This window comes from Streptomyces sp. Q2 (genome assembly GCF_056820935.1).
Map to the genome: position 1 here is coordinate 378,276 of NZ_JBXEJE010000001.1, position 50,999 is coordinate 429,274.

Genomic DNA, 50,999 nt, shown 5'->3' on the forward strand with positions numbered 1-50,999 from the left:
ATCCGCCCATGCGTCTGCACATGAACAGGGCTATGATCCGGGTCAAGTTGACCACTGCATCAATGGCCTCACCAGCCAGTGCACCACCGGGGAGCGACCTGTGGACCACGACGTGTACGACGTTGAAGACGCGTCCGGCGTGTACAACGGCATGCCGGCCCCCCGACTGGACGGCGTGGCCTGGCAGAAGAGCCGGCACAGCAACTCGCAGGGTTCCTGCGTGGAGTTCGCCCGCCTCCCCGGGGGCGAGGTGGCCGTACGCAACTCGCGCTTCCCCGACGGCCCGGCGCTCGTCTACACCCGCGCCGAGATCGAGGCGATGCTGCTCGGCATCAAGGACGGCGAGTTCGACCACCTGATAGCGAGCTGAGCCGCCGCGCCGGACCGTAATGTCTCGGTTGCACCCCGTAACGCGCGTAGACACCCGGCGTCAGAAAACGCCGTGGTGCCCTACTCGTGCGACGGCGACTGCGGCAGCCGGAACAGCGCCCAGACCACCTTGCCGCCGAGTGTGCCCGCCAGCGGGTGCCACCCCCAGCTGTCGCTGAAGGAGTCGACGAGGAACAGTCCGCGGCCGGACTCCGCGGAGAAGTCGTCGGTCTCGCGGGCGATGGGGCTGTCCTGGCTGGGGTCGCGCACCGCGCACACCAGCCGCTCGGTCCACCGCATCAGGTGCAGCCGCACGGGCGGGCTCTGCTCGGCTGCGCGCGGGGTGTTGGCCGGTAGCGCGTGCCGCAGAGCGTTGGTCACCAGTTCGGAGACGACCAGGCAGACATCGTCGAAACGCTCGCCCAGCTCCCACCCGTCCAGCGTTCTGCGGGTGAACTTCCGTGCCTCGCGCACCGCTTCGTAGCGGGCGGGCAGGGCACAGGAGGCGGCGCTGGACACGGCCGCGGGGTCAAGCGGCGGAAGGCCCTGCCGTAACGGCTCGAGCATGGTCGATCCATTCGTCCCCATGCGAGGCACTCCCGGGAGTTCGCGGTCGTTGCGATGCAGCGGTTGCGCGGGACCATGGTTTCGGATGCGTACAGCAGATGCAAGGGCAGATGCACGTGCAGGTGACCGAATTGGACCCTCCCGTACCGCTTGTTGGCCAATTTTTCCGCCATCTTCTCCCCGTCTTCTTGCCCACTCCTTCCCAGAACCTGTCCATCCCCTGTGCGGATGAAGTGACTTCTTTCCATCTCTGTAATCGGACGAGTACTGCTTGGAGTGTTTTAGTGGCAGACTTCGGCCTCTGAAGACGGTTGGGGAGGCTGACGAACGTGAGCGCGGGAGAGCCCGGATCGGTGGTGCGGCGGATGCTGCTCGGCTCGCAACTCAGGCGACTGCGTGAGGCACGCGGGATCACGCGTGAGGCCGCGGGGTACTCGATCCGCGCCTCCGAGTCGAAGATCAGCCGGATGGAGTTGGGCCGGGTGAGCTTCAAGACACGGGACGTGGAGGACCTGCTGACGCTGTACGGCATCACGGACGAGGCGGAGCGCAACTCGCTGCTCTCCCTCGCCAAGGAGGCCAACGTCGCGGGCTGGTGGCACAGTTACTCGGACGTGCTGCCGAGCTGGTTCCCCACCTACGTCGGCCTGGAGGGCGCGGCGTCCCTGATCCGCGCGTACGAGGTCCAATTCGTGCACGGCCTGTTGCAGACCGAGGCGTACGCGCGCGCGGTCGTCCGGCGTGGCATGAAGGGCGCGAGCGCGGAGGACGTCGAGCGGCGCGTGGCACTGCGTCTGGAGCGGCAGAAGTACCTTCTGGAGGACGCCGCCCCGGAGTACCACATCGTCCTGGACGAGGCCGCCCTGCGCCGCCCGTACGGCGACCGTGAGGTGATGCGTGGCCAGTTCCAGCACCTGATCGAGATCTCCGAACGCCCCAATGTCCGGCTGCAGATAATGCCGTTCGGCTTCGGCGGGCACTCCGGCGAGAGTGGCGCGTTCACGATCCTCTCGTTCCCGGAGTCCGACCTGTCCGACGTCGTGTACCTGGAGCAGCTCACCAGCGCGCTGTACCTGGACAAGCACGAGGACGTCGCCCAGTACGAGAAGGCGCTGAAGGAGCTCCAGCAGGACAGCCCGGGCCCGGACGAGAGCCGGGATCTTCTCCGAGGACTCCTCCAGCTTTCCTAGGGATCTCCCCCGGATTTCCCGGAGTTCTCCCCAGAAGATTGCTCTCCGTCCCCAACTCGCCTGCGGCGCACGTACGATGACGTGTGATCAGACCGTGACGTTGATCGTGTGTCTGCTAGTGATTTGGGGATCACATGTCGTCCTACTTCACCGACCTGGCTCAGCAGTACATCGACGGTGAGTGGCGCCCGGGTACCGGCTCCTGGGACATCATCGACTTCAACCCGTTTGACGACGAGAAGCTGGCGTCGATCACCATAGCCACGGTCGACGAGGTCGACGAGGCGTACCAGGCGGCCGCCCGCGCCCAGAAGGAATGGGCCGCGACCAATCCGTACGCCCGTCGCGGGGTCTTCGAGAAGGCGCTCCGGCTCATCGAGGAGCGCGAGCAGGAGATCTCCGAGGTGATCATCGCCGAGCTCGGCGGCACCCGGCTGAAGGCCGGCTTCGAACTCCACCTCGCCAAGGAGTTCCTGCGCGAGTCGATCAACCTGGCGCTGCGTCCCGAGGGCCGGATCCTCCCGTCGCCGGTCGACGGCAAGGAGAACCGCCTCTACCGCGTCCCGGTCGGCGTCGTGGGTGTGATCAGCCCCTTCAACTTCCCGTTCCTGCTGTCGATCAAGTCTGTCGCCCCGGCGCTGGCCCTCGGCAACGGCGTCGTCCTCAAGCCGCACCAGAACACGCCGATCGTCGGCGGCTCCCTGGTCGCGAAGATCTTCGAGGACGCGGGTCTGCCCGGTGGTCTGCTCAACGTCGTCATCACGGACATCGCGGAGATCGGCGACGCCTTCATCGAGCATCCGATCCCCAAGGTCATCTCCTTCACCGGCTCCGACAAGGTCGGCCGGCACGTCGCCACCGTCTGCGCCGCCAACTTCAAGCGCTCGGTCCTCGAACTGGGCGGCAACAGCGCCCTGGTGGTCCTCGACGACGCCGACATCGACTACGCGGTCGACGCGGCCGTGTTCAGCCGGTACGTCCACCAGGGCCAGGTCTGCATGGCCGCGAACCGTGTCCTCGTGGACCGTTCGGTCGCCGAGGAGTTCACCGAGAAGTTCGTCGCCAAGGTCAGGACCCTCAAGGTCGGCGACCCGCGTGACCCCGAGACCGTCATCGGCCCGGTCATCAACTCCTCCCAGGCGGACGCCCTTTCCGCCGTCGTCGAGCAGGCGATCGCCGAGGGCGCCACCGCACTCGTGCACGGCACCACGACCGACAACCTGGTCGAGCCGTCCGTCCTCACCGACCTCCCCGCCGACTCCGCCCTGCTCCGGCAGGAGGTCTTCGGCCCGGTCGCCTTCCTCATCCCCTTCGAGGGCGAGGAGGAGGCCGTACGTATCGTCAACGACACCCCGTACGGCCTGAGCGGCGCCGTCCACACCGGTGACATCGAGCGCGGCGTGAACTTCGCCAAGCAGATCGACACCGGCATGTTCCACGTGAACGACGGCACCGTCCACGACGAGCCGCTCGTCCCCTTCGGCGGCGAGAAGCACTCCGGTATCGGCCGCCTGAACGGCGACACGTCGGCGGACTCGTTCACCACGCTGAAGTGGATCTCGGTGCAGCACGGGCGGAGCGGATTCCCGTTCTGAGGGCTGCCGCTCTACCAGGGTGACGGCTGCGCTGCAGGCGCAGGCGCAGGACAGCCACGGCCGAGCCGGCGACCGGGCCATGCGGGCCCGCGTCGCCGGCTTCGTCGCTCAGGACCGGTCGGCTTCATCGCTCATGGCCGACGGCCTCAGGTGATGGCCCTGGCGACGACGTAGACGACCAGGCCGGCCAGCGTCAGGGAGCCCAGGGCGAGGAGTAGCCGGCGTCCCGTGCGCAGGGGCGGCGGCTTCGGCCGTTTGGCGAACGCCGTGAGCGTGCCGGCGGTGATGCCGGTCAGGCCGCCCAGGGCGAGGGTCGACCAGCCGGCGATCGCGGCGGGGCCGACGGTCTCCAGCGAACCCGGCGGGAGTACTTGGACGGGGGTCGCCCGGTCCAGCGTCAACTGCGCGTCTATGGAGGCGTATCGCGCCGGCCGGCGTGCGGCGGTCAGGTTGCCGGCGCAGGTGACCTGGCGGTTCTTGCCGGTCCCGGTCACCGCGCAACTGGTGGCGGTGAAGAGGGCGCGGTGCCCCACGAGCCCGACGGCCCCGGCCAGCATGTAGCCGCCGCCGAGGAACGGCAGCAGCCCGCAGAACAGTACGAGGAACGCCACGGCGACCGGCGTCCTCAGCGGCGACTCCGATCTGACCAGCCGGGGAGGATTCAGCGGCCGTCTCGGCAGCGCCGGGCCCTTGCCCGGCTTCTTCTTGCGCGGGTGCCGTTTCTTCGATCCCTTGCCCACGGTGTCCTCCCCTGCAGGTCTGCCGCCATGATCCTCGCCGGGCCGCGCGGATCGACCGCGGCCCCCCGCTTCTCCGCGGCTCCTCTCGGCCGATTGCGGACAGAAGGTGACCGCAAGGGTCCGTAGGTTTTTCGGTGTCAGGAGGCCCTCGTAGGCCCCGATCCCGACGAAAGGCGGCCGGTCATGGTCACTCACGTTCGCGCGGAAGCCCACGGCGACGAGCGAGGAGCACTGCTCTCCTTCCTGGCCGAGCAGCGCGGCGGCATCCGTCGGGCGCTGCTCGGGCTGACGGACGAGCAGGCCTCGTCGCGCCCCAGCGCCAGCGAGCTGTCCCTGGCCGGCCTGCTCAAGCACGTCGTCGAGGTCGAGCAGGGCTGGGTGGCGCGAGCCAAGGGTGAGGCGCCGGCCGTGAAGCGCGACGAGTCGAACTGGCACGAGTGCTTCCAGCTGGTGGGTGACGAGAGTGTCGAGTCGCAGCTCGCGTACGGGGAGAAGGTCGCCGCCGACACGGAGGCGTTCGTCCGCACGGTCCCGAGCCTCGACGACACGTTCCCGCTCCCGAACGACCCCTGGTTCCCGCCGGACGAGTCGGTCTCCGTGCGCTGGCTGGTCCTGCACCTGATCCGCGAGACGGCCCGGCACGCCGGTCACGCCGACATCATCCGCGAGTCACTGGACGGCGCGAGTGCCTGGGACCTGGTGGCGAAGGAACAGGGCACCACCTGGGGCTGACCCGTGGTGCTGTGGTGCCGCGGCCTAGTCTGGAGCGCATGTCAGCGATCCGTCTCCTCGTGCTCGGCGCGGTGCGCCAGCACGGCCGGGCCCACGGCTACCAGGTGCGCAACGACCTGGAGTACTGGGGCGCGCACGAGTGGTCCAACGCCAAGCCCGGCTCGATCTACCACGCCCTGAAACAGATGGCGAAGCAAGGGCTGCTGCACGCGCACGAGATCGCCCCCTCCACCGCGGGCGGCCCGCCGCGCACGGAGTACGAGATCACCGAGGCCGGCACCGAGGAATGCTTCAGGCTGGTGCGCGAGGCGCTGACCTCGTACGACCAGAAGATGGACGTCAAGTCGGCGGCGATCGGCTTCATGGTCGAGCTGCCGCGCGCCGAGGCCGTGGCGCTCCTGAAGGAACGGATCCGGCGCATCGAGGAGTGGCGCTCCGGGGTCACCGAGCACTACGTGCCCGAGGACGGCCCGGAGCAGCTCGGCCACATCGGCGAGATCATGAACCTCTGGATCCACACGGCCGACGCGGAGGCCGAGTGGACCCAGGGGCTGATCGCCCGCATCGAGGGCGGCGCCTACACCTTCGCAGGTGAGGGCGAGCCTTTCGTCGGCATCCTGACGGAGGGCCAGGAGAACCCGTACGCGACGGGGGAGCGGCATCCGGAAGACGTGGGCTAATCAAGTTTGACCAATCCAGTTCCGGGAAGTATCTTCGGTAGGTAGTCAAGTTTGATTAGCGAGGGAGTGGGTCAGTGGCCGACACGGCGATCACCGTCGAAGGCGCACACAAGAAGTACGGCGACAAGAAGGCACTGGACGGACTCGACCTGCTGGTCGGGCGAGGCACGGTGCACGGCGTGCTCGGGCCGAACGGCGCGGGCAAGACGACCCTGGTCAGGATCCTGTCCACCCTGCTGCGGCCCGACGCGGGCCGGATCGAGGTGGCGGGACACGACCTCGTGACCCAGGCCCAGGAGGTCCGCTTCCGCATCGGCCTGCTCGGTCAGCACGCGGCTCTCGACGAGGAGTTGTCCGGCCGCCAGAACCTGGAGATGTTCGGCCGCCTGTACCACCTGGGCGCCCGGCACGCGCGCGTGCGTGCCGGTGAACTCCTGGAGCGTTTCGGCCTCACCGACACCGGCCGCAAGCCCGTCAGTGCCTACAGCGGCGGTATGCGGCGCCGCCTCGACCTGGCGGCCTCCCTCATCACCGAGCCGGAGGTCCTCTTCCTGGACGAACCCACGACCGGCCTCGACCCGCGCGGCCGCGCCGAGGTGTGGGACGCGGTCCGCTCCCTTGCCGGTGCCGGTACGACGGTCCTGCTGACCACGCAGTACCTGGAGGAGGCCGACCAGCTCGCCGACCGCATCTCGGTCGTCGACCGGGGCCGGGTCATCGCGGACGGCACGGCGGACGAACTGAAGGCGATGACCGGGGGCGACCGTATCGACGTGGTCCTGCGCGACGCGGGCCAACTGGGAGCGGCCGTCGCCCTGTTGCCGCTGGCCGGCTCAGGCGTGTCCGTCGACACCGACCGCCGGCTGCTCAGCGCCCCGGTCACCGACCGCATGGCGGCCCTGTCGGGTGTCGTAAGGGCGTTGGAAGAAGCGGGGATCGAGGCGGAGGACGTGGCCCTGCGCCGCCCGACGCTGGACGAGGTGTTCCTGCACCTCACCGGCGACGACCGAGCGGGCGACGACAACCGAGTGAAGGAGGCCGTGTGAGTACGTACGCACTGACCGATTCCTGGACCATGACCCGGCGCGAACTCGCCCACTGGACACGGCAGCCGGTGCAGGTCGTGGTCGGCCTGGTCTTTCCCGTGATGCTGCTGCTGATGTTCGGCTACCTCATCGGCGGCGGACGCGAAGTCGAAGGGGGCTACGTCGACTACCTGGTCCCCGGCATGCTCGCGCTCACCATGGCCTTCGGCCTGGAGGGCACCATGCTCGCCGTCACGCAGGATCTCAACAAGGGCGTGATCGACCGCTTCCGGTCCATGCCGATGGCCAACGGCGCCGTACTGGTGGGCCGTTCGGTCGCCGACATGCTCCAGTCGGCGCTGAGTCTGACGGTGATGATCGGTGTCGGCCACGCGATCGGCTGGCGGACGCACGGCGGGGTCTCCGGCTTCCTCGGAGCCGTCGGGCTGCTCCTGCTGTTCCGTTTCGCCATGCTGTGGATCGGCATCCACCTGGCGATGGTGGCCGGGAAGCCCGAACTGGTGCAGGCCGTGCAGATCCTGGTCTGGCCGGTCGGCTTCCTCTCCAACGCCATCGCGACCCCCGAGTCCATGCCTGGGTGGCTGGGCACGGTCGTCGAGTGGAACCCCATGTCCCAGACGGCGACCGCGGTACGGGACCTGTTCGGCGGGCCGGGTGGGGAGGCCGGGCATGTGTGGGCGGCGGTGGTGTGGCCGTTGGTGCTCGTGGGGGTGTTCTTTCCGCTGGCGGTGCGGAGGTTCGGGGCGTTGAGCAAGTAGGACGGGACGGGTGGGGCCGGGTCAGGGACGGGTCGGGGACGGGTCGGAAAGTCGTCGCGGAGGAATGGGAACCCGGGCGCGGTGAGCGGTGTACCAGAAATGACAGTGCATCGCGGCCGGGCGGATCCGGTGGATCTGGGGGGTTCCCATGAGTTGGGGCTGGGGCTGGGGCTGGGGCTGGGGCTGGGTTAGGGGCAGGGCTGTGGTGGCCGCCGTGCTGGGCGTGCTGGCGTCGGCGACGGCGTGCGGGGACGCGGGGGCGGGCGGGAGTGGGGTGGGCGCTCGTGCGCCCGGAAAGGCGGAGGTCATGCCTCCCCGTGTGCCGTCGGCGCGGGAGCTGCCCGGCTTCGTGGCCGGCGTCGGCTTCGCGTCGGACGGCAGCGGGTTCGCGTTGCTCGCGGAGTGCGACACGACGCGCTGCTGGCAGAGAGTCGCCGTGCTCGACCGGGGAGCCGAAGCGTGGCGGCTCGGGCGTTCCCCGCTGCCGGACGTGACGGGCGACCTCGGGATCACGGCGGGCCTGGTCGTCCTGGGGCCCGGCCGGGCGCTTCTCACCGACGGCACCTGGCCGCCCCCGGACGGCACCTGGTTCACCGGGGACGCAGGCCGCACCTGGCGACGGGGCTCCAGCGATCCCTCGGGGCCGACTCCGGTCGTGCCCGAGGGCGGTGCGCTGGTGGAGGACTGTCTGCGGATGGACCCCGAGGGCAACGGCTGCGAACGATCCCGCCTGGCCGCGGTTCTGCCGGACACGGGGGAGTACAAGGTCCTGGCCACCCAGCCTCCGTTGGAGGGCGCGGTGCGGCCGGCGGGGGAGGTCGTGCCGGAAGCCGGAAGCGGCCTGGCGGGCGCGCACGCCGAAGCCCTGTTGTTCGCCTCCGGCCATGACCCGGGCTCCGGTCGGCCCGCCCTCGCCGTCAGCGAGGACCGGGGGCGCAGCTGGCGGCTGTCCCGGCTGCCGGGGACGGCGGAGCGCGGCGGGGGCGTGCAGGTGGTCGGTGCCGCCCGGTCGACGGTGCTGTACGCGCTCCGGCCGGGCATCCCGCCCGACGAGGACGACGTGAAGAACGGCCTGCTCGCCCTGTACCGCAGCACCGACGGCGCCCACAGCTGGGAGCGGGTCTGGAACCACCGCAAGGGCGTGGAGCCGCGCTCGTCACTCGGCATCCCGGTCGCCGCCGCCGACGGCAGTCTGACGGTCCATGGTGAGGCGGGTGTCTGGCGGAGCACCGACGGCGGCCGTTCCTTCACGGGGTCCGGCTCCCGGGGCCTGGCGGGCTCGGTCACCCGGACGCCGCTCGGCTACCTGTGGACCGACAGCTTCGGTGCCGGAAGCTTCCGCATATCGGCCGACGGGGTCCACTGGACGCACTTCGAGCTGGGCGAAGGGAACTGACGGGGGCGCACCGACGGGGGCGCACCGCCCCAGGGGAGGCGGCTCGGCTGCTGGGTGGGTTCATGTGAGCGGGGTCCCATCCTTGCGCAGCTGCATCTGCGGCCGTCCCGTCACAAGGAGCCAGGCCGGCAGGGAGGCGATGCAGAGCAGGGCGAGGATCGCTGGGGAGTCCACCAGCACGGCGGCGGTGAACAGGCTCACCCACCCCTGCCGGGTGATGGCGAGGAGCATCCCGAGGACGGCCGCGGCGACACCGAGCGCCGGATGGACGGCGGGCACCAGGGCGTGCGCGCCCAGCCCGAAGGCCGTGCCGACGAACACGGCCGGGAAAATGCGCCCGCCCCGGAAGCCGCAGGACGCGGCGACGAGCAGCGCGGCGAGCTTCACCACCGTCATCGTCGCGAACTGCCCGGCCGACCAGCCCTCGGGATCGCGGGCCAGCTCGCCGACCTCGTCCAGCCCCTTGAAGAGCGTCAGATGGCCGCCCAGGGCCGCCAGCAGGCCCAGCACCAGCCCGCCGGCCGGAAGGGCCAGCATCGGGTGCCCGAGCCGGGCGAAGGTGCCGTGGACGTACGGGAAGGCGTACACGGCGATCATGCCGAGCAGCGCCGCCGCCGAGGCGACCACCAGCGCCGCCAGCAGATCGCCCCAGCTGGGCCGCCCCAAGGCGGGCAGATGCAGGTCGAAGGTCGGGTCCGCCACCAGGGTGGTCGTCAGGGCGCCGGCCGCGGCGGCGACCAGCGGTGCGAAGACGCTGTCCCACAGCGCCCCCTTCAGCTCCTTCCCGGCCAGCGCCTCGGAGATGACCAGCGCCGCCGCGACCGGCGTGCCGAACAGCGCGCCGATCGTGGCGGCCTCGGCCAGCGCGGGCCACAAGCGGTCCGGGATCCGGGGGAGCAGCCGACTGCCCAGCCAGAAGGCGAGCGCCACGTTCACGGCGATGATCGGGTTCTCGGGACCGAGACTCGGCCCGCCCGCGAGCATGAGCCCGGTCGCCAGCACCAGCCCCGGCAGCACGACGGGAGGGAGCACGGGGGCGTCGAGCCCGGTGGTGGCCGGGTCGGGCCCGGCGTGCCCGGGCACCTTCCACACCACCAGCCCGACCGCCACGCCCGTCGCGGTGAGCACGACGAGCATCCACAGGACGGAGTACCGGCCGATTCCCAGCGCGTCCGGCAGGTTGTGCCACAGCACGTCCTGGAGTTCCCCGGCCGCCGCGCTCACCCCGAGCAGGATCAGACTCGCGACCACACCCACCATGAGAGCGGGGAGGATCAACGGCAGCAGGGCGCGCGCCGGGGTCGCCGGGGCGGCGGGTGCCTGCTGCGCGCTGTCCTGGGCCACGGGCTCACGATATGGGGACAAAGCGGACTGAACACCCGGAGGGGCCCGGTTGGGGAGCGCCGTATCGGAACCCGCCGGAATTCGGCTTGCACCTCACGTCACGTGAGGACCCACCGTGGAGGGCGTACCGGGAAGGGAGCGGACGAAGTGAGCTATTCCGTGGGACAGGTCGCCGGTTTCGCCGGAGTGACGGTGCGCACGCTGCACCACTACGACGACATCGGCCTGCTCGTCCCGAGCGAGCGCAGCCACGCGGGCCACCGGCGCTACAGCGACGCCGACCTCGACCGGCTGCAGCAGATCCTGTTCTACCGAGAGCTCGGCTTCCCGCTCGACGAGGTCGCCGCCCTGCTCGACGACCCGGCCGCGGACCCGCGCGCGCACCTGCGCCGCCAGCACGAACTGCTGACCGCCCGGATCGAGAAGCTGCAGAAGATGGCGGCGGCCGTGGAGAACGCCATGGAGGCACGCAAGATGGGCATCAACCTCACGCCGGAGGAGAAGTTCGAGGTCTTCGGCGACAAGGATCCCGAGCAGTACGCCGAGGAGGCGGAACAGCGCTGGGGCGGCACGGAGGCGTACGCCGAGTCCCAGCGCCGCGCCGCCGGCTACACCAAGGACGACTGGAAGCGCATGCAGGCCGAGGTCAACGACTGGGGCGAGCGCTACGACGCCCTGATGGCCGCCGGCGAACCGGCGACCGGCGAGGCGGCGATGGCCATGGCCGAGGAACACCGCCGGCACATCAGCACGTGGTTCTACGAGTGCCCGTACGAACTCCACGAGAGCCTCGGCGAGATGTACGTCTCCGACGAGCGCTTCAAGGCGTTCTACGACTCCATGCGCCCGGGTCTCGCCGAACACCTGAGGGACGCGATCAAGGCGAACGCGACCCGCCGCACCTCCTGAATCCCCGGCCCGGGAGCCTCACTCCCGGGCCAGGACCACCGCCGTCCCGTAGGCGCACACCTCGGTGCCCACGTCCGCGGCCTCCGACACGTCGAAGCGGAACATCAGCACGGCATTGGCCCCACGCGTGCGTGCCTGCTCAACCAGCCGCTCCATGGCCTGGTTCCGGGTCTCCACCAGCGTCTTGGTGAGCCCCTTGAGCTCACCGCCGATCATCGACTTCAGACCCGCGCCGATCTGACTCCCGAGGTGCCGGGACCGTACGGTCAACCCGAAGACCTCTCCGAGGACCTCCTGAACCCGGTGTCCGGGCACGTCGTTCGTGGTCACCACGAGCACGTCCGGCCGGGGTTCCTGACCACCGCCGTAATCTTCGATACCCATGGTCCACAGCTTTGTCCCAGACGGGCCACAGTGCATCCTGAGGGCGCCCATGGAACCTGGGCCACGACGGCTGCGTTGATACTTTTGGCAGCCAGCCCAGCCCGTCCCCCACACGCAGGAGCCACAAACCCGTGACGACCACGCTCGCGCTCGGCCCCGAGTGGCTCAGCCCCGACTATCTGATCGAGACCTTCAGCCTGCCCGGCATCCTGCTGATCGTCTTCGCGGAGTCCGGGCTCTTCGCGTTCCTGCCGGGTGACTCGCTGCTGTTCACGGCGGGCCTGTTCGTGGCCGAGGGCAACTTCATCAGCCAGCCGTTGTGGCTGGTCTGCACGCTGATCGTGCTCGCCGCGGTGATCGGCGACCAAGTGGGCTACATGATCGGCAAGTTCTTCGGTCCGAGGCTCTTCAGCCGCCCCAACTCCAAGCTCTTCAAGCAGGAGAACCTGGACAAGGCCCACGAGTTCATGGAGAAGTTCGGCCCGAAGGCGATCGTCCTCGCCCGCTTCGTGCCGATCGTGCGCACCTTCGCCCCCATCGTGGCGGGTGCCGGCCGCATGAAGTACCGCACCTTCCTGACGTACAACATCATCGGCGGCGTGTTGTGGGGCACCGGCGTCACCCTTGCGGGTTACTGGCTGGGCCAGATCGGCCTCATCAAGAAGAACGTCGAGGCGATCCTCGTCCTGATCGTGATCGTGTCCGTGGTCCCGATCGCCATCGAGTACCTCCGGGAACGCTCCAAGAAGAAGCGCGCGGCCGCCGAGGCTCCGGTCGCCGCCGCCTACCAGCCCCCGGCCATGGACGACGCGACGACCCAACTCCGCCGCATCCCCCCGACCGAGCAGCAGCAGGGCAACCACGGCGAGCAGCAGTACGGCCACGACCAGCACTACGGCCGGCCCCAGCAGCAGCCGTACGCCCAGCAGTACCCGCAGAGCTACGGACAACGGCCGTACGACGCCCAGCAGAACGAGCAGTACCCGCCCCAGCAGGGCTACTGACAGCCGGACCAGGGGCGCGGCGAACAGCACGAGCAGCTACGACGAACCCGAGGTCGCCGTCCGCCGGCCTCCTCGGGGCCCCTGGGCCATGGGCCTCAGAACCCTCGCGTCCGCTTCGCGGCCCTTCGCCCCGCCGCACTCCCCGCCCCCGGCAACCGCAGGAACAGGCGCGAGATCTCCGACCCGAGATTGACCCCGATGGCGATGGCCATGGCCAGCGCCGCCGCCTTCGACAGTGACACCAGCCCCTCGTCGACCTCGTTCTGGGCGATGGACAACAGCCCGAAGTACGTCGCGGAACCCGGCAGCAGCGGCCCGATGGCCGCCGTCGTGTAAGGCAGCGCGGAAGCGAACCGGTACCGGGACAGCATCTGGCCGAACAGCCCCACCAGGCCCGCCGCCACCGCCGTGGAGGCGACCGGCGACAGATCGCCCGCGTAGTGCATCGCGCCGTACACCGACCAGGCGACACCGCCGTTCAGGGTCACCGCCAGCACGGTGGATCGTTCCTGCTGGAGCAGCACAGCGAAGGTCAGCGACAGCAGCATCGACGCGCCGATCTGCCACAGCGGCCGCTGCGAGTCGCCCAGTCCGGCGTCCGGGTTGAGGTGGGCACCCAGCTGCACACCCACGTAGAGCATGATCAGCACCCCGACGACGATGCCGACGAAGAAGTACATGACCTCCAGCAGGCGCGCGGAGGCGGTGATGTAGAAGCCGGTCAGACCGTCCTGGACGCCCGCCACGAGCGCCCGCCCGGGCAGCAGGGCGAAGAGTCCACCGGTGACGACCGCGGCGGCCTGCACGTCCACGTGCGCGAGAGTCAGGGCGATCCCGATAGCGGCCGGCGGCATCGCGGCGACGGTGAACTGGTAGAACTCCGGCAGTCCACGCCCCGCGCACAGCCACGCCAGCCGGTCGCCGAGCATCGCGCCGAGCGCGGCCGCGATGAAGACGATGTAGTCACCGCCGACGAGCACGGAGGCCGCACCCGCCAGCAGCCCGCTCGCGGTGGTCAGCACCCAGCCGGGATACGGGTGCCGGTTGCGCCGGATCTCGGCGAGCCGCCGGTAGGCGTCCTCCAGGGAGATCGCCGTGTCGGGGTCGCTGAGGTCGTCGACCAGCCGGAACACGGCCGCCAGGCGCGTGTAGTCGGTGCCGCGGCGGCGGACCGTCCGGGACGCGGTCACCGGGTCCTCGACCAGGGACGGCTGGTACGAGATCGACAGCAGGGTGAAGGTGACGTTCGGCTCGCAGCGGTCCAGGCCGTAGGACCGGCAGACGGCGAACATCGCCGCCTCCACGTCTTCGGCGCCCTCACCACCGGCCAGCAGCAGCTCGCCGATACGCAGCGTCAGGTCGAGCACGCGCGGAACGGCGGGGCCTTCCTCCTCGACCTTCTGCAGCGGCTCCGGGGCGGGCCGCTCGGCCACCGGCATCCGCAGCATCGTGCGCATCCGGTCCTGCCAGGGCGCGTGCTTGGTGAGACTGATCACCGGGATGCCGGTCGCCGGGGTGAAAGCCGGCGGGGCGTCCTTGGCGCTGTAGGTGCGCGGTGTGCTGAACGCCGACCCCTCGGAGTCCGCCGGCGGAGTCTGCGCGACGTCCAGCCCCTTGGGGAGGGCGAACTCGGAGGTGACCTCGGACTCCGTGGCGGCGCCTCTGGGAACGGCCAGCCCCTGCGGAACCGCGAACTCCGATGTCGTGGAGGAATCGGCCGAATCCCCGACGACTGCGGTGGGGGCCGTGAACCGGCTCCTCGCCTCGTCCGACCGCGGCTTGCGGTCTTCCGCGTCCCTCACTCCGTAGCGCTCCCTGTACGACACGTGCAGCAAGCCTCAGTATGCGCACACATACGCGAAGGGGCCGCACGCGCACGCGTGCGGCCCCTTCGCAACAGCAGGATCAGTGGCCGCCCTGGTCCTTGAAGCGCTTGTACGACCGCTCGATCTCGATCTCGGCGTCCGTACGGCCCACCCAGTCGGCGCCTTCGACCGACTTGCCGGGCTCGAGGTCCTTGTAGACCTCGAAGAAGTGCTGGATCTCCAGGCGGTCGAACTCCGACACGTGGTGGATGTCGCGCAGGTGCTCGACACGCGGGTCGGTCGCCGGGACGCACAGCAGCTTGTCGTCGCCGCCGGCCTCGTCCGTCATCCGGAACATGCCGATCGCACGGCACTTGATGAGGCAGCCCGGGAACGTCGGCTCGTCAAGAATGACCAGCGCGTCCAGCGGGTCGCCGTCCTCGCCGAGGGTGTTCTCGACGAAGCCGTAGTCGGTCGGGTAGGCGGTCGAGGTGAAGAGTCGACGGTCCAGGCGGATCCGACCGGTCTCGTGGTCCACCTCGTACTTGTTCCGCGAACCCTTCGGGATCTCGATCGTGACGTCGAACTCCACCGGTGACTCCTCCATGATCAACACATAGTTCTGGTGGTTAAGTGTCCCTCACGCAGGTGTGTGATCGCGAAAGGGGCTGTTGGTCGTGCCAGAGCTGAGGCCTTGGCGAGCCGCGAGACCGCGTGTGACGCGGGTCGCGAACGCCGTACGACCGCGTCTGGCACAGGCCGCGGACGCCGTACGACCGCGTCTCGCACGTGCCACGGCGGCCGCGAAACCGCAGGTCACACGGATCGCGCGGGCCGCGAAGCCGCAGGTCGCGCGGATCACGAGGCCGAAGACCTGGCAGTACACCGCGGGCGCCGCCACCGCCGGACTGGCGCTGGCCGGAGCAGTGGTGACCGCCGCCGGCCCTTGGGACTCCAGCGGTCAGCGTACGGCGGAGCGGGACCGGGCGGTTGCCCTGGAGCACACGGGTGGCGCAGATCACGATGGCTCGACGGGCACGTCCTCCGACACGGCGGGAGGGGCGCCCCGGCCGGCGCCCAGCGCCGCCTCCGTCCTCGCCGGCCTCGGCGGGGCCACGAACAGGGCCAAGACGGCCCCGACCGGGCCGGCCCTCGCCGAGGTCCTGAGACCCCTCCTGAAGGACGCGGCGCTCGGCTCCCGTCGCACGGCGGCGGTCGTCGACGTCGCCACCGGCAGGCGGCTGTACGGCACGGGCGCCGACGAGGCCCTCACTCCCGCCTCCACCACGAAGATCGCCACCGCGGTCGCCGCCCTCTCCGCCCTCGGCGCCGACCACCGCCTCACCACCCGCACCGCCCTCGAACCCGACACCAACGAACTCGTCCTCGTCGGCGGCGGCGACCCCACCCTCACCGCGCACCAGGACGCCGACGGCTGGGCGAGCCTGGGCACCCTCGCCGACGACACGGCCGCCGCCCTGCGGAAGCGCCACATCAGCGAGGTCACCCTCTCGTACGACACCACTCTGTACGCCGGTCCGGAACTTCACCCCATCGGCGTCAACGACAACCTCGCCCCCGTCAGCGCCCTGATGGCCGACGAGGGGCGCACGGACGACTCCGCGAGCGGACCCGCGCCGCGTGTGCCGGACCCCGCGGCGGACGCGTCCCGCACGTTCGCCGGCCTCCTCAAGAAGCACGGCATCAAGACCACGTCCCCAGGCCCCTCCAAGGCCACCGGCCGCGCCGAGCCGCTCGCCGAGGTCTCCTCGCCCCCGCTCTCGGCCCTCGTCGAACGCATGCTCACCAACAGCGACAACGACATCGCCGAGGCCCTCGCCCGCCAGACCGCCGTCGCCACCGGCGAACGCGCCGACTTCGACGGCGCCGGCCGGGCGATCGGCGCCCGGTTGAAGAAACTCGCACTGCCCGTGTCGGGCGCCGGCTTCAGGGACGGCAGCGGCCTGAACCGCGACGACAGGCTCACGGCGAACCTGCTGACGTCCCTCCTGGCGAAGGCCGGCGACCCCGCCCACCCGGAACTGCGCCCGGCCCTCACCGGCCTCCCGGTGGCCGGCTTCACGGGCACCCTGACCAGCCGCTACACGGACGGCGCGGCAGGAATCGTACGAGCCAAGACGGGCACCCTGACGGGAGTGAACACGCTGGCGGGAACGGTGGTGGACCACAGCGGCCGCCTCCTGGCCTTCGCCTTCCTGGCGTCGAACACGACGGACCCGGCGGCGGCACAGTCGGCGCTGGACAGGACGGCGACGGCTTTGGCGGCGTGCGGTTGCCGGTAACCAGGCCGCGTCAACCTCGCGCGGCCCTGCCCCAAGGGGTGGCGCTCACGTACGGTTGACGCATGACGAGCATCGGTGGTGCCGAGATGGTCGACTGGAATCTCGCGGTGGCGACCGCGACCCGGCTCGTGCGGCCGGGCCCCGAGGTGAGCCGCGACGAGGCCCGGGCCGTCGTCGCGGAACTGCGCCGACATGCCAAGGCCTCGGAGGGACACGTCCGGGGCTTCACTCGTTTGGGGACGGAAGACACCCACGACACCCCGGTCCTCGTCGTCGACCGTCCCGGCTGGGTCCGGGCGAACGTGGCGGGCTTCCGGGAACTGCTCAAGCCCCTGCTCGACAAGATGCAGGAGCGGCGCGGCAGTACCCCCGGAGGCGCGGTCCTCGGCGCCGTCGGCGGCAAGGTGACGGGCGTCGAACTGGGGATGCTGCTGTCCTTCCTGTCCTCACGCGTCCTCGGGCAGTACGAGACGTTCGCGCCGTCCACCCGCGACCTTCCCGCGGGCGAGAACGGCGGCGGCCGGCTGCTTCTGGTCGCCCCGAACATCGTGCACGTGGAGCGCGAACTCGACGTGCAGCCCCACGACTTCCGCCTGTGGGTGTGCCTGCACGAGGAGACGCACCGCACCCAGTTCACGGCCGTGCCCTGGCTGCGGGACCACCTGGAGGGTGAAATCCAGTCGTTCCTGGGAGAGACCGAGGTCGACCCCATGACCGTCCTGGAACGCATCCGGGAAGCCGCCCAGTCCCTGGCCGGCGGGCGCCCCGAGGGCGAGGAGGACGAGGGCAGGTCCCTCGTGGAGATCGTGCAGACGCCCGCCCAGCGGGAGATCCTGGCCCGCCTCACCGCCGTGATGTCCCTCCTGGAGGGGCACGCCGACTTCGTGATGGACGGGGTCGGTCCGGACGTCGTGCCGAGCGTCGCCGAGATCCGCGAGAAGTTCCAGCAGCGTCGCGCCAAGGGCGCCTCCCGGCTGGACATGGCGCTGCGCAAACTGCTGGGTCTGGACGCCAAGCTCCGCCAGTACCGGGACGGCGAACGCTTCGTACGGGCCGTCGTCGACCAGGTCGGCATGGACGGCTTCAACCGCGTGTGGACGTCCCCGAACACCCTCCCGACCAAGACGGAGATCGCCAAACCGGCGGACTGGGTCGCGCGGGTGCACCGCAAGTCCGAGTCGTGAACAGGGCGCCGGGGTCGTGAAGCGATTCAGGCCGACGGCAGGCGAACGCCCCTCCAATCACCCGTCCGAGGGACCGTGAGCGATGGGTAGGCGTGCAATGCTCGGGGAACGGCCCGGTTCTGTCACCATCTACATACTCTGAGTGACCGAGCTCGGGCTCACCCCCGACAATTTCATGAAGGGAACCGGACATGGGTCCCCATCCTGCGGTCGCGGCGATACGCCTGGCGGTCCGCCGCGTCCTCCACGACATCCTGACCGACCACAGCCGTACGACCGAAGAGCCCGGCGCCTCGGACGACACCCCGCACGAGCGCCTGCCGTCGCCGCTCGTGCTCGTGGCGTGCTCCGGCGGAGCCGACTCCATGGCCCTCGCCTCGGCCCTCGCCTTCGAGGCCCCCAAGCTCGGCATCCGCGCCGGCGGCGTCACCGTCGACCACGGCCTGCAGCCCGGCTCCGGCCTGCGCGCCGACGAAGTCGTCCTGCGGCTGCGTGAACTCGGCCTCGACCCGGTCGAGGCCACCGCCGTGACCGTCGGGCGCGAGGGCGGCCCCGAGGCAGCCGCCCGCGACGCCCGCTACGCCGCGCTGGACGCCGCCGCCGAACGCCATGGCGCCCTCGCCGTCCTGCTCGGCCACACCCGCGACGACCAGGCCGAAACCGTCCTGCTCGGCCTCGCCCGCGGCTCCGGCATCCGCTCCCTGTCCGGCATGGCCGCTGTGTCCGGACGGCCGGGTGCCGCCCGCCGCTACCGCCGCCCGTTCCTCCAGCTCGACCGGCAGACCGCCCGCAAGGCCTGCATGGTCCAGTCGCTGCCCGTCTGGGACGACCCCCACAACGCGGATCCGGCGTACACCCGCTCGCGGCTGCGCCACGAGGGTCTGCCCGCCCTGGAGAAGGCGCTCGGCAAAGGCGTCGTGGAAGCCCTCGCCCGTACGGCCCAGCTCTCCCGCGACGACGCCGACGCCCTGGACGCCTGGGCCGGTCAGGCCCAGGACTCCGTCCGGGACGCCGCCGGTCTCCTGGAGTGCGCCAAGCTCTACGCCCTGCCGCCCGCCGTGCGCCGCCGCGTCCTGCGCCGCGCCGCCATCGAGGCAGGCGCTCCGGCGGGCTCGCTGTTCGCCCGGCACATCGAGGAGGTCGACCGGCTGATCACCGGTTGGCGCGGCCAGGGAGCCATCAATCTCCCGGGCAAAGTCGTAGCTCAGCGGCAGGGTGGCAGACTGGTGATTCGGCAAGGCTGAATCCGGACCCCCGCCATCGGATCGCTCACGCGGCTCGTGGGCGGTCCGAACGGCCGGTGGGACGACCGAAAGTGATGCGGGTGGACGCGAACGACATGGGTGCCGACCTCAAGACGGTACTCATCACGAAGGAAGAGATCGACGCGAAGCTGGTCGATCTGGCCGCGAAGATCGACGCGGAGTACGCGGGCAAGGACCTGCTCATCGTCGGCGTCCTCAAGGGCGCGGTGATGGTCATGGCCGACCTCGCCCGGGCGCTGTCCACCCCCGTCACCATGGACTGGATGGCGGTGTCCTCGTACGGGGCGGGCACCCAGTCCTCCGGTGTGGTGCGGATCCTCAAGGACCTCGACACGGACATCAAGGGCAAGCACGTCCTCATCGTCGAGGACATCATCGACTCCGGCCTGACCCTGTCCTGGCTGATCTCCAACCTCGGCTCGCGCGAGCCCGCATCCCTCAAGGTGTGCACCCTGCTGCGCAAGCCCGAGGCCGCCAAGGTCGCCATCGACGTGGAGTGGGTCGGCTTCGACATCCCGAACGAGTTCGTCGTCGGTTACGGCCTCGACTACGCCGAGAAGTACCGCAACCTCCCGTTCGTCGGTACGCTCGCGCCCCATGTCTACGGCGGCTGAGAGCCAGACGGCCGGGGCCCCGTAAGACGATCGGGAACCTCAGCGGGTTTCGCGCCGTTGGAGCATGCAGACGGGTTAGCCAGCCCTCCCGTGCGGCTTCGGTCCACAATGCTGGGGTACCGTCAGAAGAACTGTCTTATCAAACTCACTATGGCAGGAGGGACGGGGCGTCTTCGCTCCGTATGGATGGACGTGAAGCGATACTTCCGTGGGCCGGTCATGTGGATCGTGCTGGCCGTCCTTGCCGTGGTCGTGTTGATGCAGGTCGTCGGCTCGTCCGGTGGCTACAAGACGGTGGACACCGGCCAGGTGATCCAGGCGATCAATGACAACAAGGTCGAGTCGGCCAAACTGACCACCGGCGACGAGTCGACCATCAAGGTCGAACTCAAGGACGGCGTAAAGGTCGAAGGCAGCTCGAAGATCCAGGCGAGCTACATCGGCGACCAGGGCGTGACCATCGCCGGCACGCTGCAGACCAAGTACCAGGACAAGCAGATCCCGGACGGGTACACCGTCTCGCCGACGAAGCAGAACGCCTTCGTCGGGATCCTGCTCTCCCTGCTCCCCTTCGTCCTCATCGTGGTCGTCTTCCTGTTCCTGATGAATCAGATGCAGGGTGGCGGCTCCCGGGTCATGCAATTCGGGAAGTCCAAGGCGAAGCTCATCACCAAGGACACCCCGAAGACGACGTTCTCGGACGTCGCAGGCTCGGACGAGGCCGTCGAGGAGCTCCACGAGATCAAGGAGTTCCTGCAGGAACCGGCGAAGTTCCAGGCCGTCGGGGCGAAGATCCCCAAGGGCGTACTGCTGTACGGCCCTCCCGGCACCGGCAAGACCCTGCTCGCGCGAGCTGTCGCGGGCGAGGCCGGCGTGCCGTTCTACTCGATCTCCGGTTCCGACTTCGTCGAGATGTTCGTCGGTGTCGGTGCCTCCCGAGTCCGTGACCTGTTCGAGCAGGCCAAGGCGAACGCCCCGGCGATCGTCTTCGTCGACGAGATCGACGCGGTCGGCCGCCATCGCGGTGCCGGCCTCGGCGGTGGTCACGACGAGCGCGAGCAGACGCTGAACCAGCTGCTCGTCGAGATGGACGGCTTCGACGTCAAGGGCGGTGTGATTCTCATCGCCGCGACGAACCGGCCGGACATCCTCGACCCGGCCCTTCTGCGTCCCGGCCGCTTCGACCGCCAGATCGCGGTCGACCGTCCGGACATGCAGGGCCGTCTGGAGATCCTCAAGGTTCACCAGAAGGGCAAGCCGGTCGCGCCGGACGTCGACCTGTCGGCCGTCGCCCGCCGCACCCCGGGCTTCACCGGCGCGGACCTGTCGAACGTGCTGAACGAAGCGGCGCTCCTGACGGCGCGCAGCGACAAGAAGCTCATCGACAACCACTCGCTGGACGAGGCGATCGACCGCGTCGTGGCGGGGCCGCAGAAGCGGACCCGGATCATGTCGGACAAGGAAAAGAAGATCACCGCGTACCACGAGGGCGGACATGCCCTGGTCGCGGCGGCCTCCCCGAACTCCGACCCGGTCCACAAGATCACGATCCTCTCGAGAGGCCGTGCTCTGGGCTACACGATGGTCCTGCCGGACGAGGACAAGTACTCGACCACCCGCAACGAGATGCTGGACCAGCTGGCCTACATGCTGGGCGGCCGCGCGGCCGAGGAACTGGTCTTCCACGACCCGACGACCGGCGCTGCGAACGACATCGAGAAGGCCACCGCAACGGCCCGCGCGATGGTCACGCAGTACGGCATGACCGAGCGTCTCGGCGCCATCAAGTTCGGTGGCGACAACACCGAGCCGTTCCTAGGCCGGGAGATGTCGCACCCGCGTGACTACTCGGAAGAGGTCGCCGCGCTGGTCGACGAAGAGGTCAAGAAGCTGATCGAGACGGCGCACAACGAGGCCTGGGAAATCCTGGTCGAGAACCGCGACGTCCTCGACCAGCTGGTCCTCCAGCTGCTGGAGAAGGAGACGCTGAACAAGGAGCAGATCGCCGAGATCTTCGCTCCCATCGTCAAGCGTCCCCCGCGGCCGGCCTGGACCGGCTCCTCCCGCCGTACGCCGTCCACCCGTCCGCCGGTGCTCTCCCCCAGGGAGCTCGCACTGACGAACGGTGCCAACGGCGCCACGCCGGCGATCTCCACGGCGAAGTCCACCGCGGCGGAACCCGCCCCGGTGGCCGAGCCCGCACCCGAGGACCGTCCGGAGAGCTGACTCCCCGGACACCTCGGACCCCCGGTGACCTCACCAGGCCCGGAATGGATGCCGCGCCCCCCAGGTTCTAGCCTGGGGGGCGCGGCATTTGCATGCCCGCAGTGAGGTGCGTGGCCCACACGCGCGAAAGGCACAGGAACGAGGCACCAGATGACCGACCCCGTGACGCTGGACGGCGCAGGCTCCATCGGCGATTTCGACGAGAAGCGGGCCGAGAACGCCGTACGCGAACTGCTGATCGCGGTCGGTGAGGATCCGGACCGAGAGGGCCTCAGGGAGACGCCGGCGAGGGTCGCGAGGGCGTACAAGGAGATATTCGCGGGGCTGTGGCAGCGCCCGGAGGACGTGCTGACGACGACGTTCGACATGGGGCACGACGAGATGGTGCTCGTGAAGGACATCGAGGTGTACTCGACCTGTGAGCACCATCTCGTGCCGTTCCGAGGCGTCGCCCACGTCGGATACATTCCGGCCACCACCGGCAAGATCACCGGGCTGTCCAAACTGGCGCGCCTGGTGGACGTCTACGCCCGGCGCCCGCAGGTGCAGGAACGACTCACCACGCAGATCGCGGACTCCCTGATGGAGATGCTGGAGCCGCGTGGCGTCATCGTGGTCGTGGAGTGCGAGCACATGTGCATGTCGATGCGGGGCATCCGCAAGCCCGGCGCCAAGACCCTCACGTCGGCCGTGCGCGGGCAGCTGCGGGACGCGGCGACGCGGAACGAGGCGATGAGCCTCATCATGGCCCGCTGACGGCCACCGGCGTCACGCCGCCGAGGCCGCTCCCGTGTTGTGGTCGTCATCGTCCTCCGGGAGCCTGCACACGCGCTCCAGGAAGATGGCGGCCGCTATGACGGCGATGCCCGCGAGGACCGAGAAGCCGGCGTAGATGGCCTGGTCGCGGCGGGCGGGGATGTCGAGGGACTCCAGCAGGAAGACGCCGGTGCCGCCGTACATCCCGGAGACCAGGGCGGCGACCAGGGCGCTCGCCTGACCGAAGACGACCGCGCGGGCCGCCATGAGCGGGTCGACGCCCTTGGCCTCGGGGCGGCGCTCGCGCTGGGCCTTGAGGCGGGCGCGGATGGAGAGCGCCGTTGACAGCAGGACCGCCGCGATCAGGGCGAGGACGATGGGGGCGGCCAGGGGAACGCTGGGGAGGGTCCCGACCGAGTTCCAGAGGCGGGCGCCCGCCCAGGACAGGATCCCTGCGACGGCGAAGACGCCGGCCAGCAGCCTGATGCGCAGCTCTCTCACGGTGTCCCTTCAGGTCCCCGGCCGTGGTCCCGGACGGTGGTCGTGATGACCCGTCCGGTCCGGCCGTCATGTCCGGCCGCCCCGGGGTCGTCTTGACCTTAACGGCTACTCGGGCAGCCGGAGTTCCAGGTCCTTGCGGGGTTCTACGCCGTGGCGGGTGAGGGTGTCGAGGAGGGCGGCGACCGCGCCCCGTCCGGGCAGCTGGGCCTCGGGTTCGACGTCATGCCAGGGGGCGAGCACGAAGGCGCGTTCGTGGGCGCGGGGGTGAGGCAGGGTGAGCTGCGGGTCGTCGGTGACGACATCGGCGTACGTGACGATGTCGACGTCGAGGGTGCGCGGGCCCCAGCGCTCGTCCCGCACCCGGTTGAAGGCCTCCTCGACGGCGTGCGCCCGCTCCAGGAGGGAGGACGGGGGCAGGGTCGTCTTCAGGACCACGACCGCGTTGAAGTAGGACGGCTGGCTGCCGGGCTCGACGCCCCACGGCTCCGTCTCGTACACGGGGGAGACCAGCTTGATGCGGACGCCGGGGGTGTCCTCCAGGGCGTCGATGGCGCCCTGGAGGGTCTCCAGGCGGTTGCCCAGGTTGGAGCCGAGGGAGATCACGGCCCGTTTCGGGTTGTGCAGGGTGGTGTCGGCGGCGTCGACCTTCTCGACGACGGAGGCGGGTACCGGCTGTACGGTCGGGTCGCTCTGACCCTCGGTGAAGAACGCGGTCATACTCGGCTCCGGGTGATGGTGACGGTCACGTCGTCGAAGGGGACGGTGATCGGCGCGTCCGGTTTGTGGACGGTGACCTCGACCTCCTGGACTCCTTCGTGCTTCAGACAGGCCTGGGTGATGCGCTCGGCGAGCGTCTCGATGAGGTTGACGGGCTCGCCCTCGACGACCGCCACGACCTCCTCCGCCACGATGCCGTAGTGCACGGTCTTCGCCAGGTCGTCGTCGGCGGCGGCCGGCCGGGTGTCCAGGCCCAGGACGAGGTCCACGATGAAGGTCTGCCCTTCCTCGCGCTCCTTGGGGAACACACCGTGGTGCCCGCGGGCCTTGAGGCCGCGCAGCGCGACACGATCCACGCGAATCACTCCTGCAGTCGTCGGTGACGGCCGGTTCGTACCACGTGCGGGCGGTACACCGGCCTCGAACGAATCTACCTGCGAGCACTGACAGGGCCGGGCCACGGGGGCGCGGCCGGGCCGGGTTCAGGAGGTTTCACCGTGCGTTTCCCCTGGGGAACCCGGCGGCTCACGGGCTGGTAGCCGCCCCTACCCAGGGTCCGTGATTCCAACCACTTCTTGATCCCTGCGGGCGGCCCCGGGCGGCCGGCGGGAGTTCCGGGGACTGCTTGTCCTGTGAGGCGTCTACCCGCTCAGGTGGGGGTCTCGTCGCTTTCGTCCTCGTCGTTTTCGGCCAGAACGGGAGAGGCGTGGTGGGACCAGAGCTTCCAGCCGTCGGGGGTGCGGCGGAACACGTTCGTGGCGACGACCAGCTGGCCGACGAGCGGGCCGAGTTCCTCGCCGCCCTCGGGGGCGGGGCCGCCGCTGAGGATGTTCTCCGTGCAGGTCACCAGCGCGGTGTCGCCGGTGACGGACACGTGCACGTCGGTGAGGAAGAACTGGATGTAGTCCGTGTTCGCCATGATCAGGGCGTACGACCTGAGGACCTCGCCGCGGCCGGTCAGCACGGGCCAGCCGGGGTGCACGCACGAGACCACGCCGACGTCGGCCGGATCGTGGTACTCCTCGTCGACGCCCAGGTCGGTCGGGGTCAGCCAGAGCGAGCCCAGCGCTTCGAAGTCGCCGTGTTCCAGGGCCTCGTAGAAGGACGTGTTGGCGAGTTCGACCGCTTCGACGTCGGTGTGGGGGGCGCTCACCGGTCTCCCTCTGCGCCGTTGCGCGCGGCGCGTGCGCCGTCGGCGGAGCGCGCGCTTTCCACGGCGCGCGCGACCCGTACCGCGTCCGCCGTCGCGCGCACCTCGTGCACGCGCACCGCCCATGCGCCGGCGTGCGCCGCGAGCGCGGAGACGGCGGCCGTCGCGGCGTCGCGCTCGCGTGCGGGCGGAGGAGCGCCCTCCGGTCCGGCGAGGACGCGGCCGAGGAACCGCTTGCGGGAGGCGGCCACGAGCAGCGGATGGCCGAGGCCGAGGACGCGGTCGAGGTGGGCCAGAAGGGTGAGGTCGTGTTCGGCGTCCTTGGAGAAGCCGAGGCCGGGGTCGACGACGATGCGGTCGGGGGAGATGCCGCCCGCGAGAACGGCCTCCACGCGCGCGTGGAGTTCGTCGACGACTTCGGCGACCACGTCGTCGTACACGCCCTTGACGTTGCCGCCCTCCAGGAAGCCGCGCCAGTGCATGACGACGAAGGGGGCACCGGCGGCGGCCACGGTCGGGACCATCGCGGGGTCGGCGAGGCCGCCGCTGACGTCGTTGACCAGGACCGCGCCGGCCGCGAGGGCCCGTTCGGCGACGGAGGCGCGCATGGTGTCGACGGAGACGGTGACACCCTCGGAGGCGAGGCCGCGGACGACCGGGACGACCCGCTTGAGCTCCTCGGCCTCGTCGACCCGGGTGGCGCCGGGGCGGGTGGACTCGCCGCCGACGTCGACGAGGTCGGCGCCCTCGGTGACCAGGTCGAGACCGTGCTTGACGGCGGCCGTCGTGTCGAAGAAGCGGCCACCGTCGGAGAAGGAATCCGGGGTGACGTTCACGACTCCCATGACCGCGCAGCGGCCCCATTCCGGAAGGCCCGCGACGCGCCCACGTCCGCTCTGCATGCTCATGCGTTCAGCGTAGGCCCAGGGGCGGGGCCGTAAGGTCCGAGGCCCGCCTGGCACGACGGGCGCGGGCGGACACGTACGGCCCGAGCGGCCCGAGCGGAAGCCCTCGGGCTGGAGGAGGGGATGGGGCTTCCGCTCGGGCCTGTCCTGCTGGGCGCGGTCCGTGCCGTTCGGCCTGCACCGCGGCCCGTTCCGTCACGCCGCGCGGACGTCCCGTTCGGCGACGGCGTGGGCGCACGCGCGCGGGATCGCCGGACGACGACGCAGGAAGCGCGGCAGGGGGAGGGCCAGGCTGACGAACCCCTCCGCCTGCATGGCGGCGAAGCCGATGCGGGGCAGGTCGCCGGAGGCGCGGTAGACGACGAAGCGCGGCTCCCAGCGGGGCTGGAACTTCGCGTTGAACTTGTACAGGGACTCGATCTGGAACCACCGGGAGAGGAAGACGAGCAGTCCGCGCCAGGCGCGCAGCACCGGACCCGCGCCGATCTTCTCGCCGCGCGCCAGGGCCGAGCGGAACATCGCGAAGTTCAGGGAGACGCGTTCGATGCCGAGTCTCGGTGCCGCCTGGAGTGCCGCCACGATCAGCAGTTCGTTCATGCCCGGGTCCGCCGAGCGGTCCCGCCGCATCAGGTCCAGGGACGCGCCGTCCGTGCCCCACGGCACGAAGTGGAGGATCGCCTTCAGGTCGCCGTACTGACCCGGCCGGTCGTCCGCCTTGTGGGCCGTGGCGATGAGGCAGTCGCCGTCGGCGGGGTCGCCGATGCGGCCCAGCGCCATGGAGAAGCCGCGTTCGGTGTCGGTGCCGCGCCAGTCCTCGGCGGCGCGGCGGATGCGGTCCAGCTCGGCGTCGCCGAGGTCACGGACGCGCCGTACCCGGGTCTCGTAACCGGCGCGCTCGATGCGTTTGACCATCTGGCGCACATTGCGCATCGCGCGGCCGGCGAGGGAGAAATCCGCGACGTCCACCACCGCCTCGTCGCCCAGTTCGAGAGCGTCGAGGCCGGTCTCGCGGGTCCAGACCTCGCCGCCGGTCTCGGAGCAGCCCATCACGGCGGGGGTCCAGGAGTGGGCCCGGGCCTCGTCCATGAAGCGCTCGATGGCGCCCGGCCAGGCCTCGACGTCGCCGATCGGGTCGCCGCTGGCGAGCATCACGCCGGAGACGACGCGGTAGGTGACGGCCGCCTTGCCGCTGGGGGAGAAGACGACGGCCTTGTCGCGGCGCAGCGCGAAGTGGCCGAGGGAGTCGCGGCCGCCGTGCTTGTCCAGCAGGGCCCGCAGCCGGACCTCGTCCTCCGCCGTGAGGCGCGCCGCCGGGTGCTCGGGGCGAAAGGCAAGGTAGATCGTGGTGACGGCGGTGAGCAGGCCCAGGGCGCCCAGGGAGAAGGCGACCGTCCAGGACGTGTTGCCCTGGTAGTCGACCGGGCCCTCGAAGCCGAACAGGCCGTACAGGACGTGCGCGATGCGGTCGGCGAGGCTGGGGTCGCCCACCATGCGGTTGGGGTGGGCGCTGACGATGACCAGCCCGAGGGCGAGTGAACCGGCGCCCATGAGGACGAAGTTGGCGAGCGCCCGCCACCGGCTGCGCGGGTCGGGCAGGGCCGCGAACTGGTCGCGGTGGCGCAGCAGGGGCGCGAGCAACGCGAGCGAGATGAGCACGCCCACCAGGGAGTGCCGGTACGTGAACTGCGCCACCGCTCCGGCCGGGAGCAGCACCACGGCCGCGCGCCAGGCCCGGCGCTTGTGCCGCCGCAGTCCGTGGGCGAGCAGCAGCAACAGGACGCCGGCACTGATCGAGAGCGCGGCGGCGAACGGTCCGAGCGCGCCGGGCAGCACCTCGGCCATCGTGTGCATACGGCTGTGCCTGAAGCGCGGGAAGACGCCCGCGGCGATGTCCACGAGGCCCACGAGCGCGCAGGCTCTGCCGACGAGGGCCGGGACGGCCTCGGGGCGCGGACCACTCAGGGCGCGCCGCACCCGGTGTGATCCGGTCGGAACCTCGCCCGACATTTCCTCATCTGTCCTGACAGACATCGCATCCCGTTGTTCTGCGAGAGACCTTGGATCCGGGCCCGATTCGGGCATCCGGCGACATTGCGCCCTCTAGGACGGTGTCTCAGGGGGAGAGGTTCACTCAACTCCTCAAAGCTGTCCCAAAGCCCAGGGAAAGTCCCGGGCAAGCCCTCACGAAGGAATCCATGGGTCTCACGAGCAACAAGACACTGGTGCTGGCGGTGCTCTTCGCCGTGCTGCTGTTCGTCGGCACGGTGTGGCTGTGGCCACGGCTGGCGCGGCGGAACTGGCGGGCCGTCGGCGGGCGCGTGGGCCTGCTGTTCGCCACGCAGCTGGCGCTCTTCGTGTCGGTGGGCCTCGCCGCCAACCAGGCCTTCGGTTTCTACGCCTCCTGGGCGGACCTGTTCGGGCGGGAGACCGGCCAGGGTGTGGTCGTCGACCACACCGAGGGTCTCGGGTCCGGCGGCCCTCTCCAGGTGGTCGACACGCGGAGGGTGTACGAGACGGGCGGCCTGAGACCGCAGGCCGGCGGGCAGATACAGAAGGTCGCCATCGCGGGCCGTACGACGCATATCAACTCGCCCGCGTACGTGTATCTGCCGCCGGAGTACTTCCAGCCGCAGTACCGCACGCGGACGTTTCCCGCGGCCGTCGTCCTCACCGGATATCCGGGTACGGCTCAGGCGCTGGTGAACAGACTCCACTTCCCGCGCACGGCCTGGAACCTCGCCAGGAACGGGCGTATGCAGCCGATGATCCTGGTGATGCTGCGGCCGACGGTGGCGCCGCCGCGGGACACGGAGTGCGTGGACGTGCCGGGGGGCCCGCAGACGGAGTCGTTCTTCGCCAGGGATCTGCCCGACGCCGTACGGGCCCACTACAGGGTCGGCGAAAAGCCGGGCAGCTGGGGAATCATCGGCGACTCGACGGGCGGCTACTGCGCGCTCAAGCTGGCCATGCACCATCCCGAGGTGTACGCCGCCGGGGCGGGACTGTCCCCGTACTACAACGCGCCGAGCGACCCGACCACGGGCGATCTCTTCCACGGTGACAAGGAACTGCGCGACCGCGCGAACCTGTTCTGGTTCCTCAAGCACATGCCCGCCCCCGACACTTCACTGCTCGTCACCAGCAGCAAGGCCGGCGAGGCGAACTACAAGGACACGTTGAAGTTCATCGAGCGGGTGAAGGACACCGGGCGGACGCGGATCTCCTCGATCATCCTGGAAAGCGGCGGCCACAACTTCAACACCTGGCGGCGGGAGATTCCGGCGACGCTGCAGTGGATCAGCGGACGGCTGGACGACCACTGAAAATGATCTTGCACTTCTCGGTGTCCTTGTCGTTCCTGTCTTGCCAACGTCTTGCCGACCCGTCTTGCCAATCCTGCCGAATTCTGTGGCGGATCTGATTCCTGATGACATGTGAAGGCACCGGGATGGCTGTGTTTTTACGGGCTGGGGCACCATCATTCGCCTACGCGCGGTAAGTTTCTGGCCATGCCACGTGGACGTCACCGCCATTCCCCGCCCTTGCACAGGATGCTGCCCCCGTCGGCCATCGCAGGCGTCTCACTCGTCTGTGCGCTCGGCCCCTGGGTGTTCACGGAGCAGATGGTGCTCCGTGGTCTGGCCGCGGCCGCCGCGGCGACGGCGGTCGTCGGCGCGGTCGTCATGCGTCACTGGGACACCCAGGCGGGCAAACAGGTCGCCGACCTCACGCGCGCGCGTGCGAGCGACGAGTGGCGCTTCGAGGAGCGGGTCGCCGAACTGGAGACCGACCTCGACGAGTCGCGCGAACTGCGCGTCAAGCTGGAGCAGCGGCTGCGGGCCAAGCGCGCCGAACTCGCGGGGCTGCGCAACGAACACGCGGCCCTGCTGCGGCGGTACGCCACGGCGGAGACCGAGCGCGCGAGCGCCCTGGAGGGCCGTCGCCTGCTCGAGATAGAGGCGTCCGGTCCGACCCGTGAGCTGCTGCCGGCGCAGGCCGTGCCGGTGGCCGAGGCGGGGGCCGTGGCTGCCCCGGCCGACAAGGAGACCGACGAGACCGACGGGGCAGCCGAGGCCGTACCGGCGGCGGAAGCGGAGACCGAGGCTCCGGCGATCTTCTCGCCCGAGGGGTCCAAGCTGTTCCTGCGGGCGAAGGGGGCGCTGGCGCGTCTCGTCGAGAAGGGCGACGTCGACGGCGCGGCGGTCCAGGCGGAGCCGACGAGCGAGCCCGAGGACGTCACGAAGACCGAGCCCGAGGACGTCACGAAGACCGAGCCGAAGAGTGAGTCGAAGAGCGAGCCGAAGAGCGAGCTCAAGAACGTCACGAAGGCCGGCTTCAAGGACGCCGTGAAGGACGAGCCGGCGAAGGCCGGTTCGGCCGGGGAGACGGCCGCCGAGGCATCCGACGGCACCGAGGCGGAGGCCGCGCAGGAGGACGAGGTGCGGGGGAAGCCCGTGGCGGTCGACGAGCATGAGCGCGCGGCCGCCATCCCGACGGTGAAGACCGCCCAGCCGGGCCGGCAGCCCTCCGGACACTTCGTCGCGCCGACCGCGGTGGCGGTCGCACCGGCGACGCCCGCGCGACGCCCGCTGGTGGAGGGCGGCTTCGACTTCTTCGGCATGGAGAAGGGGGCGGCCCCGGCGGCTCTTGCCGCCGTCCAGAACGAGGACCTCGCCGACGTCGTCGGCCAGGAGGCGCTCGCCCTGCACAAGGCCGAGTCCGAGGCGGAGTTCAAGCCTGCGGACGAGGAGTCCCGTGGCGTCGGCCAGGTCATCGACCTGACGGCCCACGACGAGACCGAGCAGATCGACGTACAGGGGCTGCGGAGCGCGGTCTCGTGACGTCCGCCGTGTCGTGACGCCCGCCGTGTCGTGACGTCCGCGGTCCGCGGTCTCGTGACGTCCGTACGGTCGGTCTCCAACGTCCGTGCGCAGACAGGCCTAGGACGCCATCCAGCGGTCCGGTCGTGCGACCTTGCGTCCCGTCCGTGACCGCTCGGCCTGCCCCCGCAGCAGCTCGGCAGCCTCCTGAGCGTCCCTCAGCCGGGCCGTGACCGTCTTGCTGGCCCCCGTGTCCACGTGGACGTCGGCGACGCGCCACACGCGCTGCCAGGGCCCTTGCGCGAGCCGTACGCTCTGCACCTTCGCGTGCGGGACGAGCGACAGGCTGCGCCGCAGCAGGCCGTGCCGGGCCGCGAACACCGCGTCGGTGACGGCGAGTCCGTAGCCGCGCCACCACCACGGCACGCACCGGGCGGCCCGCCGCGGTGGACGGGACAGCGCCGACAGGGGTGGCACGGTCACGCCGGGCAGCACGCGCGCGACGACCGACTCGGCGACCTCCCGCGGGGCGACCGGCACCAGTACGGAGTTGGACGACCCGGCCACGTCCAGCTCCACCCGCACCCAGCCGCGCCGCCGCCACAGCAACGGCTCCACGATCCTCACGGTCTGTACGCGCCCCGGAGGCACCGTCTCGTGCGTGCGGTCCAGTAGCCCGTGGTCGATCCGCAGACCGTCCGGCGACTCGCCCACCGTCCAGTCGTACTCGCCGACGAACCGCCCCACGCTGCTCGCGCCCGCCGCGCCCAGCAGCGGCAGCGCGGTCGCGAGGACCGTCCACACGCTGTGGGTGGCCGGCCACAGCACCGACGGTACGACGAGCGCGGCGACCAGCGTGCCCCAGGTCGCGCCGGTCAGCACCAGCGAGACGGCGAGGACGCCCGGCGGCACGCGGAGCAGCTCGCGGGAGGGCGCCTCGCCGACCTCATGCGCCGTCTCGGGCGCGAAACCGGCGGCGCGGGCGAGGAGTTCGGCGCGCAGCGCCCGCGCCTCGCCCTCGCCCAGGAAGGCGAGCTCGTCCTTCTTGTCCGCGCCCACCACGTCGAGTTTGAGTTTCGCGACCCCCGCCACCCGCGCCAGCAGCGGCTGGGTGACGTCGACCGCCTGGATGCGTTCGAGCCGGATGTGCGCGGCGCGCCTGAACAGCAGGCCGGTACGGATGCGCAGTTCGGTGTCCGTCACCGCGAAGTGAGTGAACCACCAGGTCAGAAAGCCGTAGAGGGCGGCGGCCGGCACGAACACGGCGAGCCCGATCAGCAGCGTGGTCGTGGTCAGCCTCGTCAGCTGCGCCTGTGCCTGACTGGGGTCGTGCACCGCCCACCCGATGATCACGGCGATCGGTGCCCAGGCCCGCCTGAACGGGGTCACGGGGTGCAGCCGCCGCTCGGTGACCGGCGGCCTCTCGCGTATGGCGTCGGGCACGCCCGGCGCCGTCACAGGCCCGCCGATCGGGCCTCGCCGAGTTCGGTGAGCCGGTCGCGCAGCCGTTCCGCCTCGTCCGGGTCGAGGCCCGGGATGGTCGCGTCGGTGGCCGCGGCCGCGGTGTGCAGCTGCACGCTGGCCAGCCCGAAGTGGCGTTCGACGGGCCCGGAGGTGACCTCGACCAGTTGCATCCGCCCGTACGGCACGACGGTCTCCTCCTGCCAGAGCACGCCCCGGCTGATCAGCAGGTCGTCGGCGCGCTCGGCGTAGCGCCAGGAACGCCAGTTGCGGCCGAGCATCACCCAGCCCCACGCCGTCAGTGCCAGCGGCAACAGCGCGAAGAAGGCCCAGGCCGGGCCAACGAGCAGGCCGAGCATCAGGCCGAGTCCCACAGCCAGCAGCCCCAGCCACACCACCAGCAACAGCCGCCGCATTCGCAGCAGCCCCGGTGGCAGTCCGGTCCACACCGGCTCGTCTGCCGTGGTGCCCTTGGTCCCCGTGTCCGCCGTGCTCCCCGTCTCCATACGGCCAGCGTACGTAGGAGAGACTGTGTCCATGACTCCTACGACGGAGACCATGGTCGGTATCGGCGGCGCCGCGGAGAGCACCGACATGGTGCTCAACATCGGGCCCCAGCACCCGTCCACCCACGGTGTCCTACGCCTCAGGCTGGTGCTGGACGGCGAACGTATCCAGCATGCGGAGCCGGTGATCGGCTACATGCACCGCGGCGCGGAGAAGCTCTTCGAGGCGCGCGACTACCGCCAGATCATCATGCTCGCCAACCGCCACGACTGGCTGTCGGCCTTCTCGAACGAGCTGGGTGTCGTCCTCGGGGTGGAGCGCATGCTCGGCATGGAGGTCCCCGAGCGCGCGGTGTGGACGCGCACGCTGCTCGCGGAGCTGAACCGGGTGCTGAACCACATGATGTTCCTCGGGTCCTATCCCCTGGAGCTCGGCGGCATCACCCCCGTCTTCTACGCGTTCCGGGAGCGCGAGACGCTCCAGAACGTCATGGAGGAGGTCTCCGGCGGGCGCATGCACTACATGTTCAACCGCGTCGGCGGCCTCAAGGAGGACCTCCCGGCCGGATGGGCCTCACGCGCGCGTGCCGCCGTCGCCTCCGTGCGCTCACGGATGGACGTCTACGACGATCTGGTGCTCGGCAACGAGATCTTCCGAGGGCGCACGCGGGGCGTGGGCGTCCTCGCCCCGGAGGCCGTGCACGCCTACGGCGTGAGCGGGCCGATCGCGCGCGCCTCGGGCGTCGACTTCGACCTGCGCCGCGACGAGCCGTACCTGGCCTACGGGCAGCTGCAGGACACCCTGAAAGTGGTGACCCGGACGGAGGGCGACTGCCTGGCCCGCTTCGAGGTCCTCCTGGAGCAGACGCACAACGCCCTCGACCTCGCGGACGCCTGCCTGGACAGGCTCGCCGGCCTGCCGCCCGGGCCGATCAACCAGCGCCTCCCCAAGGTCCTGAAGGCGCCCGAGGGCCACACCTACGCGTGGACCGAGAACCCGCTCGGCATCAACGGCTACTACCTCGTCAGCAAGGGCGAGAAGACCCCGTACCGGCTGAAGCTGCGCTCCGCCTCGTACAACAACATCCAGGCCCTCGCGGTGCTGCTGCCGGGCACGCTGGTGGCGGACATGGTGGCCATCCTGGGGTCACTGTTCTTCGTGGTCGGGGACATCGACAAGTAGGCCGCCGAAGGCGGGCCGCCGGCAGTGCGGCTGCCATAGGTCGGCTGTCGGTAGGTCGGCCGTCGGCAGGTCAGCCGACGGCAGGCGGGCCGTCGGCAAGCAGTCCGCCGAGGGGCGCGGCCGGGATCCTCACCGGCTGGAGCAGCCACCCGAAGTCGCCGAGGCCGCCCGTCGCCGTGAGCTCGGCGGCCTCTCCGGCGCTCGCCAGGGCGCGTACGTATGCCGCGGGCTGGGTGGACGCTAGCGCGAGCGGGGGGCGTGCGCCCGAGATGTCCAGGGCGCGCAAGGCGTCGCCCTGGGTCAGCAGACGACCACCGGGGAGCGCGCACGCGTCCAGGGCGACGTGCGCCGTGAGGTCGCACGATCCGTCCGGCACGGGCGCCGTCTCGCGTCCCTCCCGGAAGCCGGTGAGCGTGCCGAACGGGGGCCGCGCGCCCGCGGCGTGCGCGTAGTCCACGGCCACCGCGAGCCCCCGGCCGACGGTCGCGACCGCCGCCGCCCACGCCTCGTCCCTTGGCAGGCCGATCTCCGCCCGCAGCCCCTCCTCGGCAGGCAGGGGCCACCAGCGCGCGAGCCACCGCGCCGCAGGACCGCAGACCGGCTCCCCGAGCCGCTCGGACCCGTCCCGTCGTACGAGCACCAGCCGCGGTACGCCCGCGGAGTCGACCTCGGCGACCTCCACGGGCACGTTGTCCAGCCACTCGTTGGCGAACAGCAGCCCGGTGATCCCCTTCGGGGGCTCGGCCAGCCACTCGATCCGGTGATCGAGGCCGGCGGGCCGGTCGGCGACCTCGACGGCGTACCCACGCGCGCGGGAGGCCACGTCGGCGGGCAGCGCGGCCAGCACACCGGCGACCAACTCGCCCCGCCCCGCCGCCATGTCGACGAAGTCCAGCGCATCGGGCCGCCCCAGCGACTCGTCGACCCGGCACAGCAGCCGGGCCACCGCCTCGGCGTACAACGGGGACGCGTGAACGGACGTACGGAAGTGCGCGCCCGGCCCCTCGGGCCTGCGGTAGAAACCGTCCGGTCCGTACAGGGCGGCCTCCGTCGCCACCCGCCAGCCGAGCCATTCGCCCACTGTCTCCTCCTGCGTCACGCCGTCAGGTTAGGCGTACGGGGGAACGGGGCCTCCACCTTGCGGAGTATGCGCGCCGGGTACGGATCGGTCCTCCGGTTGACCCCTGCACGCATCTCACTTCCCTACGCTGGGTTACGTGCAACGCCTCTATGACTTCCTCCGCAGGCACCCGACGTGGGTCGACAGCTTCTGGGCCGTCTTCCTGTTCGGGATCTCGGTGGTGGGCGAAACCGCCCGTCAGGAGGCGCGGGGTACCGACTCCCCGACGGTCGTCATCCCGATCGTTCTCCTGCTGTGCCTGGTCATCGCCCTGCGGCGGCGCATGCCGGAGAAGATGCTGCTGCTGACCATCGCCCTCGGCGCGGCGCAACTCGTGCTGAACGTGGAGACCACGGCCGCCGACTTCGCCATGCTGGTGATCGTCTACACCGTGGCCGCGACCGGCGCCCGCTGGGCGTCCCGGCTCGCGCTCGGCGTGGGCCTGTGCGCGGCGCCCCTGGCGACACTGCGCTGGCCGAACCAGGACACGAGCGTGCTGGGCAACCTCGCGTTGATGATCTTCCAGGCGGTGCCGTTCGCGCTGGCCTGGGTGCTCGGCGACTCGATCCGCACCCGCCGCGCCTACTTCGCGCAGCTGGAGGAGCGGGCCGCGCGCCTGGAGAAGGAGCGCGAGGCACAGTCCAAGGTCGCGGTCGCCGCCGAGCGCGCCCGGATCGCGCGCGAGCTGCACGATGTGGTCGCGCACAACGTGTCGGTGATGGTGGTGCAGGCCGACGGCGCCGCCTACGTCCTCGACGCCGCTCCCGACCAGGCCAAGAAGGCCCTGGAGACGATCTCCTCCACCGGCCGCCAGGCCCTCGCCGAGATGCGCCGCCTGCTGGGCGTGCTGCGCACCGGCGAGCACCAGGAGGGCGGCGAGTACGTCCCGCAGCCCGACGTCGAGCAGATCGACGAACTCGTCGAGCAGTGCCGGGGCTCCGGTCTGCCCGTCGACTTCAAGATCGAGGGCACCCCGCGGCCGCTGCCCAGCGGCGTCGAGCTCACCGCCTACCGCATCGTGCAGGAGGCGCTCACCAACACCCGCAAGCACGGCGGGCCGAACGCGGGTGCGAGCGTCCGCCTGGTCTACTTCGACGACGGGCTCGGTCTGCTCGTCGAGGACGACGGCAAGGGCGCCCCGCACGAGCTGTACGAGGAGGGCGGCGCCGACGGTGCCGGTCACGGCCTGATCGGCATGCGTGAGCGGGTCGGCATGGTCGGCGGCACCCTGGACGCGGGCCCACGCCCCGGCGGAGGATTCCGCATCAGTGCCCTGCTCCCGCTGAAAGCAGCGCATTGACACCCACGCACGTCTTTCGTTGACACCTGTAACGACCTGCTAACGACCCCCTGCAAAAAACGAATCCCGCACATTCCCGCACATTCCCGCAAAAAGAGAGGCCCCGATGACGATCCGCGTGATGCTCGTCGACGACCAGGTGCTGCTGCGCACCGGGTTCCGGATGGTGCTCGCCGCCCAGCCGGACATGGAGGTCGTCGCGGAGGCGGGCGACGGTGTCGAGGCCCTCCAGGTGCTGCGCTCGACCGCCGTCGACGTCGTGCTGATGGACGTGCGCATGCCGAAGCTGGACGGGGTGGAGACGACCCGCCGTATCTGCTTGGAGTCCGACCCCCCGAAGGTCCTCATCCTGACCACCTTCGACCTGGACGAGTACGCCTTCTCCGGGCTGAAGGCCGGCGCCTCCGGCTTCATGCTCAAGGACGTGCCGCCCGGCGAGCTGCTGGCCGCCATCCGCGCGGTGCACAGCGGTGACGCGGTGGTGGCGCCCTCGACCACGCGCCGCCTGCTCGACCGCTTCGCGCCGATGCTGCCCAGCGCCGGCAAGGCGCCCCAGTTCAAGGAGCTGGAGCGGCTCACCGACCGCGAGCGCGAGGTCATGGTGCTGGTCGCCCAGGGCCTGTCCAACGGCGAGATCGCGGCCCGGCTCGTGCTGTCCGAGGCGACCGTGAAGACCCATGTGGGCCGCATCCTGACCAAGCTCGGGCTGCGGGACCGCGTGCAGGTGGTGGTGCTGGCGTACGAGACGGGGCTGGTCCGGGCGGGCGGGCACGGCTGAGGCAGGTCCCCGCCTCTGGTCACCGCTTTGGCGGAGCATCCATCCAGGAGTCCCAGCGCCTCGCCGAGCCCGCGCCGCCCCCGCCCGGCGCGCACGGCCGGCAGGTCGTGCGCGAGCCGCGCGCCTTCGGCCAGTGCCGTGCGGCCATCGCCGAGCGCCCGGCCCTCGGGCGGGTCCGCCAGACCCTGGGCCGGTGGCCGCAGCCGCGGTCTACGTGCTGACCGCCTCGGTCGATTCCCCGGCTTCGCCGGCCACCTCGGTCACCCGCGCGACGAAGTCCGCGACCGCCGCCTTCACGTCGTCGGCCGTCCATTCGAGGCCGTCGGCGCGCACGGTGACCTCGGTGATGCCCAGACCCGGCCCGCCCAGGCTCCAGGGAACGCCGAAGAGCAGGGTCTTCGTCTGCTCGGCCTGCCGTACGGCCGCCTCGGAGAGGACGTCCGGGTCGTACGGCAGCCAGACCTGGAACTCGTGGGTGTGCGGCTGTTCGGGGAAGACGCGCGCCCACGGCACGCCGGTCTCGGCGAAGCCCTCGCGCAGCGCGGCGGCGACCACGCGCGCGTGGGACACGTACTTCGGCAGCCGGGGCAGCTCGCGTTCCAGGCCGACGAGCGCCGACAGCACCGTGGGGAACTGCTGGAAGATCATGCCGCCGTACCGGTGCCGCCACGTCTTCGCCTCCTCCACAAGGGTCCTCGGGCCGGCCAGCGCGGCGCCGCCGAAGCCGTCGAGGGACTTGTAGAACGACACGTAGACGCTGTCCGCCAGCGCCGCGATCTCGTCCAGGGGGCGGCCGAAGTGGACGGTGGACTCCCACAGGCGCGCGCCGTCGAAATGCACCACCGCGTCGCGCTCGCGCGCCGCCGCCACCACCTCCGTCAGTTCCTCCCAGGAGGGCAGCAGGAAACCGGCGTCCCTGAGGGGCAGTTCCAGCATCAGTGCCCCGAAGGGCTCCTCGAAGTCGCGCACCTCCTCGGCGGTCGGCAGCCGGGGCTCGCTCGTCAGGCGGACCGGACGCAGCCCGGCGACCTCGCTGAGCGCGCCTCTTTCGTGCACCTCGGGGTGGGCCAGCGCGTGCAGCGCCACGGTCGGGTTGCCGGTACGGCCCGCCCAGCAGCGCAGGGCGATCTGCTGGGCCATGGTGCCGGTCGGGAAGAACGCGGCCGCCTCCATGCCCAGCAGCGCGGCGACGCGGTCCTCCAGGGCCTCCACGATCCGGTTGCCGTACATGTCGCCGGGCTCGTCGAGGTCGTACACCTGGGGCGCCGCCTCCTGCAGCCAGGCGAGCCGTTCGCGCAGGGTGCCGCGGAACCCCGCTCGGGACAGGGCGCGCTCCGCCCCCAGGCAGGCGGCCGCCCGCCGCTCCCGCAGCCGCTCCTGCGCCGACTGTTCCCCGCCCTGTTCCGCCGTGTCCGTCATGCTTCGGATCATGCCGTGCGGCGGTCCGCGAGGGCACGCGATTTCCGTCGTTCCGTCAGGGGCGCCCGGGCGCCCGCGAAACCCACAGCCTGTGGACAACCGGACGCCCCCGGAACCGATCGCGTTAACATGACGAGAAATCGTCCGGTACCCAGAGCGGACTGGAACGGGAAGGCCGCCGTCGCGTGAGTACAGTCCACCAGCCAGATCCCAAGGACCGCCCCGCGCGGCTCACCGTCGGCGTCGTGGGCGCCGGCCGGGTGGGCCCCGCACTGGCCGCGTCCCTGCAACTCGCCGGACACCGCCCGGTGGCCGTCTCCGGGGTCTCCGACGCCTCCAGGAGGCGCGCCGCGCAGATGCTGCCCGACGTGCCGATCGTCACGCCCGCCGAAGTCCTGGGGCGTGCCGACCTGGTGCTGCTGACCGTCCCCGACGACGCGCTGCCCGGCCTCGTCGAGGGCCTCGCCGAGACCGGGGCCGTACGGCCCGGGCAGCTGCTCGTGCACACCTCCGGGCGGTACGGCGCGAAGGTCCTGGACCCCGCCCTGCGCGCGGGCGCGCTGCCCCTGGCCCTGCACCCGGCGATGACCTTCACCGGCACCGCCGTCGACGTCCAGCGCCTGGCCGGCTGCTCCTTCGGCGTCACCGCCCCCGACCAGCTGAGGCTGGCCGCCGAGGCGCTCGTCATCGAGATGGGCGGCGAACCGGAGTGGATCGCCGAGGAGAACCGGCCGCTCTACCACGCGGCCCTCGCGCTGGGCGCCAACCACCTGGTGACGCTGGTCGCCCAGTCCATGGAACTGCTGCGCACGGCCGGCGTCACCGCCCCCGACCGGATGCTCGGCCCACTGCTCGGCGCCGCCCTCGACAACGCCCTGCGCTCCGGCGACTCGGCCCTCACCGGCCCCGTCGCGCGCGGGGACGCGGGCACCGTCGCCGCCCACGTCACCGAGCTGCGCAGGCACGCCCCGCAGACCGTCGCCGGCTACCTGGCGATGGCGCGCGCGACCGCGGACCGGGCACTCGCCCACGGACTGCTGAAACCGGAACTCGCGGAGGACCTCCTCGGGGTACTCGCCGACGGGACCACCGGGACCACCGGAACCGACGGCACCGAAGGGGACGCCCGATGACCACCGCCCTGCTGCGTACCGCCGACGAGCTGCACGCACGCGTGCGCGTGGGCCGCCGCGCCGTCGTGATGACCATGGGCGCCCTGCACGAGGGCCACGCCACCCTGATCCGCACCGCCCGCGAGATCGCGGGACCGGACGGCGAGGTCGTGGTCACCGTCTTCGTGAACCCGCTGCAGTTCGGCAAGGGCGAGGACCTCGACCGCTATCCGCGCACCCTGGACGCCGACCTCAAGACCGCCGAGGATTCGGGCGCCGACGCCGTGTTCGCGCCCGGCGTCGAGGAGGTCTACCCGGGCGGCGAGCCCCAGGTCCGCATCAGCGCCGGCCCCATGGGGGAGCGACTGGAGGGCGCCTCGCGCCCCGGCCACTTCGACGGCATGCTCACCGTCGTCGCCAAGCTGCTGCACCTCACCCGCCCCGACGTCGCCCTGTACGGCCAGAAGGACGCACAGCAGCTCGCGCTGATCCGCCGCATGGCGCGGGACCTGAACTTCGGCGTCGAGATCGTCGGCGTACCGACCGTGCGCGAGGAGGACGGCCTCGCCCTGTCCAGCCGCAACCGCTACCTCAAGCCGGAGGAGCGGCGCACGGCGCTCACGCTGTCCCGCGCGCTGTTCGCGGGCCGCGACCGGCACGCGGCCCAGGAGGCGCTGCGCGCGCGGGCGCGTGAAGTGCCCGCCACGCACGCGCGTGCCGAAGCGCTGAGTGCCATAGGGGAGTCCCGCGCGGCGGCCGACACCCACGCCGTCGCCAAGGCCCGCACGTCGCCCGCCACCGCCCCCGGCCAGGACGCCGCGCGTCGCCCCGACCCCACGGGCGGCCCCGCGGCCGTCCGCGCGGCCGCCCGCCTGGTCCTCGACGACGCCGGCCGGCTGAACCCGCCGCTCGCGCTGGACTACCTGGCCCTCGTCGACCCGTCCGACTTCACCGAGATCGAGGACGACTTCACCGGCGAGGCCGTCCTCGCCGTCGCCGCCCGGGTCGGGACGACCCGGTTGATCGACAACATCCCCCTCACCTTCGGAGCCGCCTCGTGACCAGCACAGGCATACGACTGCACGCGCCCGCCCCGGGCTGGTCCATCGACGCCGACGTGGTCGTCGTCGGCTCCGGCGTCGCCGGCCTCACCGCCGCACTGCGCTGCGAGTCCGAAGGCCTGCGGACGGTCGTCGTCACCAAGGCCCGCCTCGACGACGGCTCCACGCGCTGGGCGCAGGGCGGCATCGCCGCGGCCCTTGGCGACGGGGACACACCCGAACAGCACCAGGACGACACGCTGGTGGCGGGCGCGGGCCTGTGCGACGAGGAGGCCGTACGGATCCTCGTCACCGAGGGGCCCGACGCCGTCCGCAGGCTCATCGAGACCGGTGCCCACTTCGACGAGTCCGAGGAAGGCCGCCTGGAGCTCACCCGCGAGGGCGGCCACCACCGCCGCCGCATCGCCCACGCGGGCGGTGACGCGACCGGCGCGGAGATCTCCCGGGCGCTCGTCGAGGCGGTACGCGCGCGTGGCCTTCGCACGATCGAGAACGCACTCGTCCTGGACCTCCTCACGGACGCCGACGGCCGCACCGCGGGCGTGACCCTGCACGTCATGGGCGAGGGCCAGCACGACGGCGTGGGCGCCGTACACGCCCCCGCGGTCGTCCTCGCGACCGGCGGCATGGGCCAGGTCTTCTCGGCGACCACCAACCCGTCCGTGTCGACCGGTGACGGCGTCGCGCTCGCCCTGCGGGCCGGGGCGGAGGTCTCGGACCTCGAATTCGTGCAGTTCCACCCGACCGTGCTGTTCCTGGGTGCGGACGCGGAGGGCCAGCAGCCCCTGGTCTCCGAGGCGGTACGCGGCGAGGGCGCCCACCTGGTGGACGCCGACGGTGTGCGCTTCATGGCCGGCCAGCACGAACTCGCCGAACTCGCGCCCCGGGACATCGTCGCCAAGGGCATCATGCGCCGCATGCAGGAGCAGGACGCCGAGCACATGTTCCTGGACGCCCGGCACTTCGGCGCCCACATGTGGGAGCACCGCTTCCCGACGATCCTCGCCGCCTGCCGCGCCCACGGCATCGACCCGGTCCACGAGCCCATCCCGGTCGCCCCGGCCGCCCACTACGCCTCGGGCGGCGTCCGCACCGATCCCCAGGGCCGTACGACCGTCCCCGGCCTGTACGCGTGCGGTGAGGTCGCCTGCACCGGCGTGCACGGCGCCAACAGGCTGGCGTCGAACTCCCTCCTGGAGGGCCTCGTCTACGCCGAGCGCATCGCCGCCGACATCGCGGCGCGCCGGGCGGAGAACGGCCTCCACGCGCGTGTGCCGGTGCCCGTCGAGCACCCCGAGAAGCCCGCCCACCCCCTGCTCGCGCCCGAGGCCCGGTTCCTGATCCAGCGGACCATGACCCGGGGCGCGGGCGTCCTGCGCTCGGCCGAGTCCCTCGCGACCGCCGCGGACGCCCTCCAGCGGCTCCACGCCGACGCCCGGGACGCCCTCGACGAGAACGGCAAGACCGCCGAGCCCGGCGTCGACACCTGGGAGGCCACCAACCTCCTGTGCGTGGCCCGCGTCCTGGTCGCCGCCGCCCGCCTGCGCGAGGAGACCCGCGGCTGCCACTGGCGTGAGGACCACGCCGAGCGCGACGACACGACATGGCGGCGACACATCGTCGTACGGCTGAATCCCGACCGGACGCTGGCCGTACACACCACGGACACCCCAGACTTCCCCCCGACCCGGCACCAGCAGCCCCACCGTCCCCAGGAGCAGTGACAGAAGTGAGCACCCCCGACCTTCCCCTCGCCCGCAGCGGCGGCTGCGGCGACGGCTGTGCCTGTGGCGCCGACGCCGAAGAGGGCTACGAAGAGTACGCGGAGTGCGGGCTCGACCCCGCGCTCGCACAGCTCCTGGCCGACGCGGGACTCGACCCCGTGGAGGTCGAGGACATCGCCAACGTCGCCATCCAGGAGGACCTCGACCACGGAGTGGACGTGACGACGGTCGCGACCATCCCCGAGGCCGCCGTGGCCACCGCCGACTTCGTCGCGCGCGAGGCGGGCGTCGTCGCGGGCCTGAGGGTCGCCGAAGCGGTCGTCTCGGTCGTCTGCATGGACGAGTTCGAGGTCGAGCGGCACGTGGAGGACGGCGACCGCGTGGAGGCCGGGCAGAAGCTCCTGTCGGTCACCACGCGCACGCGTGACCTGCTCACCGCCGAACGCAGCGCGCTCAACCTCGTGTGCCGCATGTCGGGCATCGCGACCGCCACGCGCGCGTGGGCGGACCTCCTGGAGGGCACCAAGGCGCGCGTGCGGGACACCCGCAAGACGACGCCTGGACTGCGCTCCCTGGAGAAGTACGCGGTGCGCTGCGGCGGCGGCGTCAACCACCGCATGTCGCTGTCCGACGCGGCTCTGGTCAAGGACAACCACGTGGTCGCCGCGGGCGGTGTCGCGCAGGCCTTCGAGGCCGTACGGGAGGCCTTCCCGGAGGTGCCGATCGAGGTCGAGGTCGACACCCTGCACCAGCTGCGCGAGGTCGTGGACGCCGGGGCCGACCTGATCCTCCTGGACAACTTCACCCCGGGGGAGTGCGAGGAGGCGGTGGCCCTCGTCCACGGGCGTGCCGCGCTGGAGGCCTCGGGGCGGCTCACCCTCGACAACGCCAAGTCGTACGCGGACACCGGCGTCGACTACCTCGCCGTGGGCGCCCTGACCCACTCCTCGCCGATCCTGGACATCGGCCTGGACCTGCGTGAGGCGGAGTAGTCGCGATGCTCCTCACGATCGACGTAGGCAACACGCACACGGTTCTGGGTCTGTTCGACGGCGAGGACATCGTCGAGCACTGGCGGATCTCGACGGACGCCCGCCGGACGGCGGACGAGCTGGCGGTCCTCCTTCAGGGCCTGATGGGCATGCACCCGCTCCTGGGAGACGAACTGGGTGACGGCATCGACGGCATCGCCATCTGCGCGACGGTTCCGTCCGTGCTGCACGAGCTGCGCGAGGTGACACGGCGGTACTACGGCGACGTGCCGGCCGTGCTCGTCGAGCCGGGCGTCAAGACCGGCGTGCCGATCCTGACCGACAACCCCAAGGAGGTCGGCGCGGACCGGATCATCAACGCGGTCGCCGCGGTCGAGCTGTACGGGGGGCCCGCGATCGTCGTGGACTTCGGTACGGCCACGACCTTCGACGCGGTGTCCGCGCGCGGGGAGTACGTCGGTGGTGTCATCGCGCCCGGTATCGAGATCTCCGTCGAGGCGTTGGGCGTCAAGGGCGCGCAGCTCCGGAAGATCGAGGTGGCCCGGCCGCGCAGCGTCATCGGCAAGAACACGGTCGAGGCCATGCAGGCGGGAATCATCTACGGGTTCGCGGGCCAGGTGGACGGCGTGGTGAGCCGTATGGCCCGGGAGCTCGCGGAGGACCCGGAGGAGGTGACGGTGATCGCCACGGGAGGACTGGCACCGATGGTGCTGGGGGAGTCCTCCGTGATCGACGAGCATGAGCCGTGGCTGACGTTGATCGGGCTGCGCTTGGTCTACGAGCGGAACGTGTCCCGCATGTGAGCGGCGGTGTGGGGGTCGGCGCCGGGTGTTCCTCGCCCTCGCCGCCCCCGGGAGCCGGGCGCGTCCGCCTGGGTGGCTCCCCGCGCCACACCCGGCCGACTTATGTCGAATTTGTCTGATTAGCGCGTATCGTCGCCGCATGCCCACGCCATACGGATCCCGCGGCGGCATGGCGTTCGGTGTGGAGGAGCTGCGTGTGCTCCGCCGCGCTCTCGCCCTCGCCCTGCACCCCACGCCCGCCTCGGCCGAGGACGTTCAGGAATGCCTCCGCCTCGCCGAGTCCCTCGACGAGGCGACGCGTGAGGGCGCCCGGCTGCGTGCCTTCCTGGTGGCCGACCTCGCCCGCTACCGCGCCGCCCTGCCCGGCACAGCCGCCGGTTACCTCACACTCCTTGAGGAGGCGCTCAGCGCCGGGTACCGCCCGGAACCCGACGATCTGGCCGCGCTTCGGGCCCTGCGGGGCAACCCGGTCGCGGCCACCCTGCTGCGCCGCTGCCAGGCCCTGGCCGAGCAGGACGTACGCGCCCGCCTGGCCCGCCGAGGGGGGCGCACGGCGGTTCGGCCCGCCCCGACGGTGCCCGCCTCCCGTACCCGCCTCCTGGCGCTGCCAGGGGGACTCTCCGCGGCCGGACTCCCGACGGCCCTCGAGAGCTCGGCCGCCGACCGGGATGCCGGGCATCTCGGTGGCGGGCTCGCCAAGGAACCCGCCCCGGGCCCCGTCAAGAAGCCCGCGCAGAAACCCGCCGAGCGGCCCGCACAGCCCGAGCGGCCCGCCCCCAAGCCGGCGGGGCCCGAGACCCCCAAGCCCGCGCGGCCCATTCCCACCCCTGGCGAGGTCTTCCCCCGCCGCAAGCCGGCGCCACCGCCCGCCGACACGCAGCAGCGTGCCGCCGGCTGAAGGGGTTCCGGCCCGTTTCGCCCCACCCCGGCCCGGTCGTCCTTCGGCCCGTGGCTACTCTGGACGCATGGACTACGTCTCCGCGCTCGTGCCCCCGGTCGTCATGGCCGTGTTCTTCATCGGTGTGATCCGGGTGATCGTGAAGACCCAGGGTGGCGCCAACAAGGCCAAGGAGGACGCGGCCGTGGACGCCGTCCTCGCGCGCGCGGACGGCGCCCGCCAGGCCTCCGCCCCGGCCAGGACCGAGGCCTGAGGGACCACTCTCACCGGCGTACGGCTCGTGGATTTCTCGAGCCGTGCGCCCTTTTTGTGTTGTTTGTCGATGAAAGCGCACGTCCCCGACGCCAATGCCGGGAACTCCCACTATTGTGCTGAGGTGTGCCTCGCCCATTGGGAGAACTCGAAGACGCGGTGATGACGCGGGTGTGGAAGTGGAACCGCCCGGTCACCGTTCGAGAAGTCCTGGAAGACCTTCAGCAGGAACGGTCCATCGCCTACACCACGGTGATGACCGTTTTGGACAATCTCCATCAGAAGGGCTGGGTGCGCCGTGAGGCGGAAGGCCGGGCCTATCGATATGAGGCGGTCTCCACCCGAGCCGCCTACGCCGCCGCGCTGATGAACGACGCCTGGTCGCAGAGCGACAACCCCGCCGCCGCTCTCGTCGCCTTCTTCGGGATGATGAGCGAGGAGCAGCGGATCGCCCTGAGGGACGCCGTCCGGATCGTACAGGGACCGGAAACGCCCGAAGCCGCTCCGCCGGCCGGCGCTCAAACCGGCGAGGAGAACCCCGGCTCGGCGGCGGAGGGCGACGAACGATAGCGTCCGCACATGTCAGCAGAGAGCTCAGCGGAGAGTGCCTCCGCGGAGAGTCCCGAAGTCACCGCAAAAGCCATCACCGTCCGGCGGGCCCGCACCGGCGATGTCCAGGCCGTACGACGACTCCTTGACGCGTACGTCCGCGGCGGCATCCTGCTCGACAAAGCGATGGTCACGCTTTACGAGGACATCCAGGAGTTCTGGGTCGCCGAACGGGACGACAACGCCGAGGTCGTCGGCTGTGGCGCCCTGCACGTGATGTGGGAAGACCTCGCGGAAGTCCGGACTCTCGCAGTGAAGCCCGGACTGAAGGGCGCCGGTGTCGGTCATCAGTTGCTGGAGAAGTTGCTGCACACCGCGCGCTGGCTCGGCGTTCGGCGCGTTTTCTGTCTGACCTTCGAAGTGGACTTCTTCGGCAAGCACGGCTTCGTCGAGATCGGTGAGACACCTGTTGACACCGATGTCTACGCCGAGCTACTGCGTTCCTATGACGAAGGCGTGGCAGAGTTCCTCGGTCTCGAACGGGTGAAACCGAACACCTTGGGCAACAGTCGGATGCTTCTGCATCTGTGATCGCCCGGCCGGACAAGGCGCCAAGGGACGACAAGACAAGGGTCCGCAAGGGATGGCTATTCCGGGCGGGACTCGCCCTGCCCAGGTTCCCTATGTCCGAAACGCGCATGTTTCCGGACTGTAGCGGCCCCGGCAGTCTCTGCCGGGGGTTTGTGTTTTTCCGGCAAAAGCGGTTTGCTTTCCGACGTACTGCAGTACTGCATATAACAGGGGACAGGCGAAACGGCGGACGCCGCGACCCCCGACCCAGAAGTTATGGATGAAAGGAAATCCGGTGGCACAGAAGGTTCAGGTCCTTCTTGTCGATGACATCGACGGCGGCGAGGCGGACGAGACCGTCACGTTCGCGCTGGACGGCAAGACGTACGAGATCGATCTCACGACCGCCAATGCGGACAAGCTGCGTGGCCTTCTCGACCCTTACGTGAAGGGCGGCCGTCGCACCGGAGGCCGCACTTCGGGCGGGCGCGGAAAGGCGCGTGTCGCTTCCGGTGGCAGCCAGGACACCGCGCAGATTCGCGCGTGGGCCAAGGAGAACGGTTACGAGGTCAATGACCGTGGCCGCGTTCCGGCGACCATTCGCAAGGCATACGAGGACGCCAACGGCTGATCACGGCCTACGGCACTTACGAGCAGGCGAGCTGACCGGCGCATGCGCGCCGCAGCCGCAGGCGATGGCACTGTGCGGCCATCGTGTCCACCACTCGTGCGAGATCGGGGGCGCCCCCTCCGCCCCCCACGGCCGACAACGTCGGCAGCGAGGCCTCGACCTCGTACCCGGGCTCGGGGGGCCGCAGCCATACGGCGGCCCCCTGCACGGCTCCCGGGCAGCGCCGGCCCGGCGGCAGCGGCGCGTCCATCACGCCGCCCTCGCCGATCGCCGTGAGGTCGAGCGTCACCGCTCCCCACTCCAGCCAGTCCAGGACTCCGGGCAGCTCCTCCGCACTGCCCGCGGCCACCAGCAGCCGCATCCGGTCCCCCTGCAGGGCCACCGGGGAGCCCGGCACCAGGTGGCGAAGCGCCGCGTGACCCGCCTCGGCCGGTACGTCGAGCACGTCGAAACGCAGGCCCACGCAGAGCCGTACCGGAGTCCCCGGTGCCCGTGGTGGTCCCCCGGGCGTTCCCGGCACCCCGTTTGCGGGGGATTCCGGGTGCGCGGGCACTGTCGGCCAGCCCAGTTCGTTCTCGTACCACCGGCGGACCTGATCGCTCGAATCGAGCGACCGCCGGGGGCGAGGAACGGTGGTGACGTCGGTGGTGACCGAGGGGAGGGTGCCAACCATGCCAAGTGCAACAGTCGAAAGAGCCCGCGAGTTACGCTGAGTGTGCCGGGGAATGCGCAGAGTGCCGGAAAAGGCGGCCTCCGCGGGTTCGGGGAGGCCCGAGCTTGTTCGCCCATAGCGGAGCGAATCAGGCCGCGCGGCATGGAGTGTCAGTCCCAGCGGGTAAGACATCCCTAGTGGGAGGGGGCGACACGCAGGACAGGCCGTCTCACGTTCGCCATCGGCGTACTGATGGTAGGGGTAACTGCTTGGCCTGCGGGAACATCGTCTCGCACCATCAGGTTGGAGCAGATGTCGGCGTTCGGGGTCAGGAGGCCAAGGACGGTGTCGGCAGTTGGAATGAGCGGTCCCCGCTTGCGGGACTAAGCTGCGGAAGGACAGGGAGGGGAAGTTCCCCCCACTGCCTGACCGCTCTGAGGAGCGATTAACGATGTTCGAGAGGTTCACCGACCGCGCGCGGCGGGTTGTCGTCCTGGCTCAGGAAGAAGCCCGGATGCTCAACCACAACTACATCGGCACCGAGCACATCCTCCTGGGCCTGATCCACGAGGGTGAGGGTGTCGCCGCCAAGGCCCTTGAGAGCCTCGGGATTTCGCTCGAGGCGGTCCGCCAGCAGGTGGAGGAGATCATCGGGCAGGGGCAGCAGGCCCCGTCCGGCCACATCCCCTTCACCCCCCGTGCCAAGAAGGTCCTGGAGCTGTCGCTCCGCGAGGCCCTTCAGCTGGGCCACAACTACATCGGCACGGAGCACATCCTGCTCGGCCTGATTCGTGAGGGCGAGGGCGTCGCCGCCCAGGTCCTGGTCAAGCTGGGCGCAGATCTCAACCGGGTGCGGCAGCAGGTCATCCAGCTGCTCTCCGGATACCAGGGCAAGGAGACCGCCACCGCCGGCGGGCCTGCCGAGGGCACGCCCTCGACGTCCCTGGTCCTCGACCAGTTCGGCCGGAACCTCACCCAGGCCGCTCGTGAATCCAAGCTCGACCCGGTCATCGGGCGCGAGAAGGAGATCGAGCGGGTCATGCAGGTGCTGTCCCGCCGTACCAAGAACAACCCGGTCCTGATCGGTGAGCCCGGCGTCGGCAAGACCGCCGTCGTCGAGGGCCTCGCCCAGGCCATCGTCAAGGGCGAGGTGCCCGAGACCCTCAAGGACAAGCACCTCTACACCCTGGACCTCGGCGCCCTGGTCGCCGGCTCCCGCTACCGCGGTGACTTCGAAGAGCGCCTGAAGAAGGTCCTCAAGGAGATCCGCACCCGCGGCGACATCATCCTGTTCATCGACGAGCTGCACACGCTGGTCGGTGCGGGTGCCGCCGAGGGCGCCATCGACGCGGCCTCGATCCTGAAGCCGATGCTGGCCCGCGGTGAGCTGCAGACCATCGGTGCGACCACGCTGGACGAGTACCGCAAGCACCTGGAGAAGGACGCGGCCCTCGAGCGCCGCTTCCAGCCCATCCAGGTCGCGGAGCCGTCCCTGCCGCACACCATCGAGATCCTCAAGGGTCTGCGCGACCGGTACGAGGCCCACCACCGGGTCTCCATCACGGACGAGGCGCTGGTCCAGGCCGCCACCCTGGCCGACCGGTACATCTCGGACCGCTTCCTGCCGGACAAGGCGATCGACCTGATCGACGAGGCCGGCTCCCGGATGCGCATCCGCCGGATGACCGCGCCGCCGGACCTGCGCGAGTTCGACGAGAAGATCGCCGGCGTCCGCCGCGACAAGGAGTCCGCGATCGACTCGCAGGACTTCGAGAAGGCCGCCTCCCTGCGCGACAAGGAGAAGCAGCTCCTCGCCGCGAAGGCCAAGCGGGAGAAGGAGTGGAAGGCCGGCGACATGGACGTCGTCGCCGAGGTCGACGGCGAGCTGATCGCCGAGGTCCTCGCGACCGCCACCGGCATTCCGGTCTTCAAGCTGACCGAGGAGGAGTCCTCGCGTCTGCTGCGCATGGAGGACGAGCTCCACAAGCGGGTCATCGGCCAGGTCGACGCCGTCAAGGCGCTGTCGAAGGCGATCCGTCGTACGCGTGCCGGTCTGAAGGACCCGAAGCGTCCCGGTGGTTCGTTCATCTTCGCCGGCCCGTCCGGTGTCGGTAAGACCGAGCTGTCCAAGGCGCTCGCCGAGTTCCTCTTCGGCGACGAGGACGCGCTGATCTCCCTCGACATGTCGGAGTTCAGCGAGAAGCACACGGTGTCGCGTCTCTTCGGTTCGCCCCCCGGATACGTGGGCTACGAAGAGGGCGGCCAGCTGACCGAGAAGGTCCGCCGCAAGCCGTTCTCCGTCGTCCTCTTCGACGAGGTCGAGAAGGCCCACCCGGACATCTTCAACTCGCTGTTGCAGATCCTGGAGGACGGTCGTCTGACCGACTCCCAGGGCCGGGTCGTGGACTTCAAGAACACGGTCATCATCATGACGACCAACCTCGGCACCCGGGACATCTCCAAGGGCTTCAACCTGGGCTTCGCGGCCTCGGGCGACAAGAAGTCGAACTACGAGCGCATGAAGAACAAGGTCTCGGACGAGCTCAAGCAGCACTTCCGCCCCGAGTTCCTCAACCGCGTCGACGACGTGGTCGTCTTCCCGCAGCTGACGCAGGAGGACATCCTGCGGATCGTCGACCTGATGATCGGCAAGGTGGACGAGCGCCTCAAGGACCGGGACATGGGCATCGAGCTCTCCCAGTCGGCCAAGGAGCTGCTGTCCAAGAAGGGTTACGACCCCGTGCTGGGTGCGCGTCCGCTGCGTCGCACCATCCAGCGCGAGATCGAGGACTCGCTCTCGGAGAAGATCCTTTTCGGCGAGCTGCGTCCCGGTCACATCGTGGTCGTGGACACCGAGGGCGAGGGCGAGACCGCGACCTTCACCTTCCGGGGTGAGGAGAAGTCGGCACTGCCGGACGTTCCGCCGATCGAGCAGGCGGCCGGTGGGGCTGGTCCCAACCTGAGCAAGGACGCGTAAGCGTTACGTGCGAGAGGGGCCGCCCCCGGACTTAGGTTCCGGGGCGGCCCC

At 70.7% G+C, this 50,999-nt stretch carries 49 protein-coding genes; 32 read left to right on the plus strand and 17 right to left on the minus strand.

The window, feature by feature from the left end; all coding sequences use genetic code 11:
* Positions 1-100: 100 nt before the first annotated feature.
* Entirely contained in the window at positions 101-370 is a 270-nt protein-coding gene (locus tag ACWBNA_RS01770) for a DUF397 domain-containing protein (protein WP_053750036.1), read from the plus strand.
* A gap of 80 nt (positions 371-450) precedes the next feature.
* Here ACWBNA_RS01770 and ACWBNA_RS01775 read toward each other — a convergent pair whose 3' ends face one another.
* The gene (locus ACWBNA_RS01775) at positions 451-936 is read right to left on the minus strand and encodes an ATP-binding protein (RefSeq protein ID WP_482701534.1); all 486 of its coding nucleotides are present in this window, start codon (positions 934-936) and stop codon (positions 451-453) included.
* Positions 937-1,301: 365 nt separating this feature from the next.
* On the opposite strand from ACWBNA_RS01775, the gene ACWBNA_RS01780 reads away from it, so the two are divergent.
* Together ACWBNA_RS01780 and ACWBNA_RS01785 are read left to right on the plus strand one after the other, a co-directional pair.
* Complete coding sequence (locus ACWBNA_RS01780) at positions 1,302-2,126, plus strand: helix-turn-helix domain-containing protein (protein WP_482701695.1); 825 nt, start codon at positions 1,302-1,304, stop codon at positions 2,124-2,126.
* Positions 2,127-2,260: 134 nt separating this feature from the next.
* Positions 2,261-3,721: an aldehyde dehydrogenase family protein gene (locus tag ACWBNA_RS01785; RefSeq protein WP_482701537.1), complete on the plus strand. Its 1,461-nt coding sequence runs from the start codon at positions 2,261-2,263 to the stop codon at positions 3,719-3,721.
* A 146-nt stretch (positions 3,722-3,867) separates the two neighbouring features.
* Here the strand turns inward: ACWBNA_RS01785 and ACWBNA_RS01790 are convergent, their stop codons facing one another.
* Positions 3,868-4,461: a hypothetical protein gene (locus ACWBNA_RS01790; protein WP_482701539.1), complete on the minus strand. Its 594-nt coding sequence runs from the start codon at positions 4,459-4,461 to the stop codon at positions 3,868-3,870.
* 183 nt (positions 4,462-4,644) lie between these two features.
* Here ACWBNA_RS01790 and ACWBNA_RS01795 point away from each other — a divergent pair, with 183 nt between their 5' ends.
* The 5 genes from ACWBNA_RS01795 (at position 4,645) to ACWBNA_RS01815 (ending at position 9,073) form a co-directional block, all read left to right on the plus strand.
* Positions 4,645-5,193 carry a DinB family protein gene (locus ACWBNA_RS01795; protein WP_482701541.1) on the plus strand — a complete coding sequence of 183 codons (549 nt, stop codon included), beginning with the start codon at positions 4,645-4,647 and terminating at the stop codon, positions 5,191-5,193.
* 38 nt (positions 5,194-5,231) lie between these two features.
* Positions 5,232-5,873 (plus strand): PadR family transcriptional regulator, encoded by a 642-nt coding sequence (locus ACWBNA_RS01800; RefSeq protein ID WP_482701543.1) that lies wholly within the window; start codon positions 5,232-5,234, stop codon positions 5,871-5,873.
* A gap of 74 nt (positions 5,874-5,947) precedes the next feature.
* Complete coding sequence (locus tag ACWBNA_RS01805; protein ID WP_482701545.1) at positions 5,948-6,919, plus strand: ATP-binding cassette domain-containing protein; 972 nt, start codon at positions 5,948-5,950, stop codon at positions 6,917-6,919.
* Positions 6,916-7,677 (plus strand): ABC transporter permease, encoded by a 762-nt coding sequence (locus ACWBNA_RS01810; protein WP_482701547.1) that lies wholly within the window; start codon positions 6,916-6,918, stop codon positions 7,675-7,677. Before ACWBNA_RS01805 ends, ACWBNA_RS01810 begins: the two co-directional genes overlap by 4 nt.
* A gap of 307 nt (positions 7,678-7,984) precedes the next feature.
* The gene (locus tag ACWBNA_RS01815) at positions 7,985-9,073 is read left to right on the plus strand and encodes a beta propeller repeat protein (RefSeq protein ID WP_482701549.1); all 1,089 of its coding nucleotides are present in this window, start codon (positions 7,985-7,987) and stop codon (positions 9,071-9,073) included.
* A gap of 60 nt (positions 9,074-9,133) precedes the next feature.
* Here ACWBNA_RS01815 and ACWBNA_RS01820 read toward each other — a convergent pair whose 3' ends face one another.
* A complete protein-coding gene (locus ACWBNA_RS01820; RefSeq protein WP_482701551.1) occupies positions 9,134-10,417 on the minus strand; it encodes an ion channel protein in 1,284 nt (427 codons plus the stop codon).
* A 147-nt stretch (positions 10,418-10,564) separates the two neighbouring features.
* Here ACWBNA_RS01820 and ACWBNA_RS01825 point away from each other — a divergent pair, with 147 nt between their 5' ends.
* Entirely contained in the window at positions 10,565-11,326 is a 762-nt protein-coding gene (locus ACWBNA_RS01825) for a MerR family transcriptional regulator (RefSeq protein ID WP_482701553.1), read from the plus strand.
* Positions 11,327-11,344: 18 nt separating this feature from the next.
* On the opposite strand, the gene ACWBNA_RS01830 is transcribed toward ACWBNA_RS01825, so the two are convergent.
* Positions 11,345-11,710 carry a YbjQ family protein gene (locus ACWBNA_RS01830; protein WP_482701556.1) on the minus strand — a complete coding sequence of 122 codons (366 nt, stop codon included), beginning with the start codon at positions 11,708-11,710 and terminating at the stop codon, positions 11,345-11,347.
* Positions 11,711-11,841: 131 nt separating this feature from the next.
* Between ACWBNA_RS01830 and ACWBNA_RS01835 the strand changes: the two genes are divergently transcribed.
* Entirely contained in the window at positions 11,842-12,714 is an 873-nt protein-coding gene (locus ACWBNA_RS01835) for a DedA family protein (RefSeq protein WP_482701557.1), read from the plus strand.
* Between the two features lie 95 nt (positions 12,715-12,809).
* Here ACWBNA_RS01835 and ACWBNA_RS01840 read toward each other — a convergent pair whose 3' ends face one another.
* Positions 12,810-14,516 (minus strand): threonine/serine exporter family protein, encoded by a 1,707-nt coding sequence (locus ACWBNA_RS01840; protein WP_482701559.1) that lies wholly within the window; start codon positions 14,514-14,516, stop codon positions 12,810-12,812.
* A 103-nt stretch (positions 14,517-14,619) separates the two neighbouring features.
* The gene (locus tag ACWBNA_RS01845; protein WP_217234996.1) at positions 14,620-15,111 is read right to left on the minus strand and encodes an inorganic diphosphatase; all 492 of its coding nucleotides are present in this window, start codon (positions 15,109-15,111) and stop codon (positions 14,620-14,622) included.
* Positions 15,112-15,235: 124 nt separating this feature from the next.
* Here ACWBNA_RS01845 and dacB point away from each other — a divergent pair, with 124 nt between their 5' ends.
* The 6 genes from dacB (at position 15,236) to folE (ending at position 22,867) form a co-directional block, all read left to right on the plus strand.
* The gene (dacB, locus tag ACWBNA_RS01850) at positions 15,236-16,822 is read left to right on the plus strand and encodes a D-alanyl-D-alanine carboxypeptidase/D-alanyl-D-alanine endopeptidase (RefSeq protein WP_482701562.1); all 1,587 of its coding nucleotides are present in this window, start codon (positions 15,236-15,238) and stop codon (positions 16,820-16,822) included.
* Positions 16,823-16,884: 62 nt separating this feature from the next.
* Positions 16,885-18,006, plus strand: coding sequence for a zinc-dependent metalloprotease (locus ACWBNA_RS01855; protein ID WP_482701564.1), 1,122 nt, complete (start codon positions 16,885-16,887; stop codon positions 18,004-18,006).
* Positions 18,007-18,197: 191 nt separating this feature from the next.
* Positions 18,198-19,250 carry a tRNA lysidine(34) synthetase TilS gene (gene tilS, locus ACWBNA_RS01860; protein ID WP_482701566.1) on the plus strand — a complete coding sequence of 351 codons (1,053 nt, stop codon included), beginning with the start codon at positions 18,198-18,200 and terminating at the stop codon, positions 19,248-19,250.
* Between the two features lie 74 nt (positions 19,251-19,324).
* Positions 19,325-19,885, plus strand: coding sequence for a hypoxanthine phosphoribosyltransferase (gene hpt, locus ACWBNA_RS01865; RefSeq protein ID WP_383864707.1), 561 nt, complete (start codon positions 19,325-19,327; stop codon positions 19,883-19,885).
* A gap of 186 nt (positions 19,886-20,071) precedes the next feature.
* Positions 20,072-22,111: an ATP-dependent zinc metalloprotease FtsH gene (ftsH, locus tag ACWBNA_RS01870; RefSeq protein ID WP_482701568.1), complete on the plus strand. Its 2,040-nt coding sequence runs from the start codon at positions 20,072-20,074 to the stop codon at positions 22,109-22,111.
* A 150-nt stretch (positions 22,112-22,261) separates the two neighbouring features.
* Positions 22,262-22,867, plus strand: a complete 606-nt coding sequence (gene folE, locus ACWBNA_RS01875; protein ID WP_482701570.1) for a GTP cyclohydrolase I FolE — start codon at positions 22,262-22,264, stop codon at positions 22,865-22,867.
* A gap of 12 nt (positions 22,868-22,879) precedes the next feature.
* Here folE and ACWBNA_RS01880 read toward each other — a convergent pair whose 3' ends face one another.
* From ACWBNA_RS01880 to ACWBNA_RS01905, 6 genes are all read right to left on the minus strand, one after another.
* Positions 22,880-23,368 carry a DUF3180 domain-containing protein gene (locus ACWBNA_RS01880; protein ID WP_482701572.1) on the minus strand — a complete coding sequence of 163 codons (489 nt, stop codon included), beginning with the start codon at positions 23,366-23,368 and terminating at the stop codon, positions 22,880-22,882.
* A 105-nt stretch (positions 23,369-23,473) separates the two neighbouring features.
* Positions 23,474-24,085 carry a 2-amino-4-hydroxy-6-hydroxymethyldihydropteridine diphosphokinase gene (folK, locus tag ACWBNA_RS01885; protein WP_482701574.1) on the minus strand — a complete coding sequence of 204 codons (612 nt, stop codon included), beginning with the start codon at positions 24,083-24,085 and terminating at the stop codon, positions 23,474-23,476.
* On the minus strand, positions 24,082-24,441 hold the full coding sequence (gene folB, locus ACWBNA_RS01890) for a dihydroneopterin aldolase (protein ID WP_217235004.1): 360 nt from the start codon (positions 24,439-24,441) through the stop codon (positions 24,082-24,084). Before folB ends, folK begins: the two co-directional genes overlap by 4 nt.
* A 293-nt stretch (positions 24,442-24,734) precedes the next feature.
* Complete coding sequence (locus tag ACWBNA_RS01895; protein WP_482701576.1) at positions 24,735-25,238, minus strand: nuclear transport factor 2 family protein; 504 nt, start codon at positions 25,236-25,238, stop codon at positions 24,735-24,737.
* Complete coding sequence (folP, locus tag ACWBNA_RS01900) at positions 25,235-26,143, minus strand: dihydropteroate synthase (protein ID WP_482701578.1); 909 nt, start codon at positions 26,141-26,143, stop codon at positions 25,235-25,237. Before folP ends, ACWBNA_RS01895 begins: the two co-directional genes overlap by 4 nt.
* Positions 26,144-26,335: 192 nt before the next feature.
* Entirely contained in the window at positions 26,336-28,147 is a 1,812-nt protein-coding gene (locus tag ACWBNA_RS01905) for a phosphatidylglycerol lysyltransferase domain-containing protein (RefSeq protein ID WP_482701580.1), read from the minus strand.
* A gap of 188 nt (positions 28,148-28,335) precedes the next feature.
* Here ACWBNA_RS01905 and ACWBNA_RS01910 point away from each other — a divergent pair, with 188 nt between their 5' ends.
* Both ACWBNA_RS01910 and ACWBNA_RS01915 read left to right on the plus strand, forming a co-directional pair.
* Complete coding sequence (locus ACWBNA_RS01910) at positions 28,336-29,463, plus strand: alpha/beta hydrolase (RefSeq protein ID WP_482701582.1); 1,128 nt, start codon at positions 28,336-28,338, stop codon at positions 29,461-29,463.
* A gap of 186 nt (positions 29,464-29,649) precedes the next feature.
* Positions 29,650-30,981 carry a hypothetical protein gene (locus ACWBNA_RS01915; protein WP_482701584.1) on the plus strand — a complete coding sequence of 444 codons (1,332 nt, stop codon included), beginning with the start codon at positions 29,650-29,652 and terminating at the stop codon, positions 30,979-30,981.
* A 99-nt stretch (positions 30,982-31,080) separates the two neighbouring features.
* On the opposite strand, the gene ACWBNA_RS01920 is transcribed toward ACWBNA_RS01915, so the two are convergent.
* Together ACWBNA_RS01920 and ACWBNA_RS01925 are read right to left on the minus strand one after the other, a co-directional pair.
* Positions 31,081-32,418 (minus strand): PH domain-containing protein, encoded by a 1,338-nt coding sequence (locus ACWBNA_RS01920; protein WP_482701586.1) that lies wholly within the window; start codon positions 32,416-32,418, stop codon positions 31,081-31,083.
* Entirely contained in the window at positions 32,415-32,927 is a 513-nt protein-coding gene (locus ACWBNA_RS01925; RefSeq protein WP_482701587.1) for a PH domain-containing protein, read from the minus strand. Before ACWBNA_RS01925 ends, ACWBNA_RS01920 begins: the two co-directional genes overlap by 4 nt.
* A gap of 31 nt (positions 32,928-32,958) precedes the next feature.
* Here ACWBNA_RS01925 and ACWBNA_RS01930 point away from each other — a divergent pair, with 31 nt between their 5' ends.
* Complete coding sequence (locus tag ACWBNA_RS01930) at positions 32,959-34,110, plus strand: NADH-quinone oxidoreductase subunit D (RefSeq protein WP_482701589.1); 1,152 nt, start codon at positions 32,959-32,961, stop codon at positions 34,108-34,110.
* A 70-nt stretch (positions 34,111-34,180) separates the two neighbouring features.
* Here the strand turns inward: ACWBNA_RS01930 and ACWBNA_RS01935 are convergent, their stop codons facing one another.
* Positions 34,181-35,209, minus strand: a complete 1,029-nt coding sequence (locus tag ACWBNA_RS01935; protein WP_482701591.1) for an SAM-dependent methyltransferase — start codon at positions 35,207-35,209, stop codon at positions 34,181-34,183.
* A gap of 118 nt (positions 35,210-35,327) precedes the next feature.
* Between ACWBNA_RS01935 and ACWBNA_RS01940 the strand changes: the two genes are divergently transcribed.
* Both ACWBNA_RS01940 and ACWBNA_RS01945 read left to right on the plus strand, forming a co-directional pair.
* On the plus strand, positions 35,328-36,530 hold the full coding sequence (locus ACWBNA_RS01940; protein WP_482701593.1) for a sensor histidine kinase: 1,203 nt from the start codon (positions 35,328-35,330) through the stop codon (positions 36,528-36,530).
* 106 nt (positions 36,531-36,636) lie between these two features.
* Positions 36,637-37,308, plus strand: a complete 672-nt coding sequence (locus ACWBNA_RS01945; protein ID WP_482701595.1) for a response regulator — start codon at positions 36,637-36,639, stop codon at positions 37,306-37,308.
* Between the two features lie 210 nt (positions 37,309-37,518).
* On the opposite strand, the gene ACWBNA_RS01950 is transcribed toward ACWBNA_RS01945, so the two are convergent.
* A complete protein-coding gene (locus ACWBNA_RS01950) occupies positions 37,519-38,727 on the minus strand; it encodes a threonine aldolase family protein (RefSeq protein ID WP_482701597.1) in 1,209 nt (402 codons plus the stop codon).
* A gap of 185 nt (positions 38,728-38,912) precedes the next feature.
* Between ACWBNA_RS01950 and ACWBNA_RS01955 the strand changes: the two genes are divergently transcribed.
* The 10 genes from ACWBNA_RS01955 to ACWBNA_RS02000 all read left to right on the plus strand — a co-directional run bounded on the left by ACWBNA_RS01955 (position 38,913) and on the right by ACWBNA_RS02000 (position 47,319).
* Positions 38,913-39,860, plus strand: a complete 948-nt coding sequence (locus tag ACWBNA_RS01955; RefSeq protein WP_482701599.1) for a Rossmann-like and DUF2520 domain-containing protein — start codon at positions 38,913-38,915, stop codon at positions 39,858-39,860.
* A complete protein-coding gene (gene panC, locus ACWBNA_RS01960) occupies positions 39,857-40,900 on the plus strand; it encodes a pantoate--beta-alanine ligase (RefSeq protein WP_482701601.1) in 1,044 nt (347 codons plus the stop codon). The genes ACWBNA_RS01955 and panC overlap by 4 nt, the downstream gene beginning before the upstream one ends.
* The gene (locus ACWBNA_RS01965) at positions 40,897-42,624 is read left to right on the plus strand and encodes an L-aspartate oxidase (protein WP_482701602.1); all 1,728 of its coding nucleotides are present in this window, start codon (positions 40,897-40,899) and stop codon (positions 42,622-42,624) included. Before panC ends, ACWBNA_RS01965 begins: the two co-directional genes overlap by 4 nt.
* A gap of 5 nt (positions 42,625-42,629) precedes the next feature.
* The gene (gene nadC, locus ACWBNA_RS01970) at positions 42,630-43,616 is read left to right on the plus strand and encodes a carboxylating nicotinate-nucleotide diphosphorylase (protein WP_482701604.1); all 987 of its coding nucleotides are present in this window, start codon (positions 42,630-42,632) and stop codon (positions 43,614-43,616) included.
* Positions 43,617-43,621: 5 nt separating this feature from the next.
* Positions 43,622-44,419 carry a type III pantothenate kinase gene (locus ACWBNA_RS01975; protein WP_383864464.1) on the plus strand — a complete coding sequence of 266 codons (798 nt, stop codon included), beginning with the start codon at positions 43,622-43,624 and terminating at the stop codon, positions 44,417-44,419.
* 169 nt (positions 44,420-44,588) lie between these two features.
* On the plus strand, positions 44,589-45,317 hold the full coding sequence (locus ACWBNA_RS01980; protein ID WP_482701698.1) for a hypothetical protein: 729 nt from the start codon (positions 44,589-44,591) through the stop codon (positions 45,315-45,317).
* Between the two features lie 67 nt (positions 45,318-45,384).
* Positions 45,385-45,570, plus strand: coding sequence for a hypothetical protein (locus tag ACWBNA_RS01985; RefSeq protein ID WP_482701605.1), 186 nt, complete (start codon positions 45,385-45,387; stop codon positions 45,568-45,570).
* Positions 45,571-45,707: 137 nt separating this feature from the next.
* Positions 45,708-46,139 (plus strand): BlaI/MecI/CopY family transcriptional regulator, encoded by a 432-nt coding sequence (locus tag ACWBNA_RS01990; protein ID WP_482701606.1) that lies wholly within the window; start codon positions 45,708-45,710, stop codon positions 46,137-46,139.
* 9 nt (positions 46,140-46,148) lie between these two features.
* The gene (locus ACWBNA_RS01995; RefSeq protein ID WP_217235025.1) at positions 46,149-46,709 is read left to right on the plus strand and encodes an amino-acid N-acetyltransferase; all 561 of its coding nucleotides are present in this window, start codon (positions 46,149-46,151) and stop codon (positions 46,707-46,709) included.
* Positions 46,710-46,983: 274 nt separating this feature from the next.
* A complete protein-coding gene (locus tag ACWBNA_RS02000) occupies positions 46,984-47,319 on the plus strand; it encodes a histone-like nucleoid-structuring protein Lsr2 (RefSeq protein WP_383864455.1) in 336 nt (111 codons plus the stop codon).
* Between the two features lie 16 nt (positions 47,320-47,335).
* Here the strand turns inward: ACWBNA_RS02000 and ACWBNA_RS02005 are convergent, their stop codons facing one another.
* Positions 47,336-47,992: an SCO3374 family protein gene (locus ACWBNA_RS02005; RefSeq protein WP_482701609.1), complete on the minus strand. Its 657-nt coding sequence runs from the start codon at positions 47,990-47,992 to the stop codon at positions 47,336-47,338.
* Positions 47,993-48,422: 430 nt separating this feature from the next.
* Between ACWBNA_RS02005 and ACWBNA_RS02010 the strand changes: the two genes are divergently transcribed.
* A complete protein-coding gene (locus tag ACWBNA_RS02010; RefSeq protein WP_383864448.1) occupies positions 48,423-50,948 on the plus strand; it encodes an ATP-dependent Clp protease ATP-binding subunit in 2,526 nt (841 codons plus the stop codon).
* Positions 50,949-50,999: the final 51 nt, after the last annotated feature.

Excerpts from the sequence above, each read along its gene's own strand:
- ACWBNA_RS01775 (WP_482701534.1), bottom strand. The coding sequence starts at position 936 with ATGCTCGAGCCGTTACGGCAGGGCCTTCCGCCGCTTGACCCCGCGGCC.
- ACWBNA_RS01780 (WP_482701695.1), top strand. The coding sequence starts at position 1,302 with ATGCTGCTCGGCTCGCAACTCAGGCGACTGCGTGAGGCACGCGGGATC.
- ACWBNA_RS01785 (WP_482701537.1), top strand. The coding sequence starts at position 2,261 with ATGTCGTCCTACTTCACCGACCTGGCTCAGCAGTACATCGACGGTGAG.
- ACWBNA_RS01795 (WP_482701541.1), top strand. The coding sequence starts at position 4,645 with ATGGTCACTCACGTTCGCGCGGAAGCCCACGGCGACGAGCGAGGAGCA.
- ACWBNA_RS01800 (WP_482701543.1), top strand. The coding sequence starts at position 5,232 with ATGTCAGCGATCCGTCTCCTCGTGCTCGGCGCGGTGCGCCAGCACGGC.
- ACWBNA_RS01815 (WP_482701549.1), top strand. The coding sequence starts at position 7,985 with ATGCCTCCCCGTGTGCCGTCGGCGCGGGAGCTGCCCGGCTTCGTGGCC.
- ACWBNA_RS01830 (WP_482701556.1), bottom strand. The coding sequence starts at position 11,710 with ATGGGTATCGAAGATTACGGCGGTGGTCAGGAACCCCGGCCGGACGTG.
- ACWBNA_RS01855 (WP_482701564.1), top strand. The coding sequence starts at position 16,885 with ATGACGAGCATCGGTGGTGCCGAGATGGTCGACTGGAATCTCGCGGTG.
- tilS (WP_482701566.1), top strand. The coding sequence starts at position 18,198 with ATGGGTCCCCATCCTGCGGTCGCGGCGATACGCCTGGCGGTCCGCCGC.
- hpt (WP_383864707.1), top strand. The coding sequence starts at position 19,325 with ATGCGGGTGGACGCGAACGACATGGGTGCCGACCTCAAGACGGTACTC.
- ftsH (WP_482701568.1), top strand. The coding sequence starts at position 20,072 with ATGGACGTGAAGCGATACTTCCGTGGGCCGGTCATGTGGATCGTGCTG.
- folE (WP_482701570.1), top strand. The coding sequence starts at position 22,262 with ATGACCGACCCCGTGACGCTGGACGGCGCAGGCTCCATCGGCGATTTC.
- folK (WP_482701574.1), bottom strand. The coding sequence starts at position 24,085 with ATGACCGCGTTCTTCACCGAGGGTCAGAGCGACCCGACCGTACAGCCG.
- folP (WP_482701578.1), bottom strand. The coding sequence starts at position 26,143 with ATGAGCATGCAGAGCGGACGTGGGCGCGTCGCGGGCCTTCCGGAATGG.
- ACWBNA_RS01905 (WP_482701580.1), bottom strand. The coding sequence starts at position 28,147 with ATGTCGGGCGAGGTTCCGACCGGATCACACCGGGTGCGGCGCGCCCTG.
- ACWBNA_RS01910 (WP_482701582.1), top strand. The coding sequence starts at position 28,336 with ATGGGTCTCACGAGCAACAAGACACTGGTGCTGGCGGTGCTCTTCGCC.
- ACWBNA_RS01915 (WP_482701584.1), top strand. The coding sequence starts at position 29,650 with ATGCCACGTGGACGTCACCGCCATTCCCCGCCCTTGCACAGGATGCTG.
- ACWBNA_RS01925 (WP_482701587.1), bottom strand. The coding sequence starts at position 32,927 with ATGGAGACGGGGAGCACGGCGGACACGGGGACCAAGGGCACCACGGCA.
- ACWBNA_RS01930 (WP_482701589.1), top strand. The coding sequence starts at position 32,959 with ATGACTCCTACGACGGAGACCATGGTCGGTATCGGCGGCGCCGCGGAG.
- ACWBNA_RS01945 (WP_482701595.1), top strand. The coding sequence starts at position 36,637 with ATGACGATCCGCGTGATGCTCGTCGACGACCAGGTGCTGCTGCGCACC.
- ACWBNA_RS01950 (WP_482701597.1), bottom strand. The coding sequence starts at position 38,727 with ATGACGGACACGGCGGAACAGGGCGGGGAACAGTCGGCGCAGGAGCGG.
- panC (WP_482701601.1), top strand. The coding sequence starts at position 39,857 with ATGACCACCGCCCTGCTGCGTACCGCCGACGAGCTGCACGCACGCGTG.
- ACWBNA_RS01975 (WP_383864464.1), top strand. The coding sequence starts at position 43,622 with ATGCTCCTCACGATCGACGTAGGCAACACGCACACGGTTCTGGGTCTG.
- ACWBNA_RS01980 (WP_482701698.1), top strand. The coding sequence starts at position 44,589 with ATGGCGTTCGGTGTGGAGGAGCTGCGTGTGCTCCGCCGCGCTCTCGCC.
- ACWBNA_RS01985 (WP_482701605.1), top strand. The coding sequence starts at position 45,385 with ATGGACTACGTCTCCGCGCTCGTGCCCCCGGTCGTCATGGCCGTGTTC.
- ACWBNA_RS01995 (WP_217235025.1), top strand. The coding sequence starts at position 46,149 with ATGTCAGCAGAGAGCTCAGCGGAGAGTGCCTCCGCGGAGAGTCCCGAA.
- ACWBNA_RS02005 (WP_482701609.1), bottom strand. The coding sequence starts at position 47,992 with ATGGTTGGCACCCTCCCCTCGGTCACCACCGACGTCACCACCGTTCCT.
- ACWBNA_RS02010 (WP_383864448.1), top strand. The coding sequence starts at position 48,423 with ATGTTCGAGAGGTTCACCGACCGCGCGCGGCGGGTTGTCGTCCTGGCT.